We start from the raw sequence: 56899 nt of genomic DNA, 5'->3' as shown, positions 1-56899 counted from the left end.
GCTTTCCGGTGGACAGCGCCAGCGCGTCGCCATCGGCCGCGCCATCGTTCGACAGCCGAAGGTCTTCCTGTTCGATGAGCCGCTTTCGAACCTCGATGCGGAGTTGCGCGTGCAGATGCGGCTGGAGCTGACCCGGCTTCACCGCAAGCTGGGTGCCACAATGATCTATGTCACCCATGATCAGGTGGAGGCCATGACGCTCGCGGACAAGATCTTCGTGTTGAAGGGCGGCGTCGTGCAGCAGGCGGGCGCTCCGCTCACCCTCTATGACGATCCTGATAACCGGTTCGTCGCCGGCTTCATCGGCTCACCGGCGATGAACTTCCTGCAGGCGGACGTCGTCGGACAGCACGAAGGCGTCGTGACGCTTTCGCCCGATGGCGGGCATGGACATATCGAGGCGCGGCTCTCGCAACCCGTCTCCGCCGGGCAGCGTGTCGAGATCGGGATCCGACCCGAGCATCTGATCATAACACAGGACGGTGCCTTGCCGGTCGTTGTCGAGGTCGCGGAAGAGCTGGGCGACGTCTCCTACCTCTATACCCGCACCGGGGCCGGCAGGGAAATCATCGTGCAGCGCCAGGGCTCGCGCGAGAGCCTGGATGGCCGTCCGGTTTCGCTCACCGCCGCGCCCGACCACATCATGGTTTTCGACAGCGACGGCAGAAGGTTGCGATAGGCGCGAGGAGGCGCCTGTCGATGCAGCAGACCATCCCCATGGGGTGTTTTCAAAGAAAACGGGAGGAGTGAACGATGCGACTGATCAAGACATTGCTTATTGGCACGGTTCTGGGTTTGACCGCCCTGCCGGCGCTGGCCAGACAGGATATCGTCTGGTGGGATTTCCTGTCCGGCGGTGACGGCGTGCGCATGAAGGCGTTGATCGATGCCTTCAACAAGGAACATCCTGATATTCAGGTGAAGGGAACGACGCTCGAATGGGGCGTGCCCTTCTATACCAAGGTGCGGACCGCTTCTGCCGTCGGCGAAGGACCTGACGTCATGACCTATCACCTGTCCCGTGCGCCGCTGGCGCTGCAGGAGAAGGTGCTGAGCGAGATTACCGACAAGGATCTTGAGGATGCGGGCCTGAAGAAGGACGATTTCTTCAGTGCGCCGCTCGATGCGGCCACCCATGACGGCAAGCTTTATGCCGTGCCTTTCGATATTCACGCGCTGGTTCTCTATTACAATGCCGATCTTCTCAAAGGCTCGCCTTATATCGATGCCGAAGGCAAGCTGACCGGTATCAAGACGATAGACGACTTCGAGAAGGCGCTGGCCTGGGCCAAGGAAAAAGGCGTCGAAACGCCGGTCACGTATCAATCCGGCGGAGAAGCCGGTGTCTGGCGCGTTTTTTACACCTTGTTCTCGCAGCAGGGTGGTGAACTCGTCACCAATGGCGAGGTGCTGGCCGGCGACAATGCGGAGAAGGCTGCCAAGGCTATCGATACAATGTCGAAATGGCGCGAAAACGGCTGGGCGCCGGAGCAGGCGGAATATCCCGCTTCCGTCGCGCTCTTCTCCGCCGGAAAATCCGCCTTCCAGCTGAACGGCGTCTGGGAAGTGCCGACCTACAAGGACCTGGAAAAGAACAACAAGCTGGGCTTCAAATGGAGCGCGGTCGAGGTTCCGCCCTTCATGGGTAAACGCGCTACATGGGCGGATTCACACGCTTTTGCCATTCCCAACCAGGATGACAAGACCGTTTCCGGCGAAAAACGCGCCGCGGTGATGAAGGTAATCGGCTGGATGGAAAAACACGCCATCAGCTGGGCCGATGCCGGCCATATCCCGGCCTATAAATCGATCACCGAGGGCAGCGATTACAAGGCGATGCAGCCGAACGCCACCTATGCGTCACTTGCGGAAGCAGCCGTGTTCGATCCGAAAACGACGATCACGGGTGTCGCTTCGCCTGCCTATGATGCCGCGCTCAACGTCATCGCTCCGGCCATTCAGGGCTTCATGAGCGGCACGGATGCGGTGGAGCAGATCAAGGAAGAGCTGCAAAGCAAGCTGAAGTGACAGGAACCGGCCCTCCGGTCTCTGGCCGGAGGGCGCCTGCAATGCGTGAAGTCCCGGAGACAGTCCATGGCTATGATTGAAAACCGGCGCAAGAAATCGCTGATCGCGCTGTCGATGGTGACGCCGTTCATCGTGGTCTTCGCCACCTTCTTCCTTTATCCGCTGATCGAGATGGTGCGCATGAGTTTCACCGATGCGCCCCTGATCGGTGATGGAAACTGGGTCGGGTTTGCAAACTACGCAAAGCTGCTGAGCGACCGCCTGTTTATAACGTCGCTGAAGAACAACGGTTATTTTGTGCTTCTAACCGTGGTCCCGACGACCGTCATCGCGCTGATGATCGCACTCGCCGTCAGCCGCCTTTCGGGCGTCAGGCAGACGGTTGCGATGAGCCTGTTTTTCTTGCCCTATGTCTTGCCTGTATCGGTCGTCACGGAAATCTGGACGTGGATGCTCGATCTTCAGTTCGGCATTCTTCAGCCGGTAATTTCCCTGTTTGCCGGAAAACCGGTCGCGGTCTTCAAGAATCCCTATTGGGTCATGCCGATGGTCGCCGTCGTCACCATCTGGTGGACCAACGGTTTCAACGTATTGCTATTCATCGCGGGTCTTCGCAACATTCCGGCCGAGCTTTATGAGGCCGCCTCGCTCGATGGCGCAACGACGTGGCAACGCTTCTGGCGCGTGACCTGGCCGCTATTATGGCCCGTGACAGCCCTCGTGCTGACCCTTCAATTGATCCTGCAACTGAAGATATTCGACCAGATCTATCTCCTGAGCGGCGGCGGCCCTTTCAACTCAAGCTTCGTGCTGCTTCTAAAGGTCTATCGTGAAGCCTTCCAGCTCAACAATGGCGGTTATGCCTCTGCCGTCGCCACCGTGCTGTTCCTGCTGATCGTCATCGTTTCCATTCTCCAGTTCCAGTTGCTGCGCATCCGGAGGAACTCATGAGCCTTACCAGAAGACTAGAAAACATCATCCTGACCGTGCTGACCTTCTCGGCGGCGCTGGTATGGATATTTCCGCTCTACTGGACCTTCGTCACCTCCATTCGCTCGGATGAGAATGTGGCAGGGAACACCTTGCTGATACCCGACGAGTTCCGGCTGAGCGCCTATGTGAACGCCATCTTCAACACGCAGTTGATGAACTGGTATATCAACTCGGTCGGCACGGCGGCGATCGTTACCGTATCGGTGCTTCTTATCTCGATGTTGTGCGCCTATGCCCTCTCGCAGATACGGTTTCCGGGCCGACGCCTGCTCTATGGCATCGTGCTGGCGAGTTTCATGGTGCCGGCGCAGACGCTTGTCGTCACGCAGTTCATCCTGATGAAAAACCTTAACCTCATCAACACCTGGGCAGGCATCATCCTGCCGCAGCTCATCACGCCCATCGTCATCATCGTCTACAAGCAGTTCTTCGACAGCGTGCCGAAGGAGATGCGCGAGGCTGTGGTTCTGGATGGCGGCGGTGAGTATACAATCCTTTTCAAGGTCTACCTGCCGCTGAACTGGGGCATTACGACCGCCATGGCGATCGTGACATTCATCACGGTCTGGAACGCCTTCTTCTGGCCCTTCCTCGTCGTTACCTCGGAAAACATGATGACGATCCCGGTCGGCATCACCCAGGTCAATGACACATTCGGCGTTGCCTATGCACGGCTGATGGCCATCGCCATGCTTGCCGCGCTGCCGGTCATCATCGCCTACGTCATCTTCCAGCGGCGGGTAACGGAAGCCATCATGATCTCGTCCGGTGTGAAAGGGTGAGGGGGCGGACGATCAGATGACATGCGCCTTGTGCAGGGCTGTCAGCACGTCGTTCTTGAGGGTTGCCAGCCCGGGTGAGCGCCGGTCACGGGGGCGTGGCACGTCCACCTCGATCTCCTCCTGTATGCGACCGTCATGGGCACCTATCATGTAAATCCGGTCGCCGAGATAGAGAGCCTCATCGATATCGTGGGTGACGAGAAGGAATGAGATGCCGCGCTGTTCGACAAGCTTCAGAACAAGGTCCTGAAGCTTCATCCGCGTGAAGGCATCGACCGCGCTGAAGGGTTCATCCAGCAGCAGGATACGCGGTTGCGTATAGAGCGCCCGAGCGATGGCGACACGCTGCGCCATGCCGCCGGAAAGCGCCTTTGGCAGCGCCGCGCCGTGGCCGCTGAGGCCTACGTCGTTGATCAGCCCTTCAACCCGCTCCACGTCGAATTTCTTGCCGGCCGCATAGCCGATATTTTCGGCAACCGTCAGCCAGGGCATCAGGCGGGGTTCCTGAAAGACGAAGGCGATCGGCGGCGTGTCCGTCGCTCCGTCTTCTTCCGCCGTGTTGATCGTCACTGCGCCGGCAAATCGCCTGTCCAGACCTGCGGCGATGCGCAGCAGCGTGCTCTTTCCGCAGCCGCTAGGCCCGAGAAGAACCGCCGCTTCGCCATCGCCGAGCCCCAGATGAATGTCCTGAAGGACAACGGCATCGCCGAAGGCCTTTTCGCGCACGTCTACCTGAAGCAGGCTCATCGCAACCGCCCTCCTTCCTGCAGGGGATAGGTATCGCGCCAACGCAGGCAGCGTTCCTCGACGATCTTGAACAGGCTGTCGGATATCTTGCCGAGCACCGCAAGGCAGATGATGGCGATCATCACCAGATCGGGACGCGACAGTTCCCGCCCGTCGGAAAGCATGTAGCCGATCCCTTCGGATGCGGCCAGAAGCTCGGCTGCCACGACGCTCAGCCAGGCGAGGGACAGCCCGTAACGCAGGCCGGTGAAAAGATGAGGCAGGGAGGCCGGGATAAAAATTCGCCAGACCAGTACGGGCAGGGGCTGGCGATACATTTCGCCCACTTCCACAAGTTTGCGATCCACATTGCGGATGCCGGAGAACAGGTTGAGATAGACCGGGAAAAACGCGCTCTTGGCGATCAGGACGATTTTAGAGGTTTCGCCGATGCCGAACCAGATCATCAGCAGCGGCACCCAGGCGAGGCTCGGAACCGCGCGCAGGGCCTGGAACGTGGGCTCCAGATAACGCTCGGCGGCAACGACCAGCCCGACCAGCGATCCAACGATGACCGCAAGCACCGAGCCGATGACGAAGCCGACGAAAACGCGGGCGGTGCTTGCCGCGACATTGGTCCAGAGAGGTCCTTCAGCAAGCCGCAGAAACGTATCGTAGAGTTCCGACGGCGGCGGCAGTACATAAGGGCTCACCCAGCCCATGCGAACAAAAAGCTCGAGCAGCAGCAAAGACCCGACCGGCACAATCGCACCGCGCAGGTCGAACCGTGTGAAGAAAGCCCCCACCTTCTGCACAAGCGTCGATCGGGAAGGAGACTGTCTGGATGGCTGTCTCACGCGCTGAAATTCGCGCGGATGGGAAGTCATGCGCCCGGCACCTTTTTCGCCGGAGCCGGGTCTATCAATGACGCAAGAACATTGTCGACATTGACCCCCGGACGCAGGACGTCGTCGCCAAGCAGCGGGGTAACGATACGGATCGAATTCAGCAGTTCTTCACCCGGGACGGGGTCGTTCCAGTCACGCTTGTTGATGGTAAGTTCCGTGATCTTGGGGTCGTTGCCCGTGACCTTCGTGACGAAATCGATGAATTCGCCGTTATTCTCGCGGATCCATTTCTGCGTCTGCACCCACACGCCGAGCAGACGCTCTACCGCGCGCGGGTGTTTTGCAAGGAACGTCTCCGATACGCTGAAGACACTGCCGTCGCGCCAGCTACGCTCATCGAAAATTGCCCTGTCGCCGGCAAGCTCGGCCTGGGAGGTGTGCGGATCGATACCGACCCAGGCATCCACCTGTCCCTGCTGCAGCGCGTTGAACCCCTCGGGGTGCTGCAGGTTTACAACCTTCAGATCATCGACTGACAGCTTGTGTTGAGCAAGCGCGCGGACAAGGGTGAAATAGGGAGCCGTGCCCTTGGTGACGGCAATGGTCTTGCCCTTGAGATCGGCCACCGTCTTTACCGGCGAATCCGGACGCACCTGAATGATGGACGAACCGCCCCAGCTTGCTACATAGATGACTTTCAGCGGCACGCCATTGGCGCGGGCAAGAAAGGCCGAAAGCGCCGCGGAACCGGCGAAATCGGTCGAGCCGACCTTGAGGAACTCCAGCGAGTTGTTGCTGCCGCGCGATTGTACCCAGGTGATCTTGGTGCCGACATCCTTAAACGCTTCCTCAAGCCAGCCCTTGTTCTTTATCAGCAGTGTATGGGACGAATAAAATCCCCAGTCCAGCTTCAGCTCTGCCGGAAATTCCGGCGTGCTCTGTGCCAGCGCACCGCGAGTTGCAAGCGGCGCGGCAAGCGCGCCGGCAATACCGAGCTTGAGGATATGGCGGCGGGAATGTTCGGCCTTCATCTACTTCACCTATTTTATGGATTTTATGTACATAAAGGCTAAAGGCAGGGGTTTTTGTGGTCAATACGCACCTCTGGAACCCCATGCCAAACTTCGAAAGCGGCGTGGAAAATCTCCCTAATCCCGGAGGGATCGGCGCGACATCCCGTTATCAAGCAAAGAAGCGGTTGACCGGGCGGTGCAGTCCGAGATGATCGCGCAATGTCGGACCCTCATAGTCCGTTCGGAAAACTCCGCGTTTTTGCAGTTCCGGTACGACCAGCGTGGTGAAATCGTCAAGGCCGGCGGGCAGGAAGGGGAAGGTGACGTTGAAGCCGTCCGAGCCTTCCTCATGCAGCCATTGTTCCATCTCGTCGGCGATGGTTTTCGGCGTGCCGACGAAGGCGAGCCCCGCATAGCCGCCCAGCCGCTGCGCGAGTTGACGCACGGTCAACCCTTCGCTTCTGGCAAGTTCTATCACTCTTTCGCGGCTGGATTTGCTCGCATTCGTTTCCGGAATGTCGGGCAGCGGGGCGTCGGGATCGAAACCGGACACATCGTGACCCAGCGCGATCGACAGCGATGCTATCGCGCTTTCATAGTGGACGAGGCTGTCGAGCCTGGCGCGCTTGGCTTTTGCCTCCTCGACCGTATCGCCGACAAGAACGAACGCGCCAGGCAGAATGACGATGCCATCACGCGACCGTCCGGCGGCGACCGTCCTGTCCTTTACGTCCTTGTAAAAGGCCTTGCCGGCTGCAAGGGTGGGTGTGGCCGCAAAGACCACCTCGGCGGTTTCGGCGGCGAGCTGGCGTCCGGGTTCGGATGCGCCGGCCTGAACGATGACCGGCCAGCCCTGCACCGGGCGGGCGATATTGAGCGGTCCGCGCACCGAAAACTCGGGGCCCCTGTGGTTCAGCACATGCATTTTTTCAGGGTCGAAGAACAGTCCGCTATCGACATCCCGGATGAAGGCATCATCCGAAAATGAATCCCACAGCCCGGTGACGACATCATAGAACTCCCGCGCGCGGCCATAGCGCTCGGCGTGGTCGGGTTGATCATCACGGCCGAAATTCCGGGCGGCGTCCGGGTTCGAGGTAGTGACGATGTTCCAGCCGGCGCGGCCATTGCTGAGGTGATCGAGAGAGGCAAAACGCCGGGCCACGTGATAGGGCTCGTCGAACGTGGTGGACGCCGTGGCGACGAGACCGATGCGCTGGGTGACGGCGGCCAGGGCGGAAAGAAGCGTGAAGGGCTCGAAGGAAGTAACGGTATGGCTGCGGCGCAGCGCCTCCGTGGGCATGTTCAGGACGGCGAGATGATCGGCCATGAAGAATGCGTCGAATTTCGCAGCTTCGAGCTGCTGCGCGAAACGCGCCAGATGGGCGAAATTGAAATTGGCGGCAGGAAAGGCGCCGGGATAACGCCATGCGCCCGTGTGGAGGCTGACGGGCCTCATAAAGGCGCCGAGATGCAGTTTGCGATCATTTGCCATTGGCTTTCACTCTCTTGTCGGTGTTTCGGCGCGGACGGCTCGCTGTCGCATCCGCTGGCGGGCGCAAGCCCGCTTCTTGCTTGCGGCGACGATATCCCCGTCAGGGAATTGGCGCGGCAAAGACTATTCCGATTATGATTTCCAAACCGAAAGATTTTTCCCGGGATCGCGTTTGGGACGATGCAACCGTCGCTGCCGATCGGTTGTCGCGGGCGGTTAATGTGTCTGCAACTTCGTATCGTCGTGAAGGGGCCGCGTCGTGTGAAGGTCCGGCAGGCGGCCTGCCACCGGACCTCTTTTTCGGTGCCGTCCGTGTTCAGACCGCCAGAAGCGCCTCGTTCCCCGTGCGGCGGGTCTCAATGGCGCTTTCCGTTTCTATACGCTTGCCGGTAGCCGGATCGAAGAAGTGGAGCTGCGCGGCCGGCAGGCCGAGATGGATGCGCTGGCCGGGCTTCACGGCCAGGTCCTCGCCTATGGCAGCGGAGAATGTTTCGCCGGCAATCTCGGCGTGCACGATGCGGCCCGATCCCAGTTCTTCGACGAAATCGACGATGGCCGGCACGCCCTCGCCATCCGCGCTGACGAGGCATTGCTCCGGGCGGATGCCGACCGTTACGTCGCGGCCGCGCAGTTCCAGTGCGGTTTCGGGGAAGAGTTTCACCGGCGTGCCGGCCAGCATGACGGCGTGGGATTCCACTTCAACCCGGGTGGTGAACAGGTTCATGGCCGGCGAACCGATGAAGGATGCAACAAAGGTGCTGGCGGGACGATGATAGATATCGAGGGGATGACCGACCTGTTCGACGATGCCCCTGTTCATCACGACCAGCCGGTCGGCCAGCGTCATGGCTTCCACCTGGTCGTGGGTGACGAAGACGGAGGTGGCGGACAGGCGCTGGTGCAGCTTGCGGATTTCGGCGCGCATGGTGACACGCAGCTTGGCGTCGAGATTGGAGAGCGGCTCATCGAACAGGAAGACCTGCGGCTCCCGAATGATTGCGCGGGCCATGGCCACACGCTGGCGCTGGCCGCCGGAAAGCGCAGCCGGCTTGCGTTCCAGATAATCGGAAAGGCCGACAATCTTCGCCGTTTCCTCGATCCGGCGCTGGCGCTCGGCCTTGGCGACGCCAGCGACTTTCAGCGCGTAGCCGATATTGCCGGCGACGGTCATGTGCGGATAGAGCGCGTAGTTCTGAAATACCATGGCGCATCCGCGCTCACGCGGCTCGAGCCTGTTGACCACGCGTCCGCCAATCGCGATCTCGCCGGAGGTGATGTCCTCCAGCCCGGCGATCATGCGCAGAAGGGTGGACTTGCCGCAGCCGGAGGGACCGAGGATGACGACGAATTCGCCGGAGCCGAAAGTGAGATCCACGCCATGCAGCGTGGGGGTCTTGCCATAGGATTTGCGGAGCTGGCGGATATCGATCTGAGCCATGATGGGAACCTTGTTGTTAAAAGCCGCGCGCCGTCACTTTTCGGACGAAACGAGACCGCGGACGAACCAGCGTTGCAGGAAGGCGACAACGAGAAGCGGCGGTGTGATGATGATGAGGGAGCCGGCCAGTGTCACGTTCCAGTCCGGCGTGCCGTCTTCGGCGGGCAGAAGGGCGCGCAGCGACATCATCACCGTCTTGTAGGAAGGATCGGTGACCATCAATAACGGCCAGAGATACTGGTTCCAGGCATAAACGAACATGATGGTGGTGAGCGCCGCCATGTTGGTACGGGAGAGCGGCAACAGCATTTCCACGAAGAAGCGGACTGGCCCCGATCCGTCCATGCGCGCCGCTTCAGCCAGTTCGTCGGGGATGGTCATGAAGAACTGGCGGTATAGAAAGGTGCCGGTGGCGGTTGCGACCAGCGGCAGGGTGAGGCCGACATAGGAATTCAGGAGGTTCCATTCCACTGAGACCTCAATTCCGAACCATCCGAGGATGGAGCGGAATGGCTGGAAAATATCCGCGGCTACCGAATAGGTCGGCACCACGCGCACTTCCAGCGGAAGCATGAGGGTGATGAACACCGTCCAGAAGAAGATGTGCTTCAGCGGCGAGCGGAAGAACACGATGGCAAAGGCGGTGAAGGCCGAAAGGGCCACCTTGCCGATCGTGACCAGCGTGGCCATGATCATGCTGTTGAGAAGGGCGTTGCCGAGATTGGCGCGTTGCCAGGCGGTTTGGGCATTGGTGAGGAATTCGCCCTGTGGCAGAAAGCTGAACGGGATGCTGTTGACCTGAACGACAGACTGGCTGGCGCCGGCGATCACGACGAGCAGGGGACCGATGAGCAGAAGAAAACCGGCAATCATCAGCCCGTAGGTCAGGGCGTCGGCATAGGGGGTGCGCTGGATCATCGTCGCCTCACTTGTAATGGACCTGCCGCTCGACGAAGCGGAACTGGATGAAGGTGAAAATCATGATGAGGCCGATGAGGACGAGGCTCTGTGCCGAGGCGCCGGAATAGTTCAGCCCCTCGAACGCTTCGCTGACGATGCGGTAGACCATCACTTCGGTGGCGCGGTTGGGACCGCCCTCGGTGGTGGAGGCGACGATGCCGAACGTATCCGCGCCGACGAAACCCTCCGTCATCATGATGACGGTCAGGAAGAACAGGGTCGGTGCCAACAACGGCACCTGAATGTCGATGGCGCGGCGGACGGGCCCGGAGCCGTCCATGGCGGCTGCTTCCGTCAGCGCGCGCGGCACGGATTGCAGGCCGGCAAACAGGAAGATGAAGGTGTAACCCGCCCATTTCCAGATGAAGATGACGATGACGAGGATCAGCGCGTGCTCGCCATATTTTGCCGGGTTCCACAAATCCGGCCACCAGGCGTTGAGCGAGGCGGCAAGCCCGCGTTCCGGCGAGAGGATGAAACGGAAAGCCATGCCCGCCGCAGGCCCGGCGATGGCGTAAGGAAGAATGTAAAGCACCCGGAAGAAGCCGGAGCCGGGAAGGGCGCGATCCACGCAAAGCGCAAGGACAAGGCCGATGAGAATGGTGAAGAACGGACCGGCGACGGCGAAGATCAGGCTGACGAGCACCGATTGCCAGTAAAGCGGATCGAAGAAGGTCTCCTTGAAATTGGCGAGCCCGACGAATTCCGCCGCACCGCCGAAGGGCGGTTCAAGTGTGAACGCCCAGTTGATGACCGCTGCCACGGGCCAATAAAAGAACAGAAAGATCAGCAGAAGCTGCGGCAGGGCGAACAGCACGGGTAACCACGTGCTCTTGAAGACGGCGCGCTTTTCCATTGAGTAACCGGCAAAAGTGGAGAACTGGACGGGCTTGCCCGGGAGATCCCGCGGGCAAGCCCCTTCAAAACGGCAAAGCTTAGTTCAGCTTGGCGCCGGCATAGGTCTTTTCGAAGCGGCGCAGGCCGGCATTCGAGCGCTCGACGGCCTTGTCGAGTTCCCCCTGAACGTCGGCATTCTGCATGAAGATGGCTTCGAGTGCCGTGGAGACTTCCTTGCGGATCTGCGTGAAGTTGCCGAGACGGATGCCGCGCGTATATTCGGAAGGCGGCGTGAAGGTCAGGCTCTCGATTGCCTTTTCGCGACCCTTATAGGGTGCCTTGTCGTAGAAGCCGTTGGCCTTCATGGCGTCGAAGCCGGTCTTGGTGACCGGGATGTAACCGGTGACCGTGGACCACCACTGAACCATCTCCGGCTGGGCGATGAAGTTGAGGAATGCTGCCGCGCCCTTGTATTCCGCTTCCGGACGGCCGGCCATGACCCACAGGGAAGCGCCACCGACGAGCGAGTTCTGCCGCTGCGTGCCCTTCCAGACCGGCAGCATGGCCACGTCCCACTTCACGCCCTCAGGCATGCCTTTGCCCACGGTGCCGTGCCCGGCAATCGAAGACATGAACATCTGGCAGGTCTGCGAGGTGAATGCGGGCAGTATGTCCATGCCGAGCTGCTTCGTCTTGACGACGAACAGCTTCTCGTCCTGCATCTTTTTGAAGAATTTCACATGGTCGACGAACTTGGTCTTGTTTATCGTCAGTTCCGCGTCGAGGCCCTGATAGCCGTTGCCTTTGGTGGCGATCGGCTGGTTATGGATGGCGGAGAACTGTTCCATCAGCATCCAGGTGTCGAAGTTGAAGGCGAGCGGGCATTCGAAACCGGCGGCTTTCAGCTTCTTCGCGGCCTCTTCAACCTGTTCCCATGTATCGGGCTTGAAGGTGATGCCGGCTTTTTCGAACGCATCGACATTGTAATAGAAGACAGCGGTGGATGAATTGTAGGGGAAGGAGTTCAGCTCGCCCGCAGCCGTTGCATAATAATTGGCAATGCCGGGGAAATAATTGTCCCAGTCGATCTTGTAGCCATTGTCAGCCATCAGCTTTTTCGCGGGAACGAAAGCCTTGGACAGCATCATGTCCAGCGTGCCGGCGTCGTAAATCTGGGTGATCGCCGGCTGCTTCTTGGCGCGGTAGGCGGCGATGGTGTTCTGCAGCGTGGCGTCGTAATCGTTCTGAGACGTGCAGACGATCTCGAATTCAGCCTGGGATTCGTTGAACTTCTTGCAGGTGTCCTGAACGCGTTCGCCAAGATCACCGGAAAGGCCGTACCAGAATTCGAACTTGGTCTTTTCAGCGTGGGCAGCCGTGGCGCCGAAGGCGGCGGCAATGGCAACGCCGGCCATGAAAGAGGTCAGAGCGGAAGGTTTCATGAGTTGAGCCCCGTTGATGGAATGATGGCCTGATCGGCAGGGACGTCATGTCCTGAGCACGAAGCCACGGGCTCTGCTAACAGTCGTATTTGACGGATAGCTTACATTTTGTTGAACGTTTTATGATGACTTGCGGCGCAGCATCGTCGGCGCGGCGAAATACGATCGCTGAAAGCGCAATGCATGTATTTCTATTTAGACGTCAGTTATTTACGTGGAAAGCGGGCGTTCCGCTACCTGATGCTGAACCGTCTGTCTCCATCAACCCCGGCGTGCGGCTTCGATGGCGGCGACGTCGATTTTTTTCATATCCATCATCGCCGTGAAGGCTCGTCTGGCTTCTGCCCCGCCGGCAGCCATGGCATCCATCAGCACGCGCGGCGTGATCTGCCAGGAGATGCCCCATTTGTCCTTGCACCAGCCGCAGGCGCTTTCCTGGCCGCCATTGCCAACGATGGCGTTCCAGTAGCGGTCGGTTTCCTCCTGATCTTCAGTCGATATCTGGAATGAGAAAGCTTCGCTGTGCTTGAATTGCGGCCCACCATTGAGGCCGATGCAGGTTACGCCCGCGACAGTGAACTGCACCATGAGAACGTCCCCCTGCTTGCCGGAGGGATAGTCGCCCGGCGCGTGATACACTTTTATCACCTCACTATCGGGAAACGTGTCGGCATAAAAACGGGCTGCTGCCTCTGCGTCCTTGTCATACCAGATACAGATCATGTTCTTTCGCATGGGTATGGTCCTCCGAGGTTGACGGCATCCCCCTTGCCGGCGGGTAACTCATGGGCAGATTGACGGCTCCCCATCCGGCATAAAATGCAGCCGCAGCGAAAACGTTCCGAAAACGCTACGGTGACCAGTGTCAAAGCCAGCGTCTCACCCTGCGGCGATAGGCAACATAGGCCGGGCCAAGTTCCTTTGTCAGCACGCGCTCTTCAATGTTGACCTGCAGCATCACCGCGATGATGAGGACGATGGCGACGGTTAGCTGCAGAACGGAGGTGAACACCAGAACCAATCCCGTAAACAGCACAATCTGCCCGACGAAGACCGGGTTTCTTGACATGCTGAAAGGCCCGGTATCCACGATGGTTCCGAGATGGCCTTCGGCCGCGCCGATGCGCCACGATTTGCCCATGTAATGCTGCGCGTAGAGCGCGAGCGCACTTCCCGCCAGCGCCATAACCACCCCAGCGAAGCGGATGGCTGCGCCGGTATAGTGTCGGTCCAGCAGCCAACCGGCCCCTTGCGGTTCCAGCCAGAGGGTGAAGAGCGGCAGAAGCGCGCCGAGAAGAAACGCGACACGGAAAAGCGTGGCGGGAACGGTTTGCCTTTCGCGACCCTTGGCAAAAAGCCAGACAGGTTCGCCCGTGCGCTTCGCCAGCCGGGCCGTCAGCCATAAGAAACCGCCGATATAGGTCCACACCGCAAGCACTGCCACAAGATCAATCATATCTCCCCCAAATATATTGCCGAAGGCGGAAGCGGGCTTCCGACTCGGAACAAATGTATCAATGGAACTATTGCATCGCCGTGTCTTCGACTACGGGACGGGGTGAAATTTCAAAAAACGAACCAATGAGTGGAAATTTCGCTGAAGTACGCACGTGCATCAGACGAAAATAAAAATTATCATTAAATATCAATTAATACTGAAATTATAATATGCGTGAATAATTTTGGATGGAAACTTCCTGTTTTATCGGAGAAGCGCGCTTGAGTGTTCTTGATCGTGGTGCCAATGCTTTCGCGGTTCTCGCCGCGCTTTCCAAATCCCAGGCCATCATAGAATTCGACCTTTCGGGAAAGATTCTTGCCGCCAATGAGAATTTCTGTCGGGCTCTGGGTTACGAACTTTCGGAAATCCTCGGCAGGCATCACAGCATGTTCGTCGAACCCGCCGTCGTGGCTTCGGCGGATTACAAGGGCTTCTGGGCAAAACTTGCTGCCGGTCAGTTCGATCAGCAGCAGTATAAGCGCATCGGCAAGGGCGGCAGGGAGGTCTGGATCGAGGCTTCCTATAACCCCGTGTTTCGCCGCGGCAAGCCGGTGAAGGTGGTGAAGATCGCTACAGCCATCACCGCACGCAAGCTGAAGGCGGCGGAAGACGCCGGCAAGATCGACGCCCTTTCCCGGGCGCAGGCCATCATCGAATTCTCGCCGAACGGCGAAATCCTGACTGCCAACGAGAATTTTCTGACGGCGCTGGGCTATTCTCTGGCGGAAGTGCAGGGCCGGCATCATTCCATGTTCTGCGAGCCGGCCTATACACAGTCACCGGCCTACAGGCAGTTCTGGGAAAGGCTCGCCGGCGGCGATCTGGTGGCGGATGAATTCATGCGTCTTGGCAAGGGCGGCCGCAAGGTCTTCATCCAGGCTTCCTATAATCCGATTTTCGATCTGAATGGGAAAGTGTTCAAGGTCGTCAAATTCGCGACCGATGTGACCGGCCGTGTCGAGAATGTCGAAAAGCTGGCGCAGTGCCTTACAGACCTTGCCGAAGGCGATCTAGCCCAGAGCATCGACATGCCTTTCATTCCCTCGCTTGAACGGCTGCGCACGGATTTCAACGCGGCTTCGGAGAAGCTCAAGCGGGCCATGACGCGGGTGTCTGAAAATGCCGGCGCCATTTCTTCCGGGTCGAATGAAATACGATCCGCGGCAGATGATCTTGCCAGACGGACGGAGCAGCAGGCGGCTTCGATAGAGGAGACCGCAGCCGCGCTTGAAGAGGTCACCACCGCAGTCAGTGACTCAAGCCGTCGGGCGGAAGAAGCCGGCAGGATCGTTGCCCGTGCCCGCGACCATGCCGAACATTCAGGCCAGGTGGTGCGCGATGCCATAGGCGCCATGGATCAGATTGAAAAATCATCGCGGGAAATCTCGAGCATCATCGGCGTGATCGACGAAATTGCTTTCCAGACCAACCTTCTGGCGCTTAATGCGGGCGTGGAAGCGGCCCGTGCAGGCGAGGCAGGCAAGGGCTTTGCCGTTGTCGCGCAGGAGGTGCGCGAGCTTGCGCAGCGCTCGGCGACGGCCGCAAAGGAAATCAAGAACCTGATCAACGCTTCGGGCAAGCAGGTGGAAAACGGCGTCGGCCTCGTCACCAGGGCGGGTTCGGCGCTGCAGGAAATCGCAGAGCAGGTCCGCGACATCAATACCAATGTGGCGGCGATCGTGGATGCGGCCCGCGAACAGTCCACGGCGCTTGCTGAAATCAATCAGGCGGTCAACAGCGTGGATCAGGCTACCCAGCAGAACGCCGCGATGGTGGAGGAGCAGACGGCCGCAAGCCACAGCCTCGCGCGGGAGGCCGCGGCCCTGTTCGAGCTCCTTGGCCAGTTCCGGTTCGAGGAGACTGCGCGTCATGCGGCCTCTACGCGCAGCTGGTCGGACCAGCCCGGCGCCGCCGCCCCGCGCCGCCCGCTATCCCGCCCGCCGGGCGTGCGTGGCGCGTCGAGCGCGGCTGTCGCGCGTGAGGAATGGCAGGACTTTTAGAGGCATCTCCGGTTCCCTTCCATCCCCTGCGGGCCTTGGCATGGGGGGCCATGAAACGTCTGAAACCGAAATCGATCCATGCAAGTGCGGGGTATAGGCATATCGTCGCGATTGTCGGATAATCGGCGCAGCGCGCCTGAAGATTACGGGGACTTTCGTTTGGCAGGGATGACATCAACAGGCAGGGTCGTGCTCGTTCTCTGCTGGCTGGCGGCGTTTCTGGGGCCGGCGCAGGCCGAAACGCCGGCTGACGGCAAGGCGTCCTGCGCCCATGCCCACGATGTGGCGCCCGAATTGTGCATCAGTCCCCAGAGCTACAACAGGGACCTTTGCCACGCCATCGAGGTTCTCGCCGCGCGCCATGCCGTTCCGCCGGATTATTTCGCCAGGCTGATCTGGCGGGAGAGCCTGTTCCGGGCCGATGCGGTGAGCCCGAAGGGGGCGGAAGGCATTGCCCAGTTCATGCCGGGAACGGCGAGGCTGCGTGGTCTGGACAACAGTTTCAACATCATTGCTGCGCTGGAGGCGTCGTCACGCTATCTGTCGGAGCTGAAGCTGCGCTTCGGCAATTTCGGTCTCGCAGCCGCAGCCTATAATGCCGGCGAGGCGGGGCTGCGCGGTTTTATCGCGACAGGTCGCCTGCCGGTGGAAACGCGCGATTATGTCTTTGCAATCACCGGGTACCCAGTGGAAAGCTGGAAAGACAATCCACCGGATAAGGCCGCGCCGGCGTTGGACGGCAGCCGGCCCTTCATCGACGCCTGCCTGCGGCTTGCCGATACACGCACGATCAACGATCCCGTCCTGATATCTTCGGCCGACTGGGCGCCATGGGGTGTGCAGCTTGCCGCCCATTACAATCCGACGGTGGCGAACCGGCTCTTTACCCGTGCCATAGGCCAATTGTCGGGGCCTCTCAATGCCGAGCGCGCACTGATCGTGCGGCAAAGGGGTGGCAATTTCGGTTCGCGCCCGCGTTACGCCGCGCGCATCGGCCGCGAGACCAGAGCCGAAGCCAATGCGCTTTGTGGTGAAATCCGTGGGGCGGGTGTTCCCTGCACCGTGTTCCGCAACCGCTAGCGGGGGCCGCGGCTGATCATGACAAGTTGATCGGCCCATACGCCGCTCCTCCTTTCAGTGCGAGATGATCGCTCCTAGATTTGCGGCCGGCGGCGACCGCAACCCGCGGGCCGGTGACGTGTGACGAGGGGATGAATTGCACATGAGATTGCTTGAAACCGGAGCGCTGGCAGCGATGCTGACCATGGCCGTGGCGTGCACCAGCACCGGGCAGACGGAAATCACCCGCACTGTGGCCGGTTTTAAAGGGCAGCCGCGGGAGGCGGCAATCGCCCGGCTTGGCCGCCCCAACAAGGTCATCATCGAAAAGGGCGCAACCGAATCCTACTGGCTGAAAGTGGATGTCGAGACCTATGCGGGGCTCAGCAACCGGCGCGAATACCGGACCGTCGACGGGCAGGCGCAGGTCTCGCAGACCGAGGGCATGAAAATCAAGCAACATCGCCGCGATTGCATCATCAAGATCACCGCGGACGCAGCTTCCATCATCACCACGAGCGAGATCATCGGCGATCCGGCGAGCTGCGAGACTGTCCTGGGGCGTCCGGCTCCCTGACCGCCGTGGTTGAGATCGCCGCAGATTTACAGATGACGGCGGTTTTTTCCGAAGCCTGAAACCGTGCGTGTCTTTCGTTAACGGATTGGCGCCGCCTTTCTGTGGATGAGAGCGTCTGCTGTTGTTACCGTGAGCCTCTACGCATATGTTGGAGTACTGATTTTCGATTTCCGGGCAAGGCGGCAGGCACCTCATGACCTCCCAGTTGGACTTTTTCGCTTCCGCGGCCGCGCGGCTTCCCGAGACCGAACGGGGGCGAAAAATGCCGGGACGCGGAGCGGTGCAGAGGGTCGCAATGGATGATGAGGGGCTGGCGGGCTATCTCGAATCCACCGGCAATTACCGCGTTCTGCGCAAGCTCATGCCGCGTCAGGTCGTGGAACGGCCAAGGCCGGAATTTTCCCGCCGGGGCGTGATCCTCGACACGGAAACCACGGGTCTGAACCACCGGACGGACGAAATAATCGAGATCGGCGTCATCGCCTTCACGTTCGACGATCAGGGCGCCATTGGCGACGTCACCGGCATTTACGGCGGACTTCGGCAGCCCAACGTCGCCATACCGGCGGAGATCACCCGGCTGACAGGGATCACCGATGACATGGTCGCGGGGCAGGCGATCGACATGGAGCGGCTGGCTTCTCTGGTCGGCGATGCCGATCTGATCATTGCCCACAATGCTGGCTTCGACCGTCCCTTCTGTGAAGCCTTCTCGGCCATATTCAATGACAAGGCCTGGGCCTGCTCCGTTTCCGAAATCGATTGGCGGGTGCGTGGATTTGAGGGCAACAAGCTGGGTTATCTGATCGGTCAGTCCGGTTATTTCCATGATGGCCATCGCGCGGTTGATGATTGCTTCGCGCTGCTGGAGGTGCTCGAGCAGAACCGGCCGGGCCAGGAAGGCATGACGCCCTTCATGGAGCTTCACGCGGCTAGCCGTAGATCGCGCGTCCGGATCTACGCGGAGAACAGCCCCTTCGATATGAAGGATCACCTGAAAAAGCGGGGTTATCGCTGGTCGGACGGTTCGGACGGCCGGCCGAAATCCTGGTGGGCGGAGCTGCCGGAAGAGATGCTGGCGGAGGAGCTGCATTTTCTGCGCACCGAAATCTATCGCTGGGACGCCGACCCTACGGTCAAATATCTCACGGCTTTCGACCGGTTCAAGGCCGGGTAAGGTTAATCGCCTGCGGGCGTTTTGATCGAGTGATGAAAATCTGTCCTGTTAACAGGCTGCTTCTTTCGTGTGCGCTGGGCGGATTGCTCAAATTTTGAGCTCATGTCGTTTTCCCCGCGATTTAAAGTGGGGAATCCGTCTGGCACGGGCTTTGCTTTCTGTCTTGTATGCAAGATTTACATACCAGGCAGGATCGTCAGCTAAACATTGAAGAGGCCATCGTATCCGGCATTTTGTCGGCGCGTATCCGGCCGGGCACACGGCTCAGCGAAAACCAGCTTGCCGGTCTTTTCTCCGTATCGCGCACCCGGGTACGCGAGGCGATGATGCGGCTGGAAACCCGGGGAATCGTGCACGTTAGTGCGAGGCGGGGCTGGTTCGTGGTCGAGCCGTCTGCCGAGGAGGCGATGACCATCTATGAAGCGCGCCGGATCATCGAATCCGGGTTGGTGCGCAGTATGCGGACCCTTACCGAAGAAGGGCGCGGCGTTCTCCTGGCGCATCTCCAGGAAGAGAAAGTCGCCATAGCCGCGGGCGACCGGCAGCGCCTGACCTGCCTCATGGGCGATTTTCACATCAGGATCGCCGAGCTTTGCGGCAATGCCGTCCTCGTTGAACTGCTGCGCGACCTGACGGCCCGCACGATCCTCATTTCCATGCTTTACCAGTCGGAATTCCATGCGCTGCAGTCGCATCAGGGACATTGCCGGATATTCGAGGCGATGGCAGCCGGCGATTTCGTGAGGGCGGCGGAGCTTTCAATCGAACATCTGGACGAAGTGGAAACCGGCCTCGATCTCACCCGGCGACCTGACCCGCTCGCCGGTCTTCGCCACTCGCTCGCCCTTCCGGAACATAACCGCGGCGATACCGACAAAAAAACCGAGCAACAGAACCAGCACAAGGAGAATGACCCATGATATTCAGACGGACCTTCATCGCCGCCGCCGCCATGGCTGCCGCCTTCGGATTTTCCGCCCCCGCAAAGGCGGACGCCCTTGCCGACATTGCCGCACGCGGCACGCTGCGCGTCGCCGTGCCGCAGGATTTTCCACCCTTTGGCAGTGTCGGGGCCGACATGACCCCGCAGGGTTATGACATCGACGTCGCGAAGTTGATCGCCGACAAGCTGGGCGTGAAGGTGGAGCTGGTGCCGGTCACCAGCGCCAACCGTGTTCCCTATCTGCAGACCAACAAGGTCGATCTGGTGATCTCCAGCCTCGGCAAGAACGCTGAACGCGAGAAGGTCATCGATTTTTCGACCGCCTATGCTCCATTTTTCAACGGCGTGTTCGGTCCGCAGGACGTTTCCCTCTCCAAAGCCGAGGACCTTAAGGGCAAGACCGTTGCCGTGACACGCGGTTCTGTCGAAGACCTCGAGCTGACGAAGGTTGCGCCCGCTGACGCCACCATCAAGCGCTATGAGGACAATAACGGCACCATTTCCGCCTTCCTGTCCGGTCAGGCGGAGGTTGTCGCAACCGGCAATGTGGTGGCCGCCGCCATTCTGGCGAAGAACCCGCCGAAGCGGCCGGAAATGAAATTCCTGATCAAGAATTCGCCCTGCTACATCGGCCTCAACAAAAATGAGACGGCCCTGCTGGAAAAGGTCAATGCGACTATCGCCGCGGCCAAGGCGGACGGTTCGCTGAATGCCATCGCCACCAAATGGCTCGGGCAGGATCTGCCGGCCGATCTCTGATCGTCACATATCCCCGTCGTCCCGGTTCCCCGGGACGGCTTTCTCACCACCGGCGCAAGGGGACTTTTCTTGAGCTATCAATTTGATTTCCTGTGGCTCGGCGAATATTGGCCGCAGATTGCCAAGGGTATTGCCATCACCAGCCAGCTGACGCTGGTGGGCGGCGTCATCGGCGTGTCGCTCGGCACCGCCTGCGCCTGGGCCCGTGCGCTTGGCCCCTCCTGGCTTAGGCCCATCGTCGGCGGTTACGTCGAACTCATCCGCAATACGCCTTTCCTCATCCAGCTGTTTTTTATCTTTTTCGGCCTGCCGTCGCTTGGTTTCAAGCTTTCGGAGCTGACCGCCGCCAATCTGGCGATGATCGTCAATCTCGGCGCCTATAGCTGCGAGATCATTCGCGCCGGCATCCAGGCAACACCGAAAGGCCAGTTCGAGGCGGGGGCAAGCCTTGCGATGACGCGCTTCGAAACCTTCCGCCACGTGGTGCTCCGGCCATCGCTGCAGCGCATCTGGCCAGCGCTCACGTCGCAGGTTGTCATCGTCATGCTCGGGTCGGCGGTTGTCTCGCAGATCGCGGTGGAAGACCTGACGTTTGCGGCCAACTTCATCCAGTCGCGCACCTTCCGCGCCTTCGAGGCCTATATTGTTTCGACGGTGATCTACCTGCTGCTCGCGATCCTGCTGCGGCAGGGCATGCTGGCGCTGGGCGGCTTCCTTTTTCCGCGGAGGCTGGCGCGATGATGGAATTCACCTTCTGGGATATTCTGCGCAACCTGTTGCTTGCCACGCGCTGGACGCTGCTGCTGTCGCTGGTATCCTTCGCTGGCGGAGGCCTGGTCGGCCTCGCGCTTCTGTGGCTGCGCATCAGTCCGCGTCCGGCCTTGAGCCGTCTTGCCCGCATCTATATCGAAGTCTTTCAGGGCACGCCGCTCCTGATGCAGCTTTTCATCGCCTTTTTCGGCCTCGGCCTCTTCGGAATCGATGTTCCAGCCTGGCTTGCCGCAGGCGTGGCGCTCATCCTGTGGACTGCTGCGTTTCTGGCGGAAATCTGGCGCGGCTGTGTAGAGTCGATCGCAAAGGGGCAATGGGAAGCCTCGGCAAGCCTTGCCATGGGCCGCCTTCAGCAGATGCGTTACGTCATCCTGCCCCAGGCGATGAAGATCGCCATTCCACCGACAGTCGGTTTTTCCGTCCAGGTCATCAAGGGCACCGCGCTCACCTCCATTATCGGTTTCGTCGAACTGTCCAAGGCCGGCACGATCGTCACCAACGCGACCTTCCAGCCTTTCACGGTATACGGGCTGGTGGCGCTCATCTATTTCGCCCTCTGCTGGCCGCTGTCGAAATCCAGCCAGTTTCTCGAAAGGAAGCTCAATGTCGCTCATCGAAATCACTGAAGTCCACAAGAGCTTTGGCGACAACGAAGTGCTGAAGGGCATCAACCTGGATGTCGAGCCCGGAGAGGTGATCGCGATCATCGGGAAAAGCGGTTCGGGAAAATCGACGCTGCTACGCTGTATCAACGGTCTTGAGACGATCAGCAGCGGCTCCATTCAGGTGGCGGGCGCCCAGCTGCTTGATGACGAGCTGCATCTGAAGGCCCTCAGATTAAAGGTGGGCATGATTTTCCAGCAGTTCAATCTCTTTCCGCATCTGACTGCCGGCGGCAATGTGATGCTGTCGCAGATGGTTGTGAAGAAGCTGGCGGCGCCCGAGGCGGAGGCGATGGCGCGCAGGATGCTGGAGCGTGTCGGTCTGGCGCACAAGTTCGACTCCTATCCGGACCAGCTCTCCGGCGGTCAGCAGCAGCGCGTGGCCATCGCCCGCGCGCTTGCCATGCAGCCCATCGCGCTTCTGTGTGATGAAATCACGTCTGCGCTTGACCCGGAACTGGTGTCCGAGGTGCTCGCTGTCGTGCGTGAGCTTGCCAGGGAGGGCATGACACTTCTGATGGTGACGCATGAAATGAAGTTCGCCCGTGACGTCTGCTCGCGCGTCGTCTTCATGCATCAGGGACGGGTACACGAGATCGGCCCGCCGGAAGAAGTTTTCGCTAACCCCCGCACACCGGAACTCAGGCAGTTCCTCGGTGTGCTCTAACATTCCATGGCTGCGCACGCCTGCAGAACGGCGTGCGCAGTGGCCCGTGCGCCGCAGGCTTCGCGCTGCGACTTGCGCGTTCATGCGCCATGTGAACCAGCGGCGCGTAATCAATTAGTCGTCAAGATTGCATACAATTTTTCCATCGCATCGAAAACAATCGCTGTAAATTTGGGCACTCTTCCCAACCGGTGTTTCTCCCCATTTAAATTATCCTTTTGCATCAATGAGAAAGCCGATTGGCACGCCTCCTGCATGGATAGAAGTGTCGCAGGAGAGTGTTTATGAGCAAAGCCGCCGCAATTGACATCGCTTCCGTATCCAAGATTTACGGCAACACCACCGCCGTCCATGCGGTAAGCCTGAAGATACCGGCGGGGAGCTACTGCTGCCTGCTCGGCCCGTCGGGCTGCGGCAAGACCTCGACGCTCCGGATGATCGCTGGTCACGAGAGCATTTCCAGCGGCGATGTCAGGCTTGGCAACACCGTCGTGACCGATCTGCCGCCCGCCCGGCGCGGCACGGCGATGATGTTCCAGTCCTATGCGCTGTTTCCGCATCTCGATCTCGTCGACAATGTCGCCTTCAGCCTCAAGATGAAGGGTGTGGACAGGGAAACCCGGCGCACAAAGGCGCTGGACATGCTGCGCCTGATGCAGCTCGAGCCTTATGCCGGCCGACGCCCGGCCCAGCTTTCCGGCGGGCAGCAGCAGCGCGTGGCGCTGGCGCGCGCGCTCATTACCGATCCCGAGGCGCTGTTGCTGGACGAGCCGCTTTCGGCGCTCGATCCCTTCCTCAAGATCCGCATGCGCGCCGAGTTGAAGAAGCTGCAGACTTCACTCGGCATCACCTTCGTCCACGTCACCCACAGTCAGGAAGAGGCGATGGCACTGGCCGATATCATCGTCGTCATGAATGACGGCCGGATCGAGCAGGCGGCGACCCCGCGTGAGGTTTTCGAGCGACCGGCGACCGCTTTCGTCGCCCGCTTCATGGGCGACCACAATGTCATTTCCGGACGATTCAGGGAAAGGTCCGGCGAGCTGGTGACGCTTGAAGTCGCAGGCGGCGGCACATTTACCGCGACAGGCGCGGCGCCGGATGACGGGGCGGTCGATATCGCCGTTCGCACCGATCGGGTGCGTGTGGGTGAGACCGATCAACCCGGTCTCGGTTTCACGGGCATCGTCTCCAATGTCGAGTATCGCGGCGCCACCGTGAAGATCGCCGTGACCGGCGCCGGCATGGAGGATTTCAACGTCATCCTCAGCGACGCCGCCTTTTTCGAAAACCCGGTCAGGACCGGCGACGCCATACCGCTTTCATGGAATGCGGCCGATGCCATCGTGCTCGGCCGGGTAGAGAAGTGACCCCAAAAATAACCAGAGGAGAACTTTGCAATGACCGATACCACCAGCAGCAAGAAGGGCCTGTCCCGCCGCGGCCTCCTGAAAGCGGGCGCGGCTGCCGCGGGTGCGGCGATCGGCTCCGGCCTCATCACCGGCTTCCCGACCATCTGGGCGCAGAACCCCATCACCATCCGCCAGTTCGGCACCGGCGTCTCCAACCTCAACGCCATTGCCGAAAAGTGCAAGGCGGACCTCGGCATCACGCTGGAGATGACGGCGACGGATTCCGACGCCGCTGCCCAGCGCGCCGTCACCCAGCCGAACTCCTACGATATCGCCGATATCGAATACTGGATCCTGAAGAAAGTCTATCCGGCCGGCGTCATCCAGCCGATGGAAATCAAGAAGCTCAAATATTACGACAAGATCGTGCCGCTGTTCAAAAACGGCAAGCTGAAGCCTGACAGCGTGGTCGCGCAGGGCACTGCGCCGCACACTGTCGGTTACGTCGAGAAGCCCGGCGACAAGACATTTGCCAAGGGTGAGACCGATTATTTCACCATGGTTCCGACCATCTACAATGCCGATACGCTCGGCATCCGCCCCGATCTCGTCGGCCGCGATATCACCAGCTGGGCCGATATCATGGACCCCAAGTTCAAGGGCAAGACCTCCATCCTCAACATCCCGTCCATCGGCATCATGGACGCGGCGATGATCATGGAAGCCATGGGCAACATCAAATATGCCGACAAGGGCAACATGACGAAGGCGGAAATCGACAAGACCATCGATTTCCTCATCAAGGCCAAGAAGGACGGCCAGTTCCGCGCCTTCTGGAAGAGCTTCGACGAAAGCGTCAACCTCATGGCCTCGGGCGAAGTCATCATCCAGTCCATGTGGTCACCGGCCGTTGCCGCGGTCCGCTCGAAGGGCATCGCCTGCAAATATCAGCCGCTGAAGGAAGGCTATCGCTCCTGGGGCGGCGGTCTCGGTCTCGCCAAGCATCTGTCCGGTGCAAAGCTCGATGCAGCCTATGAATATATCAACTGGTACACCTCGGGCTGGGTCGGCGCCTACCTCAACCGTCAGGGTTATTACTCCGCCGCCATGGAAACGGCGAAGGAGCACATGACCGCCGACGAGTGGGGTTACTGGGTCGAGGGCAAGGCCGCTCAGGGCGATATCATCGCGCCAGACGGCAAGGTCATGGAAAAGGCCGGTGCCGTGCGCGATGGCGGTTCCTTCGAGGAGCGCATGGGCAAGGTGGCGTGCTGGAACTCGGTCATGGACGAAGACCGCTACATGGTTCGCCGCTGGAACGAGTTCATCGCGGCGTGATGCTTTCAGGACGACCGGCGGCAAGTGCCGCCGGTCAATTGCGACAGGCACCCACCTCTCGACGTCATCCTCGGGCTTGAACCGAGGATCTAACAAACCACCACATCAGACGTGGTTGGATCCTTGGGTCAAGCCCGAGGATGACGTCGAGGGTGTGGCGGACCTTCCAACGTGCCCGCTGGCGGCAATGCCGCCGGCACTTCTGCAAATCCACAGAAAGGCTCCCCATGGTGACGGTCAGACTCATCGGCGTCAGCGACAAGAAGGACAGACAGCACCGCAGCTTCGCGTTGCCACAAAAACTCGTCTCCTATGTGCAGGCTGCCCCGCTTTTCCTGATCCTCGGCTTTTTCCTGGCTCTGCCGATCCTCATGATCGCCGTCGTCAGCTTCTGGGACTACGATTTTGCCCAGATGTATCCTGATTTTGTGACCTTCAATTACAGCGAGACACTGGGATCGTGGGTCACCTGGCAGACCTATCTAAATACGCTGAAATATGCAGCGATGGTCTGGGCCATCACGCTGTTCTGCGGTTTCTGGGTGGCTTATTTCCTCGCCTTTCACATCCGCACCACCACCATGCAGATGGTGCTGTTCCTTGTCTGCACCGTGCCTTTCCTGACGTCCAACATCATCCGCATGATTTCGTGGATACCCGTTCTGGGGCGAAACGGTCTCGTCAACAGCGCGCTGGTCGGCACCGGCATCATCCCCGAGCCGATCGAATGGCTGCTCTATTCCGATTTTGCCGTGGTGCTGGCCATGGTGCATCTTTATACGCTGTTCATGGTCACGCCGATCTTCAACACGCTGATGCGCATCGACAAATCCTTGATCGAGGCGGCGCGCGACGCTGGTGCGACCGGCTGGCAGACGCTCACCAATGTCATCATCCCGCTCGCAAAACCCGGCATGGCGATCGGCAGCATCTTCGTTGTCACGCTGGTCATGGCCGATTTTTCCACGGTTCAGGTCATGTCGGGCGGCCAGAGCGCCTCGGTGGCGCTGATGATGAAGAACCAGATGTCGCTGCTGCAATATCCGGCCGCTGCCGCCAATGCCGTCATCCTGCTCGTCCTCGTTCTCCTGATGGTCGCGGGCATCCTGCGCATCGTCGATATCCGCAAGGAGCTTTGATTATGCATCGGGAAAAACGCAGCCGCGAATTCTATATCCTCGCTTTCTTTTTCGCCCTCTTCGTGCTGTTTCTTTACGGCCCGTTGTCGGCCATCCTCATCCTCGCCTTCCAGGGGCCGAACGGAGGCCTGACGTTCCCGCTGAACGGCGTGTCGCTGCACTGGTTCGGCAATCTTTTCGAACAGCAGGCAGTCGGCGATTTCGGCGGATCGTTCCGCCGTTCCTTCGCTCTCGGCCTGATGGTCATGGTCGTAACCGTGCTCGTCTCTTTGCTGGCAGGCCTTGCCTTCCGTCGCAAATTCATCGGCGCGACGCCGCTGTTTTATCTGTCGGTCGCTAGCTTGGTGGTGCCTTCCATCATCATATCCCTTGGTATTGGTGTTTTGTTTCAGCAGCTTGGGCTTGAACCTTCATGGTATACATCAGCTTTTGGCGCGCATCTGACCTGGACATTGCCCTTCGGCGTTCTCATCATGCTCGCCGTCTTCAACCGGTTTTCGCCGTCCTATGAGGAAGCGGCGCGCGATCTCGGTGCGTCCTCATGGCAGACCTTCGCCCATGTGGTGCTGCCGATGATCGCGCCGAGCCTGATCGGTGTTGGCCTCTTCGGGTTCACGCTTTCCTACGACGAGTTCGCCCGCACGCTGATGACGTCTGGCACCTACAACACGTTGCCGCTGGAAATCTACGGCATGACCACCAATGTCACGACCCCTGTGCTTTATGCGCTCGGCGCCGTTACCACCCTGTTTTCGTTCCTGGTGATTGCGGCCACGCTCGGCCTGATCGTCACCCTCAATCGACGCCATTCGCGCGGATGAAGAAACCCAAGATGCGCATTCTCGTCATCAATCCCAATACCACGCAGTCCATGACCGCGACCATCGCCGACGCCGCGACACGGGTGGCGGGCCGCGATACGGAAATCCTCGCCGTCACCTCTTCCATGGGGCCTGTCTCCATCGAAGGTTATTACGACGAGGTATTCGCGGTGCCCGGCCTTCTGCTGGAGCTTGCCAAGGCTCCGGCGCTGCGCGTCGACGCGGCGATCATCGCCTGTTTCGATGATACCGGGCTTGATGCGGCCCGGGCTCTTGCAGATATTCCCGTCATCGGCATCTGTGAGGCGGCGGTTTCCGCCACGGCCTTCATCGCGCAGAAATTCACCATCGTCACGACGATGGAACGGTCCCGGCTGCCGCTCGAACATCTCGTCCAGCGCTATGGCATGTCTTCCCGCTGCAAAGTCCGTGCCGCCGACATTCCGGTGCTATCGCTGGAAGAGGCGGGTTCGAATGCACGCGAAAGGCTGCGGGAGGAAATCTCCCTGGCGCTGAGGCAGGATCGTGCCGAGGCGATCGTGCTCGGCTGCGCCGGCATGGCCGACCTGACGGCGGAACTCCGCGCTGAATTCGGCGTCCCTGTCATTGACGGCGTCGCAGCAGCCGTCAAACAGGCGGAAGCACTGGTATCCATGGGGCTCTCCACCGCCAAGCGCGGCGCTTATGCCACGCCGGTCGCCAAGCCCTATCGCGGATTGCTGGACATGTTTCAGCCGGGCAGGAGCGGCGGGATGCCGGAGGGCGGCTGAGACGTTTCCCGGTCCGGTTCACACGGTGCTGATTTCGCCAGGCCCTTCATATCCCTGTCGTAATAGTGTCTGATACCCTCGGCGTTTCAGTGCGGACGATGTGTATGCGCAGCCGTCATACGCTTAGGGAGCTATCGTTGAATTCCTCGACACCCACGATTTCGAATGACACCGCGCGTCACAAAATCGGAACGCCCGGCGAAGTTTTCGCGGCCTTTCTGAAGCTCGGGGTCACATCCTTTGGCGGCCCCATCGCTCATCTCGGTTATTTTCGCGATGAGCTGGTCGTCCGGCGCAAATGGGTCGATGAAGCCGGTTATGCGGACCTTGTGGCGCTCTGCCAGTTTCTGCCCGGTCCCGCTTCCAGCCAGGTGGGCTTTGCGCTCGGGCTGCTGAGGGCAGGGCCGCTCGGGGCGCTGGCCGCCTGGACGGCGTTTACGCTGCCATCTGCCATTCTTCTCGTCGCGTTCGCAATGGTCGCCGCATCCATCGAAGGCCCCGTCGGCACCGGACTGCTGCATGGATTGAAGATCGTCGCTGTTGCCGTGGTCGCCCAGGCGGTATGGGGAATGGCAAAAAGCCTCTCACCGGATCGTGAGCGCGCGACCATCGCGATGGCCGCCATCGTCTGTGTCGTATTCATCGCCGGCGCTTTCGGGCAAATCCTGGCGCTTTGCGCCGGAGCGCTCGCCGGGCTGGTCTTCTGCCGCGCCGCCTCGGCCGGGTCGACCAGCCATCTTGCCTTCCGCGTGTCGAAACGCGTGGGATATGTTTCGCTTGCGGCTTTTGCCCTTCTTCTCGTTCTGCTGCCGGTTCTTGCGGCGGGCGCGGCCTGGCAGGGGCTCTCCTTGTTTGACGCCTTCTATCGGGCCGGCGCGCTGGTCTTCGGCGGCGGCCACGTGGTGTTGCCTCTGCTGCAATCCGAAGTCGTCGCCTCGGGCTGGGTCACCAGGGATGCCTTCATTGCCGGCTATGGCGCAACGCAGGCCGTGCCCGGTCCGCTCTTCACTTTTGCTGCATATCTCGGCGCGGTGGCGGGCCCTCAGCCGAACGGCGTGGCGGGCGCAGCCATCGCTCTCGTCGCCATCTTCCTGCCCGGCATGTTGCTTCTCGTCGGCGCACTTCCTTTCTGGGAGGGCTTTCGCCGGCATCCTGTGGCGCAGGCGGCCATGCGAGGCGCCAATGCCGCGGTGGTCGGCATATTGGGCGCGGCGCTTTATGATCCCGTCTGGACCAGCGCCGTCTTCACCCCCAGGGATTTTGCACTGGCGCTTGCGGGTTTCATCCTGCTGACGGTCTGGAAAGCGCCGCCATGGGTCGTCGTTCTTCTTTGCGCGGCCGGCGGCGTGGCGCTCGCCCTCGTGTAAAGGCTTCAGGCAGTGCCGATGCTGTCGAACAGCCAGTCGGAAAAGACCTGCATGGCTGGGGTCGGCGGTTTCGATTGCAGCCGGGTCAACCAGTAGCTACCGAGCGATATGGTGACGGGAAAAGGTTGGACGACCGCTCCGGAAGCCAGATGCCGTGAAAACATCGACGGCGGCGCCAGCGCGACACCGAGCCCTTGCAGGGCGGCCTCCATCATCCCGAGCGACGTGTCGAAGACAATGCCGGCATTGACCTGTGCGGCCGGCGTAACGCCCGCCGCCGCAAACCAGCTGCTCCATTCATCGGCGCGGTAACTGCGCAGCAATGTCGCTTCCATCAGGTCGGCCGGCGCTTTCAGCGTTTCCGCCAGTTTCGGCGTGCACAGCGGCGAAAGCGGCGCGTCGAAGAGACGAAACGCATCCGTGCCGTGCCACGAGCCCTGACCGAAACGAATGGCAAAATCGAGCCCCTCTGCCGCCATATCCACCCGGTTGTTGTTGGTGGACACCCTGACGTCAATAAAGGGGTGGCGCTTCTGAAACGCCTGCAGGCGCGGCAGCAGCCAGCCGACCGCGAAGGTGCCGACAACGCCGAGAAACAGCAGTTCGCGCACCTGCCCGGCCTCGATGCGGTCAAGCGTCGTTGCCATCTGGTCGAAGGAACTGGTCACCGTCGGCAGCAGGGCTTCGCCTTCCGCAGTTATCTTCAGGCCGCGCGGGAGACGCTGAAAAAGCGCGACGCCCAGCCGCTTTTCCAGTCCCTTGACCTGCTGGCTCACAGCGGCCTGCGTCACGCAAAGTTCGATCGCCGCGCGGGTAAAGCTCAGATGCCGCGCGGAAGCTTCGAACGCGCGCAAACCGTTCAGGGGAAGAAATTGACGGACCATTCGAGACCTAGATTTTCTTGTGTCTCCTCCGAGATATCATGATTTGTTCGTGCAATGTAGGGCGGCTAAACGTCTTTCGCGCTGGCTGGGGAAACGCCTGATATCCACCTGAGGTTTTGGAGACGCGACAGATGAATTTTCACCGCAGACATATCGTATGGACGGCCATGCTTTCGGCGATCCTCCTCACGCCGGCTCTGGCCGACGACGGGGCGAGGCTGAAGGCGATAACGGATGCGGCGATCAAGCCAATCATGGAAAAGAACGGCATACCCGGGCTTGCGGTCGGCATCAGCGTCGATGGAGAGAGTTACATCTTCACTTACGGCGCGATGTCAAAAAGCACCGGCCAGCCGGTGACGGCTGAAACGCTGTTCGAACTTGGCTCCATCAGCAAGACATTCACGGCTATTCTTGCGACCTACGCCGAGGCGAACGGGCATTTGTCGCTGTCCGGCAGGGTCAAGGATTATCTTCCGGGCATGAAGGGTTCCGCTTTCGGTGACGTTACATTGACGCATCTCGGCACCCACACCGCAGGCGGCTTTCCGCTACAGGTGCCTGACAATGTCAAAACGGAAACGCAGCTGCTGGCTTATCTCAAGAGCTGGAAGCCTTCTTACGGCGCCGGAACGCACAGGACCTACGCCAATCCCAGCATCGGCATGCTCGGCTACATCACGGCAAAGGCGATGGGGCAGGGCTACGACGCCGCCATGCAGGACACGCTCTTTCCTGCGCTCGGCCTGAAGGACACGTTCACGGTCGTTCCCAAGGCGAAGTTGGCCAATTATGCACAGGGCTACACGCGAAACGACGAGCCGGCCCGCCTGACGCCGGGCATTCTCTCTTCGGAAGCCTATGGCGTCAGATCGACGGCGACAGACATGATCCGCTTCGTCAACGCGAATCTGGGGCTTGAAAAGCTGGACGGCAAGATCCGGCAGGCGATCGCAAGCACCCATACCGGTTATTTCGCGGTCGGCGCCATGACGCAGGATCTCATCTGGGAGCAATATGCCCGGCCTGTCGCCTTGAAGACGCTTGTCCAGTCCAATTCCGGCGCTCTTCTCAAGACCGTTCCGGTGCAGGAAATCGCGCCGCCCCTGAAGCCCGGACAGGATGTCTTCGTCAACAAGACGGGTTCCACCAATGGTTTTGGCGCCTATGTCGCCTTCATCCCTCAACGGAAACTCGGCATCGTCATACTGGCCAACAAAAACTATCCCAATGAGGATCGTGTCACGGCGGCCGTTGAGATTTTGACGGCTGTCGACAAGGCGGACTGATATCCGCCCGATGCTTCCTTGCCGTGCCGGCGCGGAGCGCACTCCCGCCGGCGCCAAACGCATTTCGATCCCGCCGCCCGGATGACAGCGAGAACCAATCGCGCTACCGGAGAAAAGATACGCCGGCCACCGATTCGATCTCGGCCGACCGCGCTTATCATCAAAAGGCAACTCTTTTTGCGCGGCTGCGATCTGCGACGGAAAAGCCGTCAGTCTCGCGCCGGGCGGTTCGTGGGGGACGACGATGAGCGACACGGGTGGTTATTTTCCTCGCTGGCGATTGAAAACCGAAGGGCGCATCATGCCGGATGAGCGATTGCCCGCCGGGCAGACCGCGGTGCTCGGTTTGCAGCACGTCGTGGCCATGTTCGGCTCCACGGTTCTCGCGCCGCTGATCATGGGCTTCGATCCGAATGTATCGATCCTGTTTTCCGGTATTTCCACGCTGATCTTCTTCATCGCCGTTGGCGGTCGCGTGCCGAGCTATCTTGGTTCATCCTTCGCCTTCATCGGCCCCGTTCTGGTGGCGACCGGGGCGGCGGCGGGCGCGGCAAGCCCGAATATCGCGCTTGCGCTCGGTGGCATCATCGCCGCGGGGGTGCTTTATGCACTGATTGGCGTGATCGTCATGATTGCCGGTCATAACTGGATCGAGCGGCTGATGCCGCCAGTCCTGACGGGGGCCATCGTTGCCGCCATCGGCCTCGTGCTTGCGCCCATCGCGATAGCCAGCGCCTCCGGCTCCGGCCCCGGCAATCCCGATGGCGACCAGCTGTCGCGATGGATTGCCATTCTGACGGTCACCTCGGTCGGTGCGATTGCCGTCTATGCGCCCGGAATGGCGCGGCGCTTGCCGATCCTCATCGGCGGCGCGATCGCCTATCTCGCCTATCTCGTGGTGGCGAACGGTCTCGGCCTCGGCAAACCGGTTGATTTTTCAGGCGTCGCCGCCGCAGCCTGGTTCGGATTGCCAACCTTCACCACGCCGGTCTTTTCCGCATCGGCAATCGCACTCATAGCTCCGGTCGTCGTCATCCTCGTGGCCGAAAATCTCGGGCACATCAAGGCTATCGGCGCGATGACCGGCAGGAACCTCGATCCCTACCTCGGTCGGGCCTTTATCGGCGACGGCATCGCGACCATCTTCTCCGGCGCCTTTGGCGGAACCGGCATGACCACCTATGCAGAGAACATGGGCGTCATGGCGATAACCCGCATCTTCTCGACGCTCGTTTTCATTGTCGCGGCTTTGGTGGCCATCCTCCTCGGCTTTTCGCCGAAATTCGGCGCGCTGATACAGACGATACCCGGGCCGGTCATCGGCGGTCTGTCCGTCGTCGTCTTCGGCCTCATCGCGGCAACCGCCGGGCGCATTTGGGTGGAAAACAAGGTCGACTTTTCCGAGCCACGCAACCTCATCACGGTGGGTATCGCCCTTGTTCTGGGGGCAGGAAATTTCAAGCTGAATGTGGGCGGATTCACGCTCGATGGCATCGGCACGGCGACAATCGGCGCCATCGCCTTTTATCATCTGCTCGGCCTCGGCAAGCCGGCGCAGGGACGATAAGGCGGGGAGTGCCGGCGCGGCCTGGCGGCGAAGATGTGGGATGGGCGAAATATCGCGCATCCCCGCGCTTACAGGCATGCGACATCTTGTCAGCGGCCCCCGGTTGGCGTAGTCGAAACCGACAGAAACCCGGGGGCGACCAGCACTACCGTTTGGTGGCGCTGTGTTCGGCTCCATAGACATCATGACGTTGGGATTGCGATGAACCTTTACTTGGATTACCTGGCTGAAATCAAAAGCAGAGAACCACAGGGACTTGCGCCCAAGCCGATCGATGACGGTGCGTTGACCGCCGAAATCATCGAACTGATCAAGGATGCAGGCAGCGAACACCGCGCCGATGCCCTGAAGTTTTTCATTTATAACACATTGCCGGGAACCACGAGCGCCGCCGGTGTGAAGGCTGCGTTTCTGAAGCAGATCATCCTCGGCGACGTCATCGTCCCCGAGATTACCCCGACCTTCGCGCTGGAACTGCTGTCGCACATGAAGGGCGGCCCGTCGATCAAGGTGCTGCTCGACATCGCGCTCGGCAACGATGCCGCAATCGCCACCAAGGCGGGTGAAGTGCTGAAGACCCAGGTTTTCCTTTACGATGCCGACATGTTCCGCCTGCGGGATGCCTACAAGGCCGGCAACGCGATTGCGCGGGACGTGCTTGAAAGCTACGCCAAGGCCGAGTTCTTCACCAAGCTTCCCGATGTCGAGGACGAGATCAAGGTCGTCACCTTCATCGCCGCCGAAGGCGATATTTCGACCGACCTCCTGTCGCCGGGCAATCAGGCGCATTCGCGCTCCGACCGCCAGCTGCACGGCCAGTGTATGATCTCGCCGGAAGCGCAGGCGCAAATCGTCGCGTTGCAGAAGCAGCACCCCGACAGGCGGGTGATGATGATCGCCGAAAAGGGCACGATGGGCGTTGGCTCCTCGCGCATGTCGGGCGTCAATAACGTGGCGCTGTGGACCGGCAAGCAGGCCAGCCCCTACGTGCCCTTCGTCAACTATGCCCCCATCGTTGCGGGCACCAACGGCATTTCGCCGATTTTCGCCACCACCGTCGACGTGACGGGTGGCATCGGCATCAATCTGAAGAACTGGGTGAAGAAGCTCGGCGAAGACGGCAAGCCGATCCTCAACAATGACGGCAACCCCATCCTTGAGCAGAAATATTCGGTCGAGACCGGCACGGTCCTCAAGATCGACGCCAAGAATCGCAAGCTGCGGGACGAAAACGGCACCGAGCTGGTCGACCTCGCTTCGTCCTTCACACCCCAGAAGATGGAATTCATGAAGGCTGGGAGCTCCTATGCCATCGTCTTCGGCAAGAAGCTCCAGACTTTTGCCGCTGAAACGCTTGGCGTCGAGGCGACCCCTGTATTTGCACCGAACAAGGAAATTTCGATCGGAGGCCAGGGCCTCACCGCCGTCGAGAAGATCTTCAACCGCAACGCCGTTGGCGTGACGCCTGGCAAGGTACTGCACGCCGGTTCCGACGTTCGCGTCAAGGTCAACATCGTCGGTTCGCAGGATACGACCGGCCTGATGACCGCGCAGGAACTGGAAGCGATGGCGGCCACCGTCATTTCGCCCTTGGTGGACGGCGCCTATCAGTCCGGCTGCCACACGGCGTCCGTCTGGGACAAGAAGGCTCAGGCCAACACGCCGAAGCTCATGGCCTTCATGCACAATTTCGGCGTCATCACCGGCCGTGATCCGAAGGGCGTCTATCACTCCATGACGGACGTGATCCACAAGGTGCTGAACGACATCACCGTTGATGACCGGGCAATCATCATCGGCGGCGACAGCCACACCCGCATGTCCAAGGGCGTCGCCTTCGGTGCGGACTCCGGCACCGTCGCTTTGGCGCTCGCCACGGGCGAGGCGACCATGCCGATCCCGCAATCGGTCAAGGTCACTTTCAAGGGAACGATGCAGCCCTACATGGACTTCCGCGACGTGGTGCACGCAACGCAGGCGCAGATGCTGCAGCAGCACGGGGACAACGTGTTCCAGGGTCGTATCATCGAAGTCCATCTCGGAACGCTGCTTGCCGACCAGGCTTTCACCTTCACCGACTGGACGGCCGAGATGAAGGCCAAGGCGTCGATCTGCATTTCCGAAGACGAAACGCTGATCGAGTCGCTGGAGATCGCCAAGTCGCGCATCCAGATCATGATCGACAAGGGCATGGACAACGCCGCACAGACGCTTAAAGGCCTGATTGCGAAGGCGGATCAGCGCATTGCGGAAATCCGTTCCGGTGAAGTTCCAGCATTGAAGCCTGACGCGAACGCGAAATATTTCGCTGAAGTCGTCGTCGATCTCGATGTCATCAACGAACCGATGATCGCCGACCCGGACGTCAACAACAACGACGTTTCGAGACGCTACACGCACGATACGATCCGTCCGGTTTCCTATTATGGCGCCACCAAGAAGGTCGATCTCGGCTTCGTCGGCTCGTGCATGGTGCATAAGGGCGACGTGAAGATCGTCGCGCAGATGCTGCGCAACATCGAAAAGACCGAAGGCAAGGTCGAATTCAAGGCGCCGCTCGTCGTTGCCGCGCCGACCTACAACATCATCGACGAGCTGAAGGCGGAAGGGGATTGGGAAATCCTCCAGAAATATTCCGGCTTCGAATTCGATGACATCAACCCGAAGACAACGAACCGGACCGAATACGAAAACATCCTCTATCTGGAACGCCCGGGCTGCAACCTGTGCATGGGCAACCAGGAAAAGGCAGCCAAGGGTGACACGGTTCTGGCAACTTCGACGCGTCTCTTCCAGGGCCGTGTCGTTGAAGACAGTGCCGAAAAGAAGGGTGAATCGCTTCTGGCCTCGACACCGGTCGTGGTGCTGTCCGCCATTCTCGGCCGTACGCCGAGCATCGAGGAGTATCGTTCCGCCGTCGAGGGCATCGATCTGACGAAGTTCGCTCCGCCGAAGACGACGCCGATCGATTCCCAGTCGGTGCATTATTAATCCGCAATACCGCCTGCATCTGGATGCGGGAGGGTGCGGTGAATGAAAGAGGGGCGGCGGGGAGATATTCCCGCTGCCCTTTTTGTATTGGCCCTTGTCGCTGGCCCGCCGGGCCTTGAGCATTATCAAGACAATAGCCGTTTGCGGCATGCCGAATTGTCAGCACTTGCATGGCAAGGGTAACACTTCGTTTAGTTGTTTTGTGAAATCTAAAATACGCAGGTTCCAAGGTTTTATCGGTGGAGCCGGTAGAACAAGCGGACCCGTCACGACCTGCCCTGCGGTTCGAAAAAGGCACCCGCTTGTCGCCCTATGAGGAGGGGCAACAGCTACCCGCGATGTTTCATCATATGGTTCCCCCGGCCACCCGTGCGGCGGCAGGAGGAGCGCTTGCCTTGAGGCCGTTCATGTCATTCCTGAAGAATACCAAGATAAAAACGAAGGTCGTTTTTGTCATCTCGCTGATGAGCCTGATGTCGCTTTCCGGCATAAGCTATGTCAGCCTGCAATATAAAAGCACCGATAATGTCTATAGTGATTTCATCGGCCACGAGGCCCTTGCTGCGGTGCTGAACGCCAGAACAAGCGGAAATCTCAATGCGCTCGGCATGCAGATGCTTCGCGCCAGCCTCAACGATCCGGCCAGCAGCGATTTCGAAGCGGCCGTAAAGACCTTCAGGGCAGATCGCAAGCAGCTCGAGGAACGCCAGAACAAGATCATGGAACTCGTGCCGGCCCGCACGGACGCCGCGCGGGACATCCTCAAGGGTGTTGTCGAGGTCGAGGAAATCGGCAATCAGGTCATTTCCCTCATGCAGGCAGGACAACGGGCCGAAGCCCAGCAGATGGCGCTTAACGTCCTGCGGAAAATCACCGAGGTTTCGCCGAAAATCAGTGCGGGTAACGAACAGCTCATCCAGGTCATGAATGAGGGCCGGGAGCGCCTTACCGCAAGCACGAATACGACGATCTGGACGGGTGTTGTCACACTCGCACTCATGTCTCTGGCCGTGATCGCGCTTGGCCTGCTCATCTCGTCCCGCGGCATTACCACGCCGATTGCGCGCCTTCGCGCCCGCATGGAAGCGCTGGCGACGGGGGATACTGCAAGCGAAATCGTCGGCATGGATCGCAAGGATGAAGTTGGTCAGATGGCCGCCACCGTTCAAGCGTTCCGCGAAAGCGCAGTGGAGCGCCTGCGGCTCGAGGCTGAAACGGACGCGAACCGGTCCATGTCCGAAAAGGATCGGATCGAGCGGGAGAAACAGAAGGCGCAGGAAGCCGCCGACGTTCAGTTTGCGGTCACCAATCTTGCCACCGCGCTTTCGAAGATCGCCGAAGGCGATGTCACTTACCGCATAGCGCAGCCGTTTGTGCCGAGCCTGGACGGCATTCGCGGCGACTTCAACAGGGCCGCGGAACAGCTGCAGTCGACGCTCAACCAGGTGGCCCAGAATGCCCGTGGCATTGATTCCGGCGCAAAAGAAATCCGCGCAGCGGCCGACGATCTGGCGAAACGGACGGAGCAGCAGGCTGCGGCGGTAGAGGAAACCGCTGCGGCACTGGAAGAGATCACCACGACGGTGAAGGATTCGACCAAACGGGCGCAGGAAGCGGGACACCTCGTCAGCCGCGCGAAGATCGGCGCCGAAAGATCCGGAGACGTGGTGCAGAAGGCCGTTGCCGCGATGGAACAGATCGCGACATCCGCGAATGAGATTTCCAATATTATCGGCGTTATCGATGAGATTGCCTTCCAGACCAACCTTCTGGCACTGAATGCCGGGGTGGAGGCTGCCCGTGCGGGCGAGGCGGGCAAGGGCTTCGCCGTTGTCGCGCAGGAGGTTCGCGAACTGGCGCAGCGTTCCGCAGGCGCCGCCAAGGAGATCAAGAACCTGATCACGACCTCGAACGGTCAGGTCCAGCAAGGCGTGCAGCTCGTCGGAGAGACCGGCAAGGCATTGGAACTGATCGTCACGGAAGTGCAGGAGATCAACCGCCACGTGGCGGCGATTGCGGAATCGGCACAGGAACAGTCTTCCGGTCTCCAGCAGATCAATACGGCCGTGAATCAGATGGACCAGGACACCCAGAAGAACGCCGCAATGGTGGAGGAGAGCACCGCGGCGAGCCACGGGCTCGCACGCGAGGCGTCGTCGCTCAACCGGCTGATCGCCCAGTTCAAGCTGTCTGAAGCCGGTTACAGCGAGGCTTCCGCGCCCGTGCGAACCGCTTCGTCGGCCGACAGACCGGCGACCTCACCGGCCCGCGCCCTTGGCGGCCGGATCAGGGCGGCGTTCTCCGGCAACGCGGCACTGAATACGACAACGGATAATTGGGAGGAGTTCTGATACCCACTCTGCCTTCACGCCCTCCATGGCGCTGAAAGCACTATTCCAGACAGGGGCACCGGGGTCGGGTTTTTAGCCTGAGCCCGGTGTTCTGCTTTTCGGGACGGATCAGCCTGCCACTGCGCCGTGGCTATTCGTTGCCATTCGTCGTCATGTTGGTAAGGTTTGCCGCCATTGGGGCGGTGCCTGGGAGGGGAAGACATGATCGCAGCCTATATTGATGAATTCATCATGTTCTGCGTCGGCCTCTGGATGACGCTGGTGGGGTTCGGATATCTGTCCCTGTCGGGAAATCCAGCCCACCGGCCACCGGTGGCGCGTCACTTCAAGTGGATGGGCCCCATGCTGCTTATGATCGCGCTCATTCTGGCCATCGCTTCCTGATCTTTGAAGGTTGTCGTGTGGCGGCACTTTGCCTTTGGCTCGTTTTGCGGTAACAGGGGGCCATGATCAAAGCATCGAGTACCACCTGCATCTAGCTCCCGCCGCAGCGCGAGGAGCATCGGACGAGAAGCCAGCCGGCTTTTCGCCTGGTGTCGGCTTGCCGGAAGGCAAGCGAAAGCGAAGACATGCAGTGAGATTACTCAATGGAAAACTATTTCGAAAGCCCGTTCCGGGGCATCACGCTCGACAAGCAGGTAAAGAACCCAAACCTCCTGGTCGGAAAATACAGCTATTATTCCGGCTATTATCACGGCCACAGCTTTGAAGATTGTGCCCGTTATCTGTTGCCGGATGAGGGCGCGGACAGGCTGGTGGTGGGGAGCTTCTGCTCGATAGGTTCGGGCGCAGCCTTCATCATGGCGGGCAATCAGGGCCATCGCAATGAGTGGATCAGCACCTTTCCCTTCTTCTTCATGCCCGAAGTGCCGGAATTCGAGAATGCCGCAAACGGCTATCTGCCGTCCGGCGACACTGTCATCGGCAATGATGTCTGGATAGGCTCGGAAGCTGTTATCATGCCCGGTATTACCATAGGCGACGGCGCCGTGATTGGAACGCGTGCGCTGGTGACAAAAGATGTCGAACCTTACGCTATCGTCGGTGGCAATCCCGCGAAAACGATCCGCAAGCGGTTCGACGACGACTCGATCGAGCTGCTTCTGGAGATGAAGTGGTGGGATTGGCCGGCGGACCGGCTGAAAGCCGCGATGCCGCTCATGACGAGCGGCAATGTTGCGGAGCTTTACCGGTTCTGGCGGTCGGATAGCTCCCAGCCGTAAACAAACGGCCGGCCCGTCTCATCGAGGCGGGCCGAGCCTTTCCGAGGGCTGGACATGTGGGTCAGCGTCGCCGTCAGTAAGCGGTATAGTCAGCCACGGATGAACGACCAAGACAGCCGTATCATCCTGAAAATCCATCCTGTGGAGACATCACGGCGGATTTCATAGTGATCAAGCCGCCGAATGAGGTCGCGCGGTGCGTGATCGCAGACGCCGGAGCCGGACTTCCATCTGTCTCCTCGCCTGAATGTCGCCTCGCCTAACGGCGACCGACATCCCTTCGACCCACGCCGTAATGGCGCCGTCATTGTCTCCCAACCGTGCACGGCATTCGCCGAGTTCTGCCCATACCGCCGAATAGTCGGGATCCTGCCGGATAGCCTCCTGCAGGTGATGCGCGGCATTTTCGAACTGCCCCGCTGCCGCCAGAGCCTTCGCGATTGAAAAGCGCAGAAGGGGACTGTCCCTCCCGTCTTCCAGCATCTTCATGAGTTTTGTTATCATTGTTGTCCCGGAGCAATGGTGAAACACCATGTATCGGTACGATCTCAAGCGCAGTTGAGGTCAAGCGGTATTTGGCGCGCTCTTCCTGCATGGGCCCTCATGCGAACGCGTCCAATGACGACGCGCGCTCTCCGTCAGGTTACGTCGCATCTCTCGCCATCGCCGAGTTGAAACGACCACAGCCTGTGGGTTAAAGCACGGATGTCCCTTAGGATGGACACGATTCCCCCAGAATTATGGGTTTGCATGATCCCCGTCGCATTGCCCTCCGTCGAAGCGTTGCTTCTCCTTGCCTTCTTTCTCATCACGACCCTTGTGTGGGGCGTCTGGTCACTATGGCTGTTGGTTCGATACATGGGCGGGCGCTGGAAGCGCCCGATGATCCTGCCTTACGGGCTGGTGACCGCGGTTTCGCTTTTCACGCTTTTTCGGTTCGTTGAGTTTTATCTGGAGATGGGCGCTTACGACAGGGAGAGAGCAATACGTTATCAGCCGGAACTTCTGGAGCCCGCGCGTCTGGGCGGGATAGATATGCCCAAGGGTACGAAGCTCGAACTCGCCATTGCCGACAACAAGGAGGCCTTCGATAGGGCCGTGTTTCCGCATCCGGTGCGGATCGCGGATATCGATGCCGTTGAGATCGCCCGTTATATCGCGATAAAAACCAGTGAGAACTACGAAACGATCGGCTTCACCCCAGGCGACATGCGGATAACCGGTATTGGCGTGACCACGCAGAGCGACTGGCGTTGTGATGCAACGCAGCCGGTGGAGTTCGATCTCATGGCTGATGGCAGCATCTCTGCCTTCAGCAAATGCATTCTCGCCGATGGCAATGTCGTTGACGGTATCAGCCTGCCGAAAGGCACCTCCCTGCGGGCCTCCACCGGCAATGTTTACACCGATGGCTTTGTCGATTCCGACAGATGGGTTCTCGATATACCGACTGGGCAGACCATTCACATCGATGATTTCGATCTCTCAGAGGTAACGCTTGCCCTGAACAGCGAGCGAAAGCTCCACGAAATCAGCAGAGGCACTCTGTCAAAGGATGCCGCTCTTGGAACGCTTCACCATGCCGCTGGAACCAATATTCGTTATAATCCCCGCAATCTTCGCAATGACTACCCAGACGCATGGCTGATAATTCCGCCTCTGCCCGATACCGGTGCTCCGCCGGTTCCATCGCCGGATATCGTTCAGAGCAGGGATGGCGAGGTTCTTGCGAATTGAGTCTGTGGCGAAGACCTGCAGGGACGACTGACTGTCCCGCCTTGCCCTACCAGCCGTAGCTGAAGGTCAGGCCGCTGCCGTTATTGCCGTCCTGCACGACGTTGGTATCCGTGTTGCGGCCGTACTGAAAAATGCCATAGGCATTGTTGTTGCCGTTCTGCTGCAACGTCGCGGAGTGGCCTACGCCCCGTTGCCGGATAAAGCCGAGATTGCCGCCGCCGTTCTGGGCAATGCCGGCGGCGTTGCCGCGGCCGAGCTGGCGGATGTCGGCATCCTTCAGGCCGCGGTAGAGCGAATAGGCGCGGAGGCCCGTCGAAAGCAGGTCGCCATCGGCGGCATTGCCGGGTGCGAGATCGAAGGAGATGCGACCGCCGGCGTGGGCCGGTGCCGGAGAACCAAGAGGTGCGAGGCCCCCGACGAGCATGGTAACAGTCATGAGTTTCAATATGTTGCGCGTCATTCTGATCTCCATCCGTCAGCGCCTTGCCGATGATCGATAATCGCATTTCGCAACTGAACCTGATCGGAACTGCCCGTTCACACGTCGTTCAGTCGCTTGGCAGGATCCAAAGAAAAGGGCGCCTGAAGCGGCGCCCTTCACGGGGATAATTTACGGGCATGTCTTGGCTTAGTCGCCATCAACCTGCTTTGTGCAGCTGAAGCTCCGGCCATCGATAACCATATCGAGCACCGCCTTATAGCGGGCTCCCTTCGCATCGAGCGTTACCGCGCTGAGCAATTGCGGACGTCCGGCTGCGGCATCAAAGTCGCCGCCCTGATTGATCACCGAATGTCCGCCGCTTCCCGATTTTTCGACGTGAAACCCGTAGGTCCCGCCGGCAGTGACATCGGCTCCGGCAAAGGCCTCCAGCTTCACCATGTCCGCCTGCGACGTTGCCCTGATCTCGCAGACGTTTCCAGCCGTCGACTCCCGTGCGGTCGATATGGCCGCAACGGTGCCGGCGGGAAGCAGTGCCAGCACAAGGATCGCCGCCAGGCGGCGCTTATGACTGATGCTGTGGGGCATGGCTGGTCTCCCGGATGATCTGATGTTTCGAGCGCGACCGGTTACACGTCGTGCGGCCGGTCAAGGGCAGGCTTGCACGAAGGCGGCGACATTGTCGTTGCCGCCCTGGCTCACATTGGCGCTGCATCCGCGACCTACCTGGACACCGGCCGCGATGTTGCCGTTGCCGTCCTGCGTGAGGATGGTGGTGTGGTTGGAACCGAACTGGCCGATGCCGGCCACGTTGCGGCTGCCGTTCTGATAGGTGGAGCCGTAATTGTCGTGCCCCTCCTGGCCGACAGCCGAGAGGTTATGCCGGCCATATTGATGACCGACAATCCGGTTGTAGCCGCCGTTCTGGTACGTGCGGATCCGGTTGCCGTAACCCTCCTGTGCACCGCCGGCAGAATTGGACCAGCCATATTGTTCGATGCGCACATCATTAGCCATGGCGGGTGCCGCGGCAGCGAGGCCGACGAGAGCGACGAGTGCACTTGCAATGAAAGACTTCCGGATCATGACGTGTCTCCTCAGGCGGATGGACCGCGGTTGAACGTCCCTGTTTTAGAACGTTCCACCGGAACGGAGGCTGAAGGCGTCATTCAGTCGTGGTTCATTGGCCGAAGCCAATAGGCGCCGGCATCGCTGAAGCCAGCCTCCACGTTCCTGCGGTATCCTGCCGGAACCGGAAACGCCTCTTCAGCGCCATATATCTGTCAGGCCGCCCAAAGCTCCGTGCACAGGATCGGTCTGCGGCTTCGGCAGGGATTTGATACGCTCAAGCATGTCAGCGCTGGCGGGAGATGTTTGAATATCGGCTTCCTGCCCGGGCGGATAAGCGCCCACCACTTGAAAATCCGGGGAGGAGTCCAGTTTCATATGGCCTGTCCCGGCGGGCAGGATCAGGCAGTCACCGCGGGCAACATCGAGAACTTGCCCCTCAGGCCCGCCGATCTGCAAGGTCGCTTCGCCACGTCCGACACCCAGAACTTCGTGTGCCCCGGTGTGGTAATGGTGGTAGTCGAAAACGCCGTTGCGCCAGATGCCGCTCCATCCGTTGCGGGAAAATGTCGCTTCGAAATCCGCGGAATGAAAGTCCGCGCCGACATTGCGGTAAATGATCACGGGAAAGGTCTGGTTATTGGGGACCTGTCCGCTGGGGCCGAAGGTCAGTTGCTCGGTTTTCATGGCGATGCTCCTCATGACCGTTTCTACCGCGAACAATGCGGACCGAAATCTGGCGGCGCATTTCAGCCGCCCAGGTCATAATCACTCCGGAGAGCGGGCAGTTCCGCAATGTCTTGACGAAAACGCGGTTGCGGCGGTCTCAAGCCCGGCGAACCGGGCTTGAGACGTTTTCTGGCTGGCTTACTCGGCTGTCGCCTGAATATCGACCTTGTCGAGAAGGCCCATCGGATTGTCGGAAGCCGCAACCAGGTCGAAGACCCCGAGGCCATTGACGCCCGTGGATTTGACTGTGACAGTCAGGGTTCCGGGCGTGCTGATGAAGCGCACCAGCGCCTCCACCGCGCCTTGCAGCTTCGGCTGCTCCGCCGCCACCTGCTGCAGCATCACACTCGCCACCAGCGTCAGCGTGCCGCGCACCTGATCCTCGGTCATGTCGTTCTGCAGGGCATAGAGTTTGATCGCCTTGGCCATCAAGCCTTCGTCCTTGACGGTGAGCTTCACCTCACGGCCGGCAAGCCCGAAAAGCGCCGCCTGCGCGCGATTGACGTCGAAGGAGAAGAACTCCTCCGTAAAGCCGCTGACCAGTCCGGCAAGATTGACGCTGCCGAAATCCCTGCTGCTGAGCGAGATGTCGCGGATCACCAGATTGCTGTTCGGCTCGTCCCAGCCTGCGGAAAGGCCATAGGAGAAAGCCAGCGTCTCGAGACCCAGCTTGCGGGCCTCCACGAAAACGTCCTCCGTCGCGTCTGCCGGGATCGGAAGTGTGAGGTCGTCCTGCCTGATCTCTATATCGGTCGGAATGCCGTTGAAGGGCTTGGTCAGCCCCATCTCGAAATTCTTGAGCGTGAACCTGATGCGTTCCGGCGTTCCGGCCGCTTCTTCCTCCGGCTCTTTCGGCGCGGCAATATCGACGTTGATGCCGCCGACGCGCACCCGGCCAAGTTCCGGTATCAGGCGATTGAACTGAAAGGTCTCGATCTCGGTTTCATCGAGCGCGATAATCTGGGAGATACCCTCGATCGTCGAACTCCAGTCGAAACCCTTGAGGCTTGCTTCCGCCACTTCGATTTTGCCGTCGCCGTCACCGATCGACAGACCGTTCAGGCCGAAGTCGAGCTTGCGGCTGTCCATCTGCATGTCGATGCGGTCGATGGCGGCCTTGACCCTTTTGCCGGCCGCTCCCTCTTTTTCATCAGGTGCGTCGGCCTTGAAGCCGATAAGCTGCATGTTGCTCCTGCCGATCATGTCGAGGATGGACACGACCTTGGCAAAAAGCGCCTGGCGTTCCTCCGGCGGAAGCTGGTCGGGATCCTTGGTGACCGTCAGTGCCTTCAGGGTGTCCAGCAGCGGTTCGGATGGCATGCGGGCAGTAAAGCCATCGCTGCGGATCTCGTCATAGCTGAAACGGCCATCGCCATCGGAAAATGAAACCGTCTTGACGGAAAGCGGCCCATAGAGAGGTTTTGCCTCCTTGTCGTCAGGGCCGGCCTTTTCCGTATAGAGCCGCGCGAGATAAGCGACGTCGATGTCCTGACCAGCGATCACGCCGGTCGACACCGCCACATGCTTGTCCTCAATCGCGCCGTCGCTGTCGGGAAGCTGCATCTTGATGTCGTAGCTGCCCTTGTCGATCGAATACCGGGCGATACGGCCACCGGCGATCTCGGAGAGGACCAGGTTGTTGTAAACCGTCTTCTGCTCGGTGGTCGCGACCGACTGGCTCAACGTCAGCTCGGGCGTGGAGATGCGCGTCGCTGCGAAGCGCTCGATGCGGCGGGGCAGGGAGCCGCCGTTTCCTTCCGCCTGTGCGGACTTCTCGAACGCCGCATTCTCGATGCGGGCATGCGCCATGGAAAGCTTGCCGGTGGGCACATCCACGTCGATGTTGCTCATGTCCAGCGCGCCATCCAGAAAGGGCAGCTTCGGACGACCGTCAATAGAGGCAATGCGAAGGTTTCTGCCATCTTCGAGCGGCAGCGTCAGATCGCGAACATGAATTTTCCCGAGGAAATCGACTTCCACGGAACCGGCAGTCGCGCCGGTGCGCGCAACCAGTTCTTTCACCTTCGCCTCGTAGAAGGTCTTGCCGCCGATGACACCTGCGGCCGCAACGGCGACAATTGCCACCGCCGCCCATAGCGCCCTGCGCCGACCCTTGCCGGTATGGCTGTTTTCCTGTTCCACGACGTTGGTCCTCTCTCACATACTGATCATATTGCGCGCCTTTTAAGCACGCAAAAGTTGCTTAGCAAGAGCTGATCGACGCCCGTGAAGGCCGCGCTACATCCAGACCGTCAACGCCATGCCGGCCACCACAGGTGCGGCGCCAGCGCAAGCGTCGGGCGAAGGGGCAGACGCGGCCTCACCGGCAATAAGCTTTGGGTGGGCAGGGCTTGGAATCCGCCGCGTCACGCGCCATTGATGATATTGCAGATACCCTCGCGGATCACGTTCTTGTCCGCGATCTGTCCTGCCTGAATGTTGAAGACGGCGTCGATCCGCACAGCCGCACCCTTTTGCCGGGCCACCACCCGCAGCGTCTGAATTCTGCCGCTGCCGCTGGTCTCCTGGTGCGCATCGATGGACGACAGCGCCTTGTTGATCTGGATGCCCGAAAAACCTTCCGCCGCCACGGCCTGGGCGAGCTTCTGAAGCACGGCTGGCGCCTTCGCCTTCGGCAGCTCCTGCCAGGACTTGTAGGAAACAGCCGTCACCATCGGCACGCCGGAGACGGTGAAGTTCTTCTCGCAGGAGGCCGCGAAAACAGGGCTCGAGAAGGTGATCAGGCCAAGAGCCGCTATGAGGTATTTCATTTCGAACAATCCAATCGTTGGTGAAGGCTGACGACAATCGGCCGCGTCAGAAGGTTGACCGTTTGCCTCTGTAGGTGGAAGGCGGCGGCAGAGCCTCATGGGCCTGCGCGAGCGTTTCGAGCCATGTGGCCAGCCCTTCGGGAACCTCTTCATTGCCCGCCTCAAGCGCCTCGATCCAGGAGAGTTCGCATTGCAGCGCGGAGGCGATGTTGATCGGCGTCCAGCGAATGACCCGCAGGCATTGGTTAAAGCGTTCTGGCGACATGATGATTTGATTTTTCCCCGTCTTTTTTCCCGCCGAAGCTCACCCACCGGGCGGCGGGAGTCAATTGCTTTTTTGCAACTCTCGATGGCTTGTTTCACTTCCCGATCCGGATTTGCCGGATGATAAACTTAGCTGATCGACTAAGTTTTCGCTTGTGCCGCGATGATGGAACATGATAGTTAGCGATATGGCTAAGCATCATCCAGAGCTTTCACTCATCTTTCAGGCCCTTGCCGATCCCACACGGCGGGCAATTCTCGCTCGCCTCGGCAGCGGGCCGGCGCAGGTTACCGCATTGTCCGCTCCCACGGGTCTGCGCTTGCCCACGGTCATGCGCCACCTCGCCGTGCTTGAGGAGGCGGGGCTCATCGCCACATCCAAGGATGGGCGCGTGCGCACCTGCGCAATAGTACCTGAAGCGCTGGAGCCGGTGAGAACTTGGCTCGATGAGCAACGGGCCATGTGGGAGAGCCGGCTTGACCGGCTGGAGGCATTTGCAGTTCACGCCATGAAGGAGGAGGAACAATGACAACGAAACCCGGTCAACAAAGCGCACACGCTGAACCGCCACAAGACCGTTTTGCAACGCTCAGTTTCGAACGGGAAATTGCCGTTCCGCTTTCGGCTCTGTGGCAGGTCTGGCTGTCACCCGCCGCCCGGGCGGTGTGGGCCTCTCCCTCACCCTCGGTGACAGTGGAATTCCTGGAGGCGGACAGCAGGCTGGGCGGTCGCGAAGTGTCGCTCTGCAAGGCCGCCGGCCAGCCGGATATTCGCTGTGAATGCGGCTGGCTGGAGCTTCAGCCAAGCCGCCGCAGCGTGAATTACGAGGTGGTCTCATCCGGCGGCATAACCCAGTCGGCAGCGCTGGTGACTGCCGATTTTCAGGCGGACGAGCGTAGCCGCTTGACCGTAACGGTGCAGCTTTCCTCGCTGGCCGAGGATATGCGCGATGGCTATCAGCAGGGTTTCAGCGCCGGTCTCAACAATCTGGCCAGCGTGGCCGGGCGAACCATGGTGCTGGAGCGAACGATAAAGGTGCCGCGAAACATTGTCTGGAAAGCCTGGATGAACGAAAAGACGCTGCCGCAATGGTGGGGCCCTGAAGGCTTCTCCTGCCGCACGAAGAGGATTGACCTGCGGACCGGCGGTGAATGGGTCTTTGACATGATCGGCCCTGACAGCACAGTCTTCCCGAACCATCATCGTTATGTCGAGGTCCGGCCCGAAGAGAGGATCGCCTATACGCTGCTATGGGGCGAAAACGGGCCGAAACATGCCGACGCCTGGGCCTCCTTCGAAGATCAGGATGGCGCGACGAAAGTTGTGCTGGGCATGGTGTTCAGCACGGAAGCCGAGTTCCAGCAAGCGAAGGGTTTCGGCGCCGTGGAGCTGGGGCAGCAAACGCTGGGCAAATTGGAGCGCTTCGCCAACGCGCTATAGATGCGCCGCGCCGTCAGCACTATGTGCAGAGGTCTCGATCCTGGCTCCTGTCCAGACCGGCATTAATCTTCAAAGCCGCTCTGCGCGTGCGAGATCGTCTTGCAGGTCCCGCCATCCTTCTCGCCAACCATGCGCTTATCGCGGATGACCGAACCCTTGGCGATGTCTATCTCCCATGCCACCGAGCCTTCATTCAGGCTCGCTTTACCATCGGTAAAGGTGCCTTTCTCCCTTCTCTGGCTTCCAGAAGCCGGGGCGTAAACTCCAAATGTCCCGGCGGCTTCGTCGAGAGCGAAGTTGAACACCTGAGAAGTTCCCTTCGAAGTTGCGAATTCACAGCAAAGATATGTCGGCGCGGTAAGGGCAGCGGAGCCTGAGAAAAGCAGGGCGGCAGCAAATCCGCTTCCTGTGATGACTTTCAAGTCTTGATCCTCATTCGTGTTTTCGCGTTATACTGGAAATATTTCGCCCCATTGGCAAAGTAAACGATATAGCAATTTAATTACCGTGGCTCTCATGGCCGGCTAAGGGGCGCGCGTTTGCTGTGATGAATATTGACAATATATGCTACGCTTTCCATAGTTGAGGAGACCAAAAGGAAAACGCCATGGCGTCAGGAAGCATTCACGTCAAAGTCAGCGGAGCATTGCAAGACCATATCCAGCAGCAGATTGGTGATGACGGTCTTTATGAGAATGCGAGCGAATATATTCGAGCGCTTATTCGGCGTGACCTGCAAACCCGCGACGAGGCATGGGATGCCTTGCAAAAGGAACTGTCTCCTGCCATGCGCGCGGATGACAGCGAGTTTGTAGCTGTCTCTGCTGATGATGTAATCGGCCGAAACAAGCGCCGTTAGTTATGGCTGCTTATCGCTTTTATGCGCCTGCCGATGCCGCACAGGATAAAATCTGGCGCGATACCGTGGATGTCTGGGGCGAAGTGCAGGCCGAGACCTATATACGTGGTCTGCACGCGCATTTGCAGCGCCTCTGCGACAACCACCTGCTTTGGCGGCGTCTGCCCCAAAGACTTGCCGTCCCCGGTGACCTCAAGAGTGAGGCTTATTTCAGCCGGTATCAACACCATTACTTGTTTTTTCGAAAGCTTGATAACGGCGACCTGGGTGTGATGAGTATCCTGCATGAACGGATGGATATGGCGGTACGCTTGAGAGAAGATCTTACGGCGCTAGATGCCAAAGGCATTATCCAAACTGGTTAGAGCGGGTGGGAAGGGGCCGGTGGCCTCAAAAATAAAACGCCAGAGCCATGCTCCGGCGTTTTTTTGGATTCTAGCTACCTCTCCCGTACACTTTTCAGAATATTTCAACAGATGCGCAAACAGTCAAACTGGGTGTTCCAGTTGGATGCCATTAGCTTGAGCATTTTGAACTTACGTGGACTCGGTTTCGCATTTTCGTAAGCGGCAAGGAAACCCCATCTGGCGCGGCTGATGCTGAGTAGGGTATTTCGGGCGTAGGAGTTCTCTGAATGTGAGGATCTATGTCTAGACCTGCGGCTAGCCTTGGGTTGATGCGAATGATCGAGGCGGTGCCCGATCGTCTTGACGGGTCGCCGCGACAGTTGCGACGGTTCTGGTCCGACGAATTCAAGGCCACAGCGGTTGAGCAGGCTTGTCAGCCCGGTGTGAACATGTCGGCAGTGGCGCGGCAGATCGGGATCTTGCCGTCTCAACTCTACCGCTGGCGTAGAGAATTGTTGGGCAGTGATGAGCCTGGACAAGCACCAGCGGCAGTTGATCCGCAGAGCGTCGCACCTGACCCCGACCCCGTCGTCGAAATCGTCATTGACGGTATCGTCGTGCGGGCCGGCCGGCATGTCGAAGAAGTGCATCTGCAGCGTGTCATCCGAGCGGTTCGCTCAGCATGATCCCCGCAGGTGTAAAGGTCTTCCTCGCCAGCCATCCCATCGACTTCCGCAAAGGGCCGGACAGCCTGCTGTCGCTGGTGCGCGATGCTGGCAGTGATCCGTTCAACGGCTCGCTTTATGTCTTCCGGGCCAAACGGGCCGACCGGATCAAGATCGTCTGGTGGGATGGATCCGGGGTCTGCCTCTACTCGAAGCGGTTGGAGAAGGCGCAGTTCTGCTGGCCGCGGATAGGCCACAACCGAGTCCAGCTCAACCATGCCCAGCTCATGGCGCTCGTTGACGGCATGGACTGGAAACGGGTGCGCTCGGTGGCGGTGAAGCCGCCGGAGATTGTTGGGTAAATGCCTGCGGCAAAGTGAATCACCCGCCTGAAAGGGCAGGCAAACCGGAGCAAAATATGCTCTGGTAGACGTCATGACGCCGCCCGATCTGCAGCTCCCGGATGATGTAGATACCCTGAAAGCCATGGTTCTTGCCATGGCCGAGAAGGCCGCGCGCACCGATGCTCTTGAGAGCGAGGTCGCAGACCTGAAAGCCAGAAACGCCGATGCTGATGAACGCATCGAACGACTGACCCAGATCCTGAAAGCCTTCGATCGTGCCCGCTTTGGCCGGCGATCGGAAAAGCTCGGCTCTCCAGGCATCGATGATGAGCAGCAGGCCTTTGTCTTCGAGGAAATCGAGACCGGCATCGCGGCGATCCGAGCCAAGGTGAACAAGGGTGCCGCCCATACCGAAAAGCGTCCGCCGCGACCGCGCAAGGGCTTTGCTCCTCATCTGGAGCGGGTCGAAGTGGTGATCGAGCCGGATGAACTGCCCGAACACATCGGCAAACAGAAGGTGCTGATCGGAGAAGACGTCTCGGAGCGACTGGACGTCGTGCCGGCGAAGTTCCGCGTCATCGTCACCCGCCGACCGAAGTATGCCTTCAAAGATGAAGACGGTGTCATTCAGGCAGCCGCACCCGCGCACATCATCGAGGGCGGCATTCCGACGGAAGCGCTTCTCGCCCAGATCGCGGTCTCGAAGTATGCCGATGGCCTTCCGCTCTATCGGCAGGAGGCAATCTATGCCCGCGACAAGGTCGAGCTTGACCGGAAGCTGATGGCTCAATGGATGGGCAAGCTCGGCTTTGAACTTGATATCCTGGCCGACTACATCCTCGCCGAGATCAAGAAGGCTGAGCGTATCTTCGCTGACGAGACAACGTTGCCGACACTCGCGCCCGGATCCGGATCGGCCAGGACGGCCTGGCTATGGGCTTATGCCCGGGATGACAGACCCTTTGGTGGCAGTAGCCCGCCGATGGTTGCCTATCGCTTCGAAGATAGCCGTGCTGGCGATCGGGTCGCCCGGCATCTGAGTGGCTATCGCGGTATTCTGCAGGTTGACGGACATGGTGCCTATAACAAGCTTGCCAGATCTGACGGAGGCAATGACGGCGTGATGCTGGCCTACTGCTGGTCCCATAGCAGGCGCAAGTTCTACGAGCTCCACGCCTCAGACAGCTCCAGGATCGCCACCGAGACGGTGGAACTGATGGCGAAGCTCTGGCAGGTGGAAGAAACGGCCCGCGGCCAAAGCCCTGACGCCCGTGTCGCCGCGCGCCAGGCGACATCTGCTGCGGTTGTCACGGAGCTCTTCGCCCTCTGGCAGAAGACGCTACCGCGGATCTCCGGCAAGTCGAAGCTGGCCGAGGCGATCCGCTATACCACCTCGCGTCGCTCCATCTTCGAGCGCTTTCTCACCGACGGCCGCATCGAGCTCGACAACAACATAGTTGAGCGCGCAATCAGGCCCCAGACAATTACGAGAAAGAACAGCCTCTTCGCCGGCAGCGATGGCGGCGGCAGGACATGGGCGACAATCGCGACGCTGCTGCAGACTGCAAAGATGAATTCTGTCGATCCCCAGGCCTGGCTGACGCAAACACTCGAGCGCCTCGCAAATGGCTGGCCTAGTAGCGAAATCGATGTCCTTATGCCGTGGAGCTACAAGGCCTGAACGGCCTCAGCTTGCCGCTTACGCATTTTCGCTTGTTTTGCAAATTAATTTCCAGTTTCCAGAGACTTTTTGAGCGTGCGGTATCAGTTGATTTTGATGTGACTACAGAACACGTTGAAATCTTTGTAGGCCGACCCAATCTCATAATAAATTCATTGGAAAGGTGCTGCTGATATAAAATATATAATAATGATGGACGCATTGACATGTTCTTTTGAAAATATTTATGGATTCATCCATCTTTATTGTAAAGGATGCGCTCAATTGGCGATTTGTATTTTATCATAAATGTTGTTGTATGTATTTATCAATATTAGGATCTGTATGTATTAAATTAATCATCTACTGAAAAGGTACGTTATCTTCAAGATCATTCCTATACCGCGTTATCGCGGACTCTACCTCGGCGTTACTGAGTGCAATTATCTTCGCAGCAAGAATTCCGGCGTTCACTGCTCCTGCTTCTCCAATCGCGCAAGTTGCAACAGGTATTCCTTTCGGCATCTGTACAATGGAAAGCAACGAATCCAGTCCCTTCAACTGCTTCGATTCGATAGGCACGCCGATTACGGGCAAATCTGTAAAGGATGCCGTCATGCCAGGGAGATGAGCAGCGTAAGCCGTACCTGCGATTATAACTTTGAAGCCATCAGATTTTGCAGAACTGGCAAATTCGACTAACCGATTGGGTGTTCTGTGAGCAGAAACGATAGATGCTTTATAAGTGACTCCGAGATTTTCTAGTATCTCGGCAGCGAGTTTCATGGTTGGCCAATCGGACCTGCTGCCCATAATTATTGCAACATCTGCTGTAGTCATTTCAGAACGCCTCTCGAGCGATTAATGAAAACACTTTATGTGGCGCAACCCGGTTTCGCCCACCCTTCGATGTTGTTTCAAACACAGTCGCAATTTCATGAATAATAGCGCCAGCTTGTTCAAGGACATCGATCGCCCCTGAGAAAGTACCACCACTTGCAATCGTGTCATCAATTAGCAAAACACGTTTGTTTTTTAGGTCGACGTCTTTTGACAGGGACAGTTTCCTCGTAGCGTAAACCATTCCGATTTCGCTGGTATATGCGTTATACACAGTGTCCCCCGCTTTCCTGATCGGGACTAATCGCAACCCCAGTTCGTGTGCCACGCAGCCGCCTAACGTGAAGCCACCGCCTCCTATCGCTGCAACCACATCGATTCGCTCTTTTTTGTATTTTTCGACAAAGCTCGCGACTACCGCGCTTCGGACATCGGGCTTGTCGTCGAATGTCCTATAGAATTCTAGATACCTGATGCCGGCTTCGGGAAAGTCAGGTATAATTACGACGTTTTTCAAAAGAATTTCTTCGCACTTATTTAGTGTTTTTTTTGTATCGCTCACGATTATTATCTCTTTTGTTTGATTTTATGCAATCCGATATGATGAGACCTGGAGGCTCAGCTTCGGCTCATATTTTTCTTTGAAGTCGTTCAAAGTGGAAATCTCCGAACCTCCAAGATTCATTGCGATTACCCCATCTAAAAAAGCTAATTTGCATGCCTCTGTAAGAAGTAAATCGGACAAACCCACAATCGATGGGTCGCAAATATTGATATATAGATTCCCAACTTTCTGAATAGTTGCCGACCAAAAGGTCGCACCTACGATCTGTCCGTGCTCGCTGATCGCATATAGTCCATTCAGGCACCTGGGAGACTGCTGCAACAAGCTAACTGCACTCGCATAATATCGGGCAGCACCTTCGTGACTGTCTCCCGAAAGACGTCGCATTCGTTCCAACCACAGGGCGAATGCATCCAGTAGGATTTGTGATGCATTCCCGTCAACGCGACGGATTTCTGAGACAATGCTTTGCGCGCGCCGTACCTTATTTCTTATTTTTATAAACCGCGAGCCATGCATGCGCGCGACTTTTTCAGTGTCTAGAATGTGAATCGGATAAACCCAATCCATTAGGGGGTCGATATACTCGCGTATTGGAAATTTACATACGGCTTGAATTCTGTCTGCTTCACTGGCGTTTCGCCTTGCAAAGGAAATTTTGCGCTTACCGAGGAACGGTAGCGCCAGAACATTCTGAGTGAGACTTAACTCATTGTCTTTCGACCGTTCAGGGAAGAGTAGTACCACATCATCATCATGAGGATGCATTCCAGCAAAAATGACAGAGTCATCAGCGCGGATCATCCACCCCCCTTCTCTTAGAGTCGTAAGATAATAGATGGGGCAATCTTGATAAGTGTCCGCACTTTGACCCGAACGCTTCAATGTATCGGAAATGTACTCGATATTTTTTGGTGTTACTGAGGTAATTTCAAATATCGTTGAGGACTTGGGAGCGGCGACCCGCTTATAATCAGCCTGATGTATCAAGTTTCTTTCCTTCGAAGCAAATTGCATCGCAGTTTGGAAAAATTTCATATGTTGAGAGAGTTCCGATGCATTTGGAATGCGTAAATAATGCGCCTGAGAAATCTGAGAGCATCGCGTCGCCACTGCTATCTAGTTCTACTAGCCCTGAGAGCTCCGGGATTAGCGGCAGCGAGGCGTCATAAAAAGAATTGCGATAAAATGCATGAGGTCCAAGGATGGGTAAATTAACAAGCCACCAGCGATCAAATGGGGCAGGTGTTGCGGACGTTAGCGTAAAACTCGTCCATCGAAAGGCTGATCCGGACAACGATTTTAATCTATATCGATCTATTCCAACAATCGTGCCGGGAGGATATCCGTCGATTGTTATAGATTCGTCTAATGTAAAATTCATCTACTGCTCTTTTTCCGTGTAAATAATGAATCACCGGATTAATTGTGGGTACGTAGTGCTTTGGCAGCGAATGCAGCCGTTATTATTATAAATATTGATCCAGTAACATTCTCTATTGTGATGGTTTTGTTGAGATATACTAATTCTAGTATTAGGGCTGAAGGTAAACCTATGTATTCGAACGGTGAAAGGATTGAGATTGGCGCGCGGTTAATCGCCTCAATTGATGCGATTTGGGAAAGCCCTCCAACAACTCCAATACCGACCATCAACCACAAGCCTTGAGTTGAAAGGCTTTCTTCAGAAAACTGGAGGCTTGGGAGGCTTAGAAGCACGCCTACAATCGAGAACGCGATCGGAACGGCAGCTGGGTAAACAGACGAGGCTAACTGTTTTGATTTCGTTCTGATAATGGCAGTAACTAGCGATAAACCTATTCCACAAAGTATCCCCACCCAAATATTACCTTGTTCATGGGGATTAGAGAAATCGTCAGACAAGAATAATATCACACCAACAAATCCGACTGCCGTTGCTATAAAAGCTGTATTTGATGGCTTTTCATGTAGATAAATTGTTGCTGCTAGATAAGAAAATATTGGGCTCAAGTAAGAAAGGGCCGTTGCTCCGGAATTTGATAGGTTGGATATGGCGTTAAAGCTGAGGATCATTGTTGAAAAACCGATGGTCCCCGTGACGAAAAGAGGCAGGATGTTCTCGCGATGAATGGCTTTGATTTGTCCAGTAGCAAATCCATAGATAATAATCGGTATGAGCGAAAATAAACTTCGCCATAAAGATATTTCGTAACTATTTACGTTTTTTGATGCGGAATAGACAAGAAACCCCATAAAACTAAGAAGTATAACAGATGTTGTTCGCATTAATATTGCAAATGAAAAATTCATAAAATCTCTATAAGATTGTTATAATTTAAAACTCTTAATTTTGTAATTGTTTTTTTCTTACTATTAGTTGTGTATATAACGGTCAATGACATATTTATGAAATATTCATGACAATATTTTTCCATTTATAATTATATTATGATATTTTTACTCCATCTGATTGTGGTTTGAGATTTTTTGGTGGGTTTTATTGGAGACGAGCCGATTTTTACGGTTTTTCTATCCCCGTTCATCCACACCTTGTTTGCTTGAACTATACTGTGCCTGTTCCTCGCTGAACCTGAAAATTTCGGGTTTTCGCGGAACCGGCGCTGATTGTGAGAGAAGACGTCACTCTCATATTTCGGCGTCTGAGAGGGAAAGTCCTCCGGCAATGACGAGAGGAGAGATGGGAATGGGTTTGTGGTGGGCCTTTCTATTTCTCCGAAACTCATTGGCTGGAGGATAGTCTTTCTAGCGGGTATAAACCGCTGAAGCGGGGCACTGATAAGTGTCATTTATTTCCATAGGCGGCATTTTTAGTGCCCCGTTGAAATGCCCATCAAGCTGAAAGGCTGATGGAAAAATGAGATGAAGCTCATAACACGGCCGCAAACGCGTCGCGTGACAGGAAAGGTGTGTTTGATGGGTCTCTACGAGATGTACGTCGTTGCCGCTCGGGCGGATACTGCATTGATGAGGAGAAAGCTGGCACGATCTCTTTATACGGGCAAAGTTTCGAAACTGTCAGCTCAAGAAGCAATATTTACATAACCAGAAGAAGATGAATATGGATTCGGTGAAGGATATGAGTAGGGTAGGCCAGATGCGATTTGGACTGCTCCCGTAAACATATATTTATATAACAATCGACGTGTAAACGTATAAAACATATATCGCGATGAATTATATATGCGCGACTGAAGGCGGGCGGGAATCCGCTGATAAGATCGACTTTTACGGCCTGCAATTGGACGATTGTGCGTAAATATATGATTTTTATGTTGATTTTGCCATTTTGACTGGAGGATTGTTATGCGCGGTAACTATATAGCCGAGATAGATTTGATTGAAGTCGATTTCAGGTTTGGGCGGCGGTCGATCATAATAACAATATCTTGATATTGTT

57 protein-coding genes (1 of these 57 cut by a window edge) are annotated in these 56899 nt (G+C 58.5%); 33 read left to right on the top strand and 24 right to left on the bottom strand.

Translation table 11 applies throughout. From position 1 onward, the window contains the following. The 4 genes from QE453_RS00285 to QE453_RS00270 form a co-directional block, all read left to right on the top strand. Positions 1 to 679: the 3' portion of an ABC transporter ATP-binding protein gene (locus QE453_RS00285; RefSeq protein WP_006700547.1), read on the top strand. 395 nt of this gene lie to the left of the window's left edge; only the last 679 of its 1074 coding nucleotides appear in the window; its start codon lies off the left edge, out of view; the stop codon is at positions 677 to 679. Positions 680 to 753: 74 nt separating this feature from the next. After that, a complete protein-coding gene (locus QE453_RS00280; protein ID WP_112554188.1) occupies positions 754 to 2028 on the top strand; it encodes an extracellular solute-binding protein in 1275 nt (424 codons plus the stop codon). A 66-nt stretch (positions 2029 to 2094) separates the two neighbouring features. Further along, positions 2095 to 2979, top strand: a complete 885-nt coding sequence (locus QE453_RS00275; protein ID WP_004444920.1) for a carbohydrate ABC transporter permease — start codon at positions 2095 to 2097, stop codon at positions 2977 to 2979. Further along, positions 2976 to 3803 carry a carbohydrate ABC transporter permease gene (locus tag QE453_RS00270; protein WP_004444918.1) on the top strand — a complete coding sequence of 276 codons (828 nt, stop codon included), beginning with the start codon at positions 2976 to 2978 and terminating at the stop codon, positions 3801 to 3803. The genes QE453_RS00275 and QE453_RS00270 overlap by 4 nt, the downstream gene beginning before the upstream one ends. 12 nt (positions 3804 to 3815) lie before the next feature. Here the strand turns inward: QE453_RS00270 and QE453_RS00265 are convergent, their stop codons facing one another. The 10 genes from QE453_RS00265 to QE453_RS00220 all read right to left on the bottom strand — a co-directional run bounded on the left by QE453_RS00265 (position 3816) and on the right by QE453_RS00220 (position 14018). Further along, positions 3816 to 4550 (bottom strand): ABC transporter ATP-binding protein, encoded by a 735-nt coding sequence (locus QE453_RS00265; RefSeq protein WP_309776148.1) that lies wholly within the window; start codon positions 4548 to 4550, stop codon positions 3816 to 3818. Next, positions 4547 to 5416, bottom strand: a complete 870-nt coding sequence (locus tag QE453_RS00260) for an ABC transporter permease (protein ID WP_045531722.1) — start codon at positions 5414 to 5416, stop codon at positions 4547 to 4549. The genes QE453_RS00265 and QE453_RS00260 overlap by 4 nt, the downstream gene beginning before the upstream one ends. Beyond that, positions 5413 to 6408, bottom strand: a complete 996-nt coding sequence (locus QE453_RS00255; RefSeq protein ID WP_045531723.1) for an aliphatic sulfonate ABC transporter substrate-binding protein — start codon at positions 6406 to 6408, stop codon at positions 5413 to 5415. Before QE453_RS00255 ends, QE453_RS00260 begins: the two co-directional genes overlap by 4 nt. 151 nt (positions 6409 to 6559) lie before the next feature. Further along, positions 6560 to 7885 carry an LLM class flavin-dependent oxidoreductase gene (locus QE453_RS00250; protein WP_309776147.1) on the bottom strand — a complete coding sequence of 442 codons (1326 nt, stop codon included), beginning with the start codon at positions 7883 to 7885 and terminating at the stop codon, positions 6560 to 6562. Between the two features lie 316 nt (positions 7886 to 8201). After that, positions 8202 to 9323 carry a sn-glycerol-3-phosphate import ATP-binding protein UgpC gene (locus QE453_RS00245; RefSeq protein ID WP_045531724.1) on the bottom strand — a complete coding sequence of 374 codons (1122 nt, stop codon included), beginning with the start codon at positions 9321 to 9323 and terminating at the stop codon, positions 8202 to 8204. Positions 9324 to 9356: 33 nt separating this feature from the next. Continuing rightward, a complete protein-coding gene (locus QE453_RS00240) occupies positions 9357 to 10241 on the bottom strand; it encodes an ABC transporter permease subunit (protein ID WP_309776146.1) in 885 nt (294 codons plus the stop codon). A gap of 7 nt (positions 10242 to 10248) precedes the next feature. Beyond that, complete coding sequence (locus tag QE453_RS00235) at positions 10249 to 11139, bottom strand: carbohydrate ABC transporter permease (protein WP_037092638.1); 891 nt, start codon at positions 11137 to 11139, stop codon at positions 10249 to 10251. Between the two features lie 79 nt (positions 11140 to 11218). Continuing rightward, positions 11219 to 12562: an extracellular solute-binding protein gene (locus QE453_RS00230; protein WP_004444904.1), complete on the bottom strand. Its 1344-nt coding sequence runs from the start codon at positions 12560 to 12562 to the stop codon at positions 11219 to 11221. A 261-nt stretch (positions 12563 to 12823) separates the two neighbouring features. Further along, positions 12824 to 13297, bottom strand: coding sequence for a VOC family protein (locus QE453_RS00225; RefSeq protein ID WP_072492946.1), 474 nt, complete (start codon positions 13295 to 13297; stop codon positions 12824 to 12826). A gap of 130 nt (positions 13298 to 13427) precedes the next feature. Then, positions 13428 to 14018, bottom strand: a complete 591-nt coding sequence (locus tag QE453_RS00220; RefSeq protein WP_309776145.1) for a methyltransferase — start codon at positions 14016 to 14018, stop codon at positions 13428 to 13430. Positions 14019 to 14281: 263 nt separating this feature from the next. Between QE453_RS00220 and QE453_RS00215 the strand changes: the two genes are divergently transcribed. The 15 genes from QE453_RS00215 to chrA all read left to right on the top strand — a co-directional run bounded on the left by QE453_RS00215 (position 14282) and on the right by chrA (position 29465). Beyond that, positions 14282 to 16063, top strand: a complete 1782-nt coding sequence (locus QE453_RS00215) for a PAS domain-containing methyl-accepting chemotaxis protein (RefSeq protein ID WP_309776144.1) — start codon at positions 14282 to 14284, stop codon at positions 16061 to 16063. A gap of 168 nt (positions 16064 to 16231) precedes the next feature. After that, entirely contained in the window at positions 16232 to 17143 is a 912-nt protein-coding gene (locus QE453_RS00210) for a lytic transglycosylase domain-containing protein (protein ID WP_042936997.1), read from the top strand. A gap of 142 nt (positions 17144 to 17285) precedes the next feature. Next, positions 17286 to 17699 (top strand): hypothetical protein, encoded by a 414-nt coding sequence (locus tag QE453_RS00205; protein ID WP_034496568.1) that lies wholly within the window; start codon positions 17286 to 17288, stop codon positions 17697 to 17699. 193 nt (positions 17700 to 17892) lie between these two features. Beyond that, complete coding sequence (locus QE453_RS00200) at positions 17893 to 18876, top strand: 3'-5' exonuclease (RefSeq protein WP_309776142.1); 984 nt, start codon at positions 17893 to 17895, stop codon at positions 18874 to 18876. 167 nt (positions 18877 to 19043) lie between these two features. Further along, a complete protein-coding gene (locus QE453_RS00195; RefSeq protein WP_309776140.1) occupies positions 19044 to 19796 on the top strand; it encodes a GntR family transcriptional regulator in 753 nt (250 codons plus the stop codon). After that, complete coding sequence (locus QE453_RS00190; RefSeq protein WP_004444890.1) at positions 19793 to 20578, top strand: transporter substrate-binding domain-containing protein; 786 nt, start codon at positions 19793 to 19795, stop codon at positions 20576 to 20578. Before QE453_RS00195 ends, QE453_RS00190 begins: the two co-directional genes overlap by 4 nt. Positions 20579 to 20647: 69 nt before the next feature. Next, on the top strand, positions 20648 to 21319 hold the full coding sequence (locus tag QE453_RS00185) for an amino acid ABC transporter permease (protein WP_034496560.1): 672 nt from the start codon (positions 20648 to 20650) through the stop codon (positions 21317 to 21319). Beyond that, the gene (locus tag QE453_RS00180; RefSeq protein WP_022562609.1) at positions 21316 to 21975 is read left to right on the top strand and encodes an amino acid ABC transporter permease; all 660 of its coding nucleotides are present in this window, start codon (positions 21316 to 21318) and stop codon (positions 21973 to 21975) included. The genes QE453_RS00185 and QE453_RS00180 overlap by 4 nt, the downstream gene beginning before the upstream one ends. Continuing rightward, positions 21953 to 22678 carry an amino acid ABC transporter ATP-binding protein gene (locus QE453_RS00175; protein ID WP_022562608.1) on the top strand — a complete coding sequence of 242 codons (726 nt, stop codon included), beginning with the start codon at positions 21953 to 21955 and terminating at the stop codon, positions 22676 to 22678. The genes QE453_RS00180 and QE453_RS00175 overlap by 23 nt, the downstream gene beginning before the upstream one ends. Positions 22679 to 22962: 284 nt before the next feature. Then, positions 22963 to 24048, top strand: a complete 1086-nt coding sequence (locus tag QE453_RS00170; protein ID WP_309776138.1) for an ABC transporter ATP-binding protein — start codon at positions 22963 to 22965, stop codon at positions 24046 to 24048. Between the two features lie 30 nt (positions 24049 to 24078). Beyond that, positions 24079 to 25368 (top strand): PotD/PotF family extracellular solute-binding protein, encoded by a 1290-nt coding sequence (locus QE453_RS00165; protein WP_309776137.1) that lies wholly within the window; start codon positions 24079 to 24081, stop codon positions 25366 to 25368. 227 nt (positions 25369 to 25595) lie between these two features. Next, entirely contained in the window at positions 25596 to 26507 is a 912-nt protein-coding gene (locus QE453_RS00160) for an ABC transporter permease (RefSeq protein ID WP_309776135.1), read from the top strand. A gap of 2 nt (positions 26508 to 26509) precedes the next feature. Further along, positions 26510 to 27328 carry an ABC transporter permease gene (locus QE453_RS00155; protein ID WP_309776134.1) on the top strand — a complete coding sequence of 273 codons (819 nt, stop codon included), beginning with the start codon at positions 26510 to 26512 and terminating at the stop codon, positions 27326 to 27328. Between the two features lie 11 nt (positions 27329 to 27339). After that, positions 27340 to 28098, top strand: coding sequence for an aspartate/glutamate racemase family protein (locus tag QE453_RS00150; RefSeq protein WP_107339632.1), 759 nt, complete (start codon positions 27340 to 27342; stop codon positions 28096 to 28098). Positions 28099 to 28235: 137 nt separating this feature from the next. Then, a complete protein-coding gene (chrA, locus tag QE453_RS00145) occupies positions 28236 to 29465 on the top strand; it encodes a chromate efflux transporter (RefSeq protein WP_162699369.1) in 1230 nt (409 codons plus the stop codon). 5 nt (positions 29466 to 29470) lie between these two features. On the opposite strand, the gene QE453_RS00140 is transcribed toward chrA, so the two are convergent. Next, positions 29471 to 30349 (bottom strand): LysR substrate-binding domain-containing protein, encoded by an 879-nt coding sequence (locus QE453_RS00140; protein WP_006700572.1) that lies wholly within the window; start codon positions 30347 to 30349, stop codon positions 29471 to 29473. Positions 30350 to 30480: 131 nt separating this feature from the next. Here QE453_RS00140 and ampC point away from each other — a divergent pair, with 131 nt between their 5' ends. The 6 genes from ampC (at position 30481) to catB (ending at position 39770) form a co-directional block, all read left to right on the top strand. Further along, positions 30481 to 31638: a class C beta-lactamase gene (ampC, locus tag QE453_RS00135; RefSeq protein ID WP_309776132.1), complete on the top strand. Its 1158-nt coding sequence runs from the start codon at positions 30481 to 30483 to the stop codon at positions 31636 to 31638. A gap of 244 nt (positions 31639 to 31882) precedes the next feature. After that, a complete protein-coding gene (locus QE453_RS00130) occupies positions 31883 to 33205 on the top strand; it encodes a solute carrier family 23 protein (protein WP_072492933.1) in 1323 nt (440 codons plus the stop codon). A 201-nt stretch (positions 33206 to 33406) separates the two neighbouring features. After that, positions 33407 to 36196 (top strand): bifunctional aconitate hydratase 2/2-methylisocitrate dehydratase, encoded by a 2790-nt coding sequence (locus QE453_RS00125; RefSeq protein WP_309776131.1) that lies wholly within the window; start codon positions 33407 to 33409, stop codon positions 36194 to 36196. A 407-nt stretch (positions 36197 to 36603) separates the two neighbouring features. Continuing rightward, positions 36604 to 38547 carry a methyl-accepting chemotaxis protein gene (locus tag QE453_RS00120; protein WP_309776130.1) on the top strand — a complete coding sequence of 648 codons (1944 nt, stop codon included), beginning with the start codon at positions 36604 to 36606 and terminating at the stop codon, positions 38545 to 38547. A 201-nt stretch (positions 38548 to 38748) separates the two neighbouring features. After that, positions 38749 to 38931, top strand: a complete 183-nt coding sequence (locus tag QE453_RS00115; protein WP_044459299.1) for a hypothetical protein — start codon at positions 38749 to 38751, stop codon at positions 38929 to 38931. Positions 38932 to 39134: 203 nt separating this feature from the next. After that, positions 39135 to 39770, top strand: a complete 636-nt coding sequence (catB, locus tag QE453_RS00110) for a type B chloramphenicol O-acetyltransferase (protein ID WP_034496527.1) — start codon at positions 39135 to 39137, stop codon at positions 39768 to 39770. 171 nt (positions 39771 to 39941) lie between these two features. Here the strand turns inward: catB and QE453_RS00105 are convergent, their stop codons facing one another. Next, a complete protein-coding gene (locus tag QE453_RS00105) occupies positions 39942 to 40274 on the bottom strand; it encodes a tetratricopeptide repeat protein (RefSeq protein ID WP_034496524.1) in 333 nt (110 codons plus the stop codon). Between the two features lie 246 nt (positions 40275 to 40520). Between QE453_RS00105 and QE453_RS00100 the strand changes: the two genes are divergently transcribed. Continuing rightward, complete coding sequence (locus QE453_RS00100) at positions 40521 to 41507, top strand: hypothetical protein (protein WP_034496522.1); 987 nt, start codon at positions 40521 to 40523, stop codon at positions 41505 to 41507. Between the two features lie 46 nt (positions 41508 to 41553). Here QE453_RS00100 and QE453_RS00095 read toward each other — a convergent pair whose 3' ends face one another. The 7 genes from QE453_RS00095 to QE453_RS00065 form a co-directional block, all read right to left on the bottom strand. After that, positions 41554 to 41967 (bottom strand): hypothetical protein, encoded by a 414-nt coding sequence (locus tag QE453_RS00095; RefSeq protein WP_004444852.1) that lies wholly within the window; start codon positions 41965 to 41967, stop codon positions 41554 to 41556. A gap of 168 nt (positions 41968 to 42135) precedes the next feature. After that, the gene (gene csgH / locus QE453_RS00090) at positions 42136 to 42534 is read right to left on the bottom strand and encodes a curli-like amyloid fiber formation chaperone CsgH (RefSeq protein WP_309776128.1); all 399 of its coding nucleotides are present in this window, start codon (positions 42532 to 42534) and stop codon (positions 42136 to 42138) included. Positions 42535 to 42594: 60 nt separating this feature from the next. Beyond that, positions 42595 to 43032, bottom strand: a complete 438-nt coding sequence (locus tag QE453_RS00085; protein WP_006700628.1) for a curlin — start codon at positions 43030 to 43032, stop codon at positions 42595 to 42597. 180 nt (positions 43033 to 43212) lie between these two features. After that, positions 43213 to 43701, bottom strand: coding sequence for a cupin (locus tag QE453_RS00080; RefSeq protein ID WP_309776127.1), 489 nt, complete (start codon positions 43699 to 43701; stop codon positions 43213 to 43215). Between the two features lie 180 nt (positions 43702 to 43881). Beyond that, positions 43882 to 45885 (bottom strand): hypothetical protein, encoded by a 2004-nt coding sequence (locus QE453_RS00075; RefSeq protein WP_309776126.1) that lies wholly within the window; start codon positions 45883 to 45885, stop codon positions 43882 to 43884. A gap of 224 nt (positions 45886 to 46109) precedes the next feature. After that, on the bottom strand, positions 46110 to 46514 hold the full coding sequence (locus QE453_RS00070) for a hypothetical protein (RefSeq protein ID WP_004444843.1): 405 nt from the start codon (positions 46512 to 46514) through the stop codon (positions 46110 to 46112). A 46-nt stretch (positions 46515 to 46560) separates the two neighbouring features. Beyond that, positions 46561 to 46779 (bottom strand): hypothetical protein, encoded by a 219-nt coding sequence (locus QE453_RS00065; protein WP_004444840.1) that lies wholly within the window; start codon positions 46777 to 46779, stop codon positions 46561 to 46563. A 187-nt stretch (positions 46780 to 46966) separates the two neighbouring features. On the opposite strand from QE453_RS00065, the gene QE453_RS00060 reads away from it, so the two are divergent. After that, positions 46967 to 47308 (top strand): helix-turn-helix transcriptional regulator, encoded by a 342-nt coding sequence (locus QE453_RS00060; protein ID WP_037092612.1) that lies wholly within the window; start codon positions 46967 to 46969, stop codon positions 47306 to 47308. Continuing rightward, entirely contained in the window at positions 47305 to 48219 is a 915-nt protein-coding gene (locus tag QE453_RS00055) for an SRPBCC family protein (protein ID WP_244455389.1), read from the top strand. The genes QE453_RS00060 and QE453_RS00055 overlap by 4 nt, the downstream gene beginning before the upstream one ends. Before the next feature lie 62 nt (positions 48220 to 48281). Here QE453_RS00055 and QE453_RS00050 read toward each other — a convergent pair whose 3' ends face one another. Then, entirely contained in the window at positions 48282 to 48641 is a 360-nt protein-coding gene (locus QE453_RS00050) for a hypothetical protein (RefSeq protein ID WP_244455390.1), read from the bottom strand. 185 nt (positions 48642 to 48826) lie between these two features. On the opposite strand from QE453_RS00050, the gene QE453_RS00045 reads away from it, so the two are divergent. The 5 genes from QE453_RS00045 (at position 48827) to tnpC (ending at position 52115) form a co-directional block, all read left to right on the top strand. Beyond that, a complete protein-coding gene (locus QE453_RS00045) occupies positions 48827 to 49078 on the top strand; it encodes a hypothetical protein (protein WP_059756511.1) in 252 nt (83 codons plus the stop codon). A gap of 2 nt (positions 49079 to 49080) precedes the next feature. Then, entirely contained in the window at positions 49081 to 49443 is a 363-nt protein-coding gene (locus tag QE453_RS00040; RefSeq protein WP_244455392.1) for a type II toxin-antitoxin system RelE/ParE family toxin, read from the top strand. Between the two features lie 281 nt (positions 49444 to 49724). Next, on the top strand, positions 49725 to 50111 hold the full coding sequence (locus QE453_RS00035) for a transposase (protein WP_309776123.1): 387 nt from the start codon (positions 49725 to 49727) through the stop codon (positions 50109 to 50111). Further along, a complete protein-coding gene (tnpB, locus tag QE453_RS00030) occupies positions 50108 to 50452 on the top strand; it encodes an IS66 family insertion sequence element accessory protein TnpB (protein ID WP_309776121.1) in 345 nt (114 codons plus the stop codon). The genes QE453_RS00035 and tnpB overlap by 4 nt, the downstream gene beginning before the upstream one ends. Before the next feature lie 73 nt (positions 50453 to 50525). Next, positions 50526 to 52115: an IS66 family transposase gene (gene tnpC, locus QE453_RS00025; RefSeq protein WP_309776119.1), complete on the top strand. Its 1590-nt coding sequence runs from the start codon at positions 50526 to 50528 to the stop codon at positions 52113 to 52115. A gap of 342 nt (positions 52116 to 52457) precedes the next feature. Here the strand turns inward: tnpC and purE are convergent, their stop codons facing one another. The 4 genes from purE to QE453_RS00005 all read right to left on the bottom strand — a co-directional run bounded on the left by purE (position 52458) and on the right by QE453_RS00005 (position 55791). Further along, a complete protein-coding gene (gene purE, locus QE453_RS00020) occupies positions 52458 to 52934 on the bottom strand; it encodes a 5-(carboxyamino)imidazole ribonucleotide mutase (protein ID WP_309776117.1) in 477 nt (158 codons plus the stop codon). 1 nt (position 52935) lies between these two features. Continuing rightward, positions 52936 to 53496 (bottom strand): phosphoribosyltransferase family protein, encoded by a 561-nt coding sequence (locus QE453_RS00015; RefSeq protein ID WP_244455394.1) that lies wholly within the window; start codon positions 53494 to 53496, stop codon positions 52936 to 52938. Between the two features lie 24 nt (positions 53497 to 53520). Continuing rightward, positions 53521 to 54537: a hypothetical protein gene (locus tag QE453_RS00010; RefSeq protein ID WP_244455395.1), complete on the bottom strand. Its 1017-nt coding sequence runs from the start codon at positions 54535 to 54537 to the stop codon at positions 53521 to 53523. A gap of 384 nt (positions 54538 to 54921) precedes the next feature. Continuing rightward, positions 54922 to 55791, bottom strand: coding sequence for a DMT family transporter (locus QE453_RS00005; RefSeq protein WP_309776115.1), 870 nt, complete (start codon positions 55789 to 55791; stop codon positions 54922 to 54924). Positions 55792 to 56899 lie beyond the last annotated feature (1108 nt).

This window comes from Agrobacterium sp. SORGH_AS_0440, from assembly GCF_031453135.1.
In the GTDB taxonomy this organism is placed as follows: Bacteria; Pseudomonadota; Alphaproteobacteria; order Rhizobiales; family Rhizobiaceae; genus Agrobacterium; species Agrobacterium pusense.
Note: the sequence above shows the minus strand (reverse complement) of the source record. Positions and strands in the feature narration are given on the sequence as shown.

Bases quoted from the DNA above. Each gene is read 5' to 3' on its own strand.
- QE453_RS00170 (WP_309776138.1), top strand. From the start codon at position 22,963: ATGAGCAAAGCCGCCGCAATTGACATCGCTTCCGTATCCAAGATTTAC.
- QE453_RS00115 (WP_044459299.1), top strand. From the start codon at position 38,749: ATGATCGCAGCCTATATTGATGAATTCATCATGTTCTGCGTCGGCCTC.
- QE453_RS00200 (WP_309776142.1), top strand. From the start codon at position 17,893: ATGACCTCCCAGTTGGACTTTTTCGCTTCCGCGGCCGCGCGGCTTCCC.
- ampC (WP_309776132.1), top strand. From the start codon at position 30,481: ATGAATTTTCACCGCAGACATATCGTATGGACGGCCATGCTTTCGGCG.
- QE453_RS00270 (WP_004444918.1), top strand. From the start codon at position 2,976: ATGAGCCTTACCAGAAGACTAGAAAACATCATCCTGACCGTGCTGACC.
- QE453_RS00255 (WP_045531723.1), bottom strand. From the start codon at position 6,408: ATGAAGGCCGAACATTCCCGCCGCCATATCCTCAAGCTCGGTATTGCC.
- QE453_RS00275 (WP_004444920.1), top strand. From the start codon at position 2,095: ATGGCTATGATTGAAAACCGGCGCAAGAAATCGCTGATCGCGCTGTCG.
- QE453_RS00010 (WP_244455395.1), bottom strand. From the start codon at position 54,537: ATGAAATTTTTCCAAACTGCGATGCAATTTGCTTCGAAGGAAAGAAAC.
- QE453_RS00245 (WP_045531724.1), bottom strand. From the start codon at position 9,323: ATGGCTCAGATCGATATCCGCCAGCTCCGCAAATCCTATGGCAAGACC.
- QE453_RS00220 (WP_309776145.1), bottom strand. From the start codon at position 14,018: ATGATTGATCTTGTGGCAGTGCTTGCGGTGTGGACCTATATCGGCGGT.
- QE453_RS00065 (WP_004444840.1), bottom strand. From the start codon at position 46,779: ATGTCGCCAGAACGCTTTAACCAATGCCTGCGGGTCATTCGCTGGACG.
- QE453_RS00190 (WP_004444890.1), top strand. From the start codon at position 19,793: ATGATATTCAGACGGACCTTCATCGCCGCCGCCGCCATGGCTGCCGCC.
- tnpC (WP_309776119.1), top strand. From the start codon at position 50,526: ATGACGCCGCCCGATCTGCAGCTCCCGGATGATGTAGATACCCTGAAA.
- QE453_RS00180 (WP_022562609.1), top strand. From the start codon at position 21,316: ATGATGGAATTCACCTTCTGGGATATTCTGCGCAACCTGTTGCTTGCC.
- QE453_RS00160 (WP_309776135.1), top strand. From the start codon at position 25,596: ATGGTGACGGTCAGACTCATCGGCGTCAGCGACAAGAAGGACAGACAG.
- QE453_RS00125 (WP_309776131.1), top strand. From the start codon at position 33,407: ATGAACCTTTACTTGGATTACCTGGCTGAAATCAAAAGCAGAGAACCA.
- csgH (WP_309776128.1), bottom strand. From the start codon at position 42,534: ATGCCCCACAGCATCAGTCATAAGCGCCGCCTGGCGGCGATCCTTGTG.
- tnpB (WP_309776121.1), top strand. From the start codon at position 50,108: ATGATCCCCGCAGGTGTAAAGGTCTTCCTCGCCAGCCATCCCATCGAC.
- QE453_RS00100 (WP_034496522.1), top strand. From the start codon at position 40,521: ATGATCCCCGTCGCATTGCCCTCCGTCGAAGCGTTGCTTCTCCTTGCC.
- QE453_RS00235 (WP_037092638.1), bottom strand. From the start codon at position 11,139: ATGGAAAAGCGCGCCGTCTTCAAGAGCACGTGGTTACCCGTGCTGTTC.
- QE453_RS00165 (WP_309776137.1), top strand. From the start codon at position 24,079: ATGACCGATACCACCAGCAGCAAGAAGGGCCTGTCCCGCCGCGGCCTC.
- QE453_RS00280 (WP_112554188.1), top strand. From the start codon at position 754: ATGCGACTGATCAAGACATTGCTTATTGGCACGGTTCTGGGTTTGACC.
- QE453_RS00055 (WP_244455389.1), top strand. From the start codon at position 47,305: ATGACAACGAAACCCGGTCAACAAAGCGCACACGCTGAACCGCCACAA.
- QE453_RS00175 (WP_022562608.1), top strand. From the start codon at position 21,953: ATGTCGCTCATCGAAATCACTGAAGTCCACAAGAGCTTTGGCGACAAC.
- QE453_RS00060 (WP_037092612.1), top strand. From the start codon at position 46,967: ATGGCTAAGCATCATCCAGAGCTTTCACTCATCTTTCAGGCCCTTGCC.
- QE453_RS00260 (WP_045531722.1), bottom strand. From the start codon at position 5,416: ATGACTTCCCATCCGCGCGAATTTCAGCGCGTGAGACAGCCATCCAGA.
- QE453_RS00250 (WP_309776147.1), bottom strand. From the start codon at position 7,885: ATGGCAAATGATCGCAAACTGCATCTCGGCGCCTTTATGAGGCCCGTC.
- QE453_RS00035 (WP_309776123.1), top strand. From the start codon at position 49,725: ATGTCTAGACCTGCGGCTAGCCTTGGGTTGATGCGAATGATCGAGGCG.
- QE453_RS00225 (WP_072492946.1), bottom strand. From the start codon at position 13,297: ATGCGAAAGAACATGATCTGTATCTGGTATGACAAGGACGCAGAGGCA.
- QE453_RS00210 (WP_042936997.1), top strand. From the start codon at position 16,232: ATGACATCAACAGGCAGGGTCGTGCTCGTTCTCTGCTGGCTGGCGGCG.
- QE453_RS00205 (WP_034496568.1), top strand. From the start codon at position 17,286: ATGAGATTGCTTGAAACCGGAGCGCTGGCAGCGATGCTGACCATGGCC.
- QE453_RS00195 (WP_309776140.1), top strand. From the start codon at position 19,044: ATGCAAGATTTACATACCAGGCAGGATCGTCAGCTAAACATTGAAGAG.
- QE453_RS00085 (WP_006700628.1), bottom strand. From the start codon at position 43,032: ATGATCCGGAAGTCTTTCATTGCAAGTGCACTCGTCGCTCTCGTCGGC.
- QE453_RS00120 (WP_309776130.1), top strand. From the start codon at position 36,604: ATGTCATTCCTGAAGAATACCAAGATAAAAACGAAGGTCGTTTTTGTC.
- QE453_RS00140 (WP_006700572.1), bottom strand. From the start codon at position 30,349: ATGGTCCGTCAATTTCTTCCCCTGAACGGTTTGCGCGCGTTCGAAGCT.
- catB (WP_034496527.1), top strand. From the start codon at position 39,135: ATGGAAAACTATTTCGAAAGCCCGTTCCGGGGCATCACGCTCGACAAG.
- QE453_RS00005 (WP_309776115.1), bottom strand. From the start codon at position 55,791: ATGAATTTTTCATTTGCAATATTAATGCGAACAACATCTGTTATACTT.
- QE453_RS00095 (WP_004444852.1), bottom strand. From the start codon at position 41,967: ATGACGCGCAACATATTGAAACTCATGACTGTTACCATGCTCGTCGGG.
- QE453_RS00155 (WP_309776134.1), top strand. From the start codon at position 26,510: ATGCATCGGGAAAAACGCAGCCGCGAATTCTATATCCTCGCTTTCTTT.
- QE453_RS00070 (WP_004444843.1), bottom strand. From the start codon at position 46,514: ATGAAATACCTCATAGCGGCTCTTGGCCTGATCACCTTCTCGAGCCCT.
- QE453_RS00265 (WP_309776148.1), bottom strand. From the start codon at position 4,550: ATGAGCCTGCTTCAGGTAGACGTGCGCGAAAAGGCCTTCGGCGATGCC.
- QE453_RS00230 (WP_004444904.1), bottom strand. From the start codon at position 12,562: ATGAAACCTTCCGCTCTGACCTCTTTCATGGCCGGCGTTGCCATTGCC.
- QE453_RS00045 (WP_059756511.1), top strand. From the start codon at position 48,827: ATGGCGTCAGGAAGCATTCACGTCAAAGTCAGCGGAGCATTGCAAGAC.
- QE453_RS00240 (WP_309776146.1), bottom strand. From the start codon at position 10,241: ATGATCCAGCGCACCCCCTATGCCGACGCCCTGACCTACGGGCTGATG.
- QE453_RS00040 (WP_244455392.1), top strand. From the start codon at position 49,081: ATGGCTGCTTATCGCTTTTATGCGCCTGCCGATGCCGCACAGGATAAA.
- purE (WP_309776117.1), bottom strand. From the start codon at position 52,934: ATGACTACAGCAGATGTTGCAATAATTATGGGCAGCAGGTCCGATTGG.
- QE453_RS00150 (WP_107339632.1), top strand. From the start codon at position 27,340: ATGCGCATTCTCGTCATCAATCCCAATACCACGCAGTCCATGACCGCG.
- QE453_RS00080 (WP_309776127.1), bottom strand. From the start codon at position 43,701: ATGAAAACCGAGCAACTGACCTTCGGCCCCAGCGGACAGGTCCCCAAT.
- QE453_RS00130 (WP_072492933.1), top strand. From the start codon at position 31,883: ATGAGCGACACGGGTGGTTATTTTCCTCGCTGGCGATTGAAAACCGAA.
- QE453_RS00105 (WP_034496524.1), bottom strand. From the start codon at position 40,274: ATGATAACAAAACTCATGAAGATGCTGGAAGACGGGAGGGACAGTCCC.